Source organism: Rhodococcus daqingensis (genome assembly GCF_042665615.1).
GTDB lineage: Bacteria > Actinomycetota > Actinomycetes > Mycobacteriales > Mycobacteriaceae > Rhodococcus_G > Rhodococcus_G daqingensis.
On the sequence record NZ_JBHTCS010000001.1, the window covers coordinates 55,930 to 111,901 of the forward strand.

At 70.4% G+C, this 55,972-nt stretch carries 53 protein-coding genes; 21 read left to right on the forward strand and 32 right to left on the reverse strand.

Features of this window, described 5'->3' with window-relative positions; genetic code table 11:
• Positions 1-18: 18 nt before the first annotated feature.
• Positions 19-1,353, forward strand: coding sequence for a TIGR03118 family protein (locus ACFQS9_RS00300; protein ID WP_378400772.1), 1,335 nt, complete (start codon positions 19-21; stop codon positions 1,351-1,353).
• Between the two features lie 21 nt (positions 1,354-1,374).
• Here the strand turns inward: ACFQS9_RS00300 and ACFQS9_RS00305 are convergent, their stop codons facing one another.
• From ACFQS9_RS00305 to ACFQS9_RS00340, 8 genes are all read right to left on the reverse strand, one after another.
• Entirely contained in the window at positions 1,375-1,671 is a 297-nt protein-coding gene (locus tag ACFQS9_RS00305) for a hypothetical protein (RefSeq protein WP_378400371.1), read from the reverse strand.
• Positions 1,672-1,794: 123 nt separating this feature from the next.
• Complete coding sequence (locus ACFQS9_RS00310; RefSeq protein WP_378400373.1) at positions 1,795-3,360, reverse strand: GMC oxidoreductase; 1,566 nt, start codon at positions 3,358-3,360, stop codon at positions 1,795-1,797.
• Positions 3,357-5,213, reverse strand: a complete 1,857-nt coding sequence (locus tag ACFQS9_RS00315) for a metallophosphoesterase family protein (protein WP_378400375.1) — start codon at positions 5,211-5,213, stop codon at positions 3,357-3,359. Before ACFQS9_RS00315 ends, ACFQS9_RS00310 begins: the two co-directional genes overlap by 4 nt.
• Positions 5,210-5,824 carry a hypothetical protein gene (locus ACFQS9_RS00320; protein ID WP_378400377.1) on the reverse strand — a complete coding sequence of 205 codons (615 nt, stop codon included), beginning with the start codon at positions 5,822-5,824 and terminating at the stop codon, positions 5,210-5,212. Before ACFQS9_RS00320 ends, ACFQS9_RS00315 begins: the two co-directional genes overlap by 4 nt.
• Positions 5,821-6,183, reverse strand: a complete 363-nt coding sequence (locus ACFQS9_RS00325) for a hypothetical protein (protein WP_378400379.1) — start codon at positions 6,181-6,183, stop codon at positions 5,821-5,823. The genes ACFQS9_RS00320 and ACFQS9_RS00325 overlap by 4 nt, the downstream gene beginning before the upstream one ends.
• A gap of 2 nt (positions 6,184-6,185) precedes the next feature.
• Positions 6,186-7,310, reverse strand: a complete 1,125-nt coding sequence (locus ACFQS9_RS00330; protein WP_378400380.1) for an alpha/beta hydrolase family protein — start codon at positions 7,308-7,310, stop codon at positions 6,186-6,188.
• 79 nt (positions 7,311-7,389) lie between these two features.
• Complete coding sequence (locus ACFQS9_RS00335; RefSeq protein ID WP_378400382.1) at positions 7,390-9,990, reverse strand: helix-turn-helix transcriptional regulator; 2,601 nt, start codon at positions 9,988-9,990, stop codon at positions 7,390-7,392.
• A gap of 32 nt (positions 9,991-10,022) precedes the next feature.
• Positions 10,023-10,562: a hypothetical protein gene (locus tag ACFQS9_RS00340; protein ID WP_378400384.1), complete on the reverse strand. Its 540-nt coding sequence runs from the start codon at positions 10,560-10,562 to the stop codon at positions 10,023-10,025.
• Between the two features lie 184 nt (positions 10,563-10,746).
• Here ACFQS9_RS00340 and ACFQS9_RS00345 point away from each other — a divergent pair, with 184 nt between their 5' ends.
• Positions 10,747-11,424: a hypothetical protein gene (locus tag ACFQS9_RS00345; protein WP_378400386.1), complete on the forward strand. Its 678-nt coding sequence runs from the start codon at positions 10,747-10,749 to the stop codon at positions 11,422-11,424.
• Positions 11,425-11,439: 15 nt separating this feature from the next.
• Here ACFQS9_RS00345 and ACFQS9_RS00350 read toward each other — a convergent pair whose 3' ends face one another.
• Complete coding sequence (locus tag ACFQS9_RS00350) at positions 11,440-12,450, reverse strand: transporter substrate-binding domain-containing protein (protein WP_378400388.1); 1,011 nt, start codon at positions 12,448-12,450, stop codon at positions 11,440-11,442.
• A gap of 143 nt (positions 12,451-12,593) precedes the next feature.
• Between ACFQS9_RS00350 and ACFQS9_RS00355 the strand changes: the two genes are divergently transcribed.
• Together ACFQS9_RS00355 and ACFQS9_RS00360 are read left to right on the forward strand one after the other, a co-directional pair.
• Entirely contained in the window at positions 12,594-13,373 is a 780-nt protein-coding gene (locus tag ACFQS9_RS00355; RefSeq protein ID WP_378400390.1) for a site-2 protease family protein, read from the forward strand.
• A gap of 202 nt (positions 13,374-13,575) precedes the next feature.
• Positions 13,576-14,745 (forward strand): type III polyketide synthase, encoded by a 1,170-nt coding sequence (locus tag ACFQS9_RS00360; protein WP_378400392.1) that lies wholly within the window; start codon positions 13,576-13,578, stop codon positions 14,743-14,745.
• On the opposite strand, the gene ACFQS9_RS00365 is transcribed toward ACFQS9_RS00360, so the two are convergent.
• Complete coding sequence (locus tag ACFQS9_RS00365; protein WP_378400394.1) at positions 14,746-15,096, reverse strand: DUF2834 domain-containing protein; 351 nt, start codon at positions 15,094-15,096, stop codon at positions 14,746-14,748. It lies immediately after the preceding gene.
• A 9-nt stretch (positions 15,097-15,105) separates the two neighbouring features.
• On the reverse strand, positions 15,106-15,627 hold the full coding sequence (locus ACFQS9_RS00370) for a winged helix-turn-helix transcriptional regulator (protein WP_378400396.1): 522 nt from the start codon (positions 15,625-15,627) through the stop codon (positions 15,106-15,108).
• Positions 15,628-15,684: 57 nt separating this feature from the next.
• Between ACFQS9_RS00370 and ACFQS9_RS00375 the strand changes: the two genes are divergently transcribed.
• From ACFQS9_RS00375 to ACFQS9_RS00385, 3 genes are all read left to right on the forward strand, one after another.
• Positions 15,685-17,124 carry an MFS transporter gene (locus tag ACFQS9_RS00375; RefSeq protein WP_378400398.1) on the forward strand — a complete coding sequence of 480 codons (1,440 nt, stop codon included), beginning with the start codon at positions 15,685-15,687 and terminating at the stop codon, positions 17,122-17,124.
• Positions 17,121-17,885, forward strand: a complete 765-nt coding sequence (locus ACFQS9_RS00380; RefSeq protein WP_378400400.1) for a thioesterase family protein — start codon at positions 17,121-17,123, stop codon at positions 17,883-17,885. The genes ACFQS9_RS00375 and ACFQS9_RS00380 overlap by 4 nt, the downstream gene beginning before the upstream one ends.
• 79 nt (positions 17,886-17,964) lie before the next feature.
• The gene (locus ACFQS9_RS00385) at positions 17,965-18,888 is read left to right on the forward strand and encodes an alpha/beta hydrolase family protein (protein WP_378400402.1); all 924 of its coding nucleotides are present in this window, start codon (positions 17,965-17,967) and stop codon (positions 18,886-18,888) included.
• Between the two features lie 61 nt (positions 18,889-18,949).
• Here the strand turns inward: ACFQS9_RS00385 and acpM are convergent, their stop codons facing one another.
• The 5 genes from acpM to ACFQS9_RS00410 all read right to left on the reverse strand — a co-directional run bounded on the left by acpM (position 18,950) and on the right by ACFQS9_RS00410 (position 22,071).
• Entirely contained in the window at positions 18,950-19,249 is a 300-nt protein-coding gene (gene acpM / locus ACFQS9_RS00390; RefSeq protein ID WP_378400404.1) for a meromycolate extension acyl carrier protein AcpM, read from the reverse strand.
• A gap of 57 nt (positions 19,250-19,306) precedes the next feature.
• Entirely contained in the window at positions 19,307-20,107 is an 801-nt protein-coding gene (locus ACFQS9_RS00395) for a hypothetical protein (protein ID WP_378400406.1), read from the reverse strand.
• A gap of 107 nt (positions 20,108-20,214) precedes the next feature.
• A complete protein-coding gene (locus ACFQS9_RS00400) occupies positions 20,215-20,709 on the reverse strand; it encodes a hypothetical protein (protein ID WP_378400408.1) in 495 nt (164 codons plus the stop codon).
• Positions 20,706-21,323 carry a TetR/AcrR family transcriptional regulator gene (locus tag ACFQS9_RS00405; RefSeq protein WP_378400410.1) on the reverse strand — a complete coding sequence of 206 codons (618 nt, stop codon included), beginning with the start codon at positions 21,321-21,323 and terminating at the stop codon, positions 20,706-20,708. Before ACFQS9_RS00405 ends, ACFQS9_RS00400 begins: the two co-directional genes overlap by 4 nt.
• A gap of 73 nt (positions 21,324-21,396) precedes the next feature.
• Positions 21,397-22,071 (reverse strand): winged helix-turn-helix transcriptional regulator, encoded by a 675-nt coding sequence (locus tag ACFQS9_RS00410; protein ID WP_378400412.1) that lies wholly within the window; start codon positions 22,069-22,071, stop codon positions 21,397-21,399.
• Positions 22,072-22,238: 167 nt separating this feature from the next.
• Here ACFQS9_RS00410 and ACFQS9_RS00415 point away from each other — a divergent pair, with 167 nt between their 5' ends.
• Positions 22,239-23,060, forward strand: a complete 822-nt coding sequence (locus ACFQS9_RS00415; protein ID WP_378400414.1) for a class I SAM-dependent methyltransferase — start codon at positions 22,239-22,241, stop codon at positions 23,058-23,060.
• A 70-nt stretch (positions 23,061-23,130) separates the two neighbouring features.
• On the opposite strand, the gene ACFQS9_RS00420 is transcribed toward ACFQS9_RS00415, so the two are convergent.
• Positions 23,131-24,042: an aminotransferase class IV gene (locus ACFQS9_RS00420; RefSeq protein ID WP_378400416.1), complete on the reverse strand. Its 912-nt coding sequence runs from the start codon at positions 24,040-24,042 to the stop codon at positions 23,131-23,133.
• Between the two features lie 96 nt (positions 24,043-24,138).
• Here ACFQS9_RS00420 and ACFQS9_RS00425 point away from each other — a divergent pair, with 96 nt between their 5' ends.
• Positions 24,139-25,101 (forward strand): DUF389 domain-containing protein, encoded by a 963-nt coding sequence (locus ACFQS9_RS00425; RefSeq protein ID WP_378400418.1) that lies wholly within the window; start codon positions 24,139-24,141, stop codon positions 25,099-25,101.
• A gap of 4 nt (positions 25,102-25,105) precedes the next feature.
• Here ACFQS9_RS00425 and ACFQS9_RS00430 read toward each other — a convergent pair whose 3' ends face one another.
• Complete coding sequence (locus ACFQS9_RS00430; protein WP_378400420.1) at positions 25,106-26,062, reverse strand: helix-turn-helix transcriptional regulator; 957 nt, start codon at positions 26,060-26,062, stop codon at positions 25,106-25,108.
• Between the two features lie 64 nt (positions 26,063-26,126).
• Here ACFQS9_RS00430 and ACFQS9_RS00435 point away from each other — a divergent pair, with 64 nt between their 5' ends.
• Entirely contained in the window at positions 26,127-26,591 is a 465-nt protein-coding gene (locus ACFQS9_RS00435; RefSeq protein ID WP_378400422.1) for a pyridoxamine 5'-phosphate oxidase family protein, read from the forward strand.
• Positions 26,592-26,596: 5 nt separating this feature from the next.
• Positions 26,597-27,541, forward strand: coding sequence for an SDR family oxidoreductase (locus ACFQS9_RS00440; RefSeq protein WP_378400424.1), 945 nt, complete (start codon positions 26,597-26,599; stop codon positions 27,539-27,541).
• Positions 27,542-27,580: 39 nt separating this feature from the next.
• On the opposite strand, the gene ACFQS9_RS00445 is transcribed toward ACFQS9_RS00440, so the two are convergent.
• The 4 genes from ACFQS9_RS00445 to ACFQS9_RS00460 all read right to left on the reverse strand — a co-directional run bounded on the left by ACFQS9_RS00445 (position 27,581) and on the right by ACFQS9_RS00460 (position 30,520).
• Positions 27,581-27,889, reverse strand: coding sequence for an antibiotic biosynthesis monooxygenase family protein (locus tag ACFQS9_RS00445; protein ID WP_378400426.1), 309 nt, complete (start codon positions 27,887-27,889; stop codon positions 27,581-27,583).
• Positions 27,890-27,981: 92 nt separating this feature from the next.
• The gene (locus tag ACFQS9_RS00450) at positions 27,982-28,902 is read right to left on the reverse strand and encodes a cation diffusion facilitator family transporter (RefSeq protein ID WP_378400428.1); all 921 of its coding nucleotides are present in this window, start codon (positions 28,900-28,902) and stop codon (positions 27,982-27,984) included.
• Between the two features lie 69 nt (positions 28,903-28,971).
• Positions 28,972-30,066 carry an FUSC family protein gene (locus ACFQS9_RS00455; RefSeq protein ID WP_378400774.1) on the reverse strand — a complete coding sequence of 365 codons (1,095 nt, stop codon included), beginning with the start codon at positions 30,064-30,066 and terminating at the stop codon, positions 28,972-28,974.
• Positions 30,067-30,103: 37 nt separating this feature from the next.
• Positions 30,104-30,520: a DUF3151 domain-containing protein gene (locus ACFQS9_RS00460; protein ID WP_378400430.1), complete on the reverse strand. Its 417-nt coding sequence runs from the start codon at positions 30,518-30,520 to the stop codon at positions 30,104-30,106.
• Positions 30,521-30,580: 60 nt separating this feature from the next.
• Between ACFQS9_RS00460 and ACFQS9_RS00465 the strand changes: the two genes are divergently transcribed.
• Entirely contained in the window at positions 30,581-31,942 is a 1,362-nt protein-coding gene (locus ACFQS9_RS00465) for an Rv0361 family membrane protein (protein WP_378400432.1), read from the forward strand.
• Between the two features lie 82 nt (positions 31,943-32,024).
• Here the strand turns inward: ACFQS9_RS00465 and fbaA are convergent, their stop codons facing one another.
• Entirely contained in the window at positions 32,025-33,062 is a 1,038-nt protein-coding gene (gene fbaA / locus ACFQS9_RS00470; protein ID WP_378400434.1) for a class II fructose-bisphosphate aldolase, read from the reverse strand.
• A 228-nt stretch (positions 33,063-33,290) separates the two neighbouring features.
• Between fbaA and ACFQS9_RS00475 the strand changes: the two genes are divergently transcribed.
• Together ACFQS9_RS00475 and ACFQS9_RS00480 are read left to right on the forward strand one after the other, a co-directional pair.
• The gene (locus ACFQS9_RS00475) at positions 33,291-34,013 is read left to right on the forward strand and encodes a VTT domain-containing protein (protein WP_378400436.1); all 723 of its coding nucleotides are present in this window, start codon (positions 33,291-33,293) and stop codon (positions 34,011-34,013) included.
• 4 nt (positions 34,014-34,017) lie between these two features.
• A complete protein-coding gene (locus ACFQS9_RS00480) occupies positions 34,018-34,668 on the forward strand; it encodes a DedA family protein (protein ID WP_378400439.1) in 651 nt (216 codons plus the stop codon).
• Here ACFQS9_RS00480 and ACFQS9_RS00485 read toward each other — a convergent pair.
• The 3 genes from ACFQS9_RS00485 to ACFQS9_RS00495 are packed head-to-tail and all read right to left on the reverse strand — an operon-like array spanning position 34,653 to position 36,589.
• Complete coding sequence (locus ACFQS9_RS00485) at positions 34,653-35,456, reverse strand: MerR family transcriptional regulator (protein WP_378400441.1); 804 nt, start codon at positions 35,454-35,456, stop codon at positions 34,653-34,655. The genes ACFQS9_RS00480 and ACFQS9_RS00485 overlap by 16 nt on opposite strands.
• 5 nt (positions 35,457-35,461) lie before the next feature.
• Positions 35,462-35,977, reverse strand: coding sequence for a DUF6194 family protein (locus ACFQS9_RS00490; RefSeq protein ID WP_378400443.1), 516 nt, complete (start codon positions 35,975-35,977; stop codon positions 35,462-35,464).
• 48 nt (positions 35,978-36,025) lie between these two features.
• Positions 36,026-36,589, reverse strand: a complete 564-nt coding sequence (locus ACFQS9_RS00495) for an ester cyclase (RefSeq protein WP_378400776.1) — start codon at positions 36,587-36,589, stop codon at positions 36,026-36,028.
• 76 nt (positions 36,590-36,665) lie between these two features.
• On the opposite strand from ACFQS9_RS00495, the gene ACFQS9_RS00500 reads away from it, so the two are divergent.
• Positions 36,666-38,486, forward strand: coding sequence for a glycoside hydrolase family 15 protein (locus ACFQS9_RS00500; RefSeq protein ID WP_378400445.1), 1,821 nt, complete (start codon positions 36,666-36,668; stop codon positions 38,484-38,486).
• Here ACFQS9_RS00500 and ACFQS9_RS00505 read toward each other — a convergent pair.
• The 4 genes from ACFQS9_RS00505 to ACFQS9_RS00520 form a co-directional block, all read right to left on the reverse strand.
• Positions 38,470-40,590, reverse strand: a complete 2,121-nt coding sequence (locus ACFQS9_RS00505; RefSeq protein ID WP_378400447.1) for an MMPL family transporter — start codon at positions 40,588-40,590, stop codon at positions 38,470-38,472. The two genes, ACFQS9_RS00500 and ACFQS9_RS00505, sit on opposite strands and share 17 nt — an antisense overlap.
• 86 nt (positions 40,591-40,676) lie before the next feature.
• A complete protein-coding gene (locus tag ACFQS9_RS00510) occupies positions 40,677-41,798 on the reverse strand; it encodes a glycoside hydrolase family 76 protein (protein WP_378400449.1) in 1,122 nt (373 codons plus the stop codon).
• A gap of 34 nt (positions 41,799-41,832) precedes the next feature.
• On the reverse strand, positions 41,833-42,501 hold the full coding sequence (locus tag ACFQS9_RS00515; protein WP_378400451.1) for a TrmH family RNA methyltransferase: 669 nt from the start codon (positions 42,499-42,501) through the stop codon (positions 41,833-41,835).
• A 100-nt stretch (positions 42,502-42,601) separates the two neighbouring features.
• Positions 42,602-42,730, reverse strand: a complete 129-nt coding sequence (locus tag ACFQS9_RS00520) for a hypothetical protein (RefSeq protein WP_378400453.1) — start codon at positions 42,728-42,730, stop codon at positions 42,602-42,604.
• Between the two features lie 299 nt (positions 42,731-43,029).
• On the opposite strand from ACFQS9_RS00520, the gene ACFQS9_RS00525 reads away from it, so the two are divergent.
• On the forward strand, positions 43,030-46,200 hold the full coding sequence (locus ACFQS9_RS00525; protein ID WP_378400455.1) for an NAD-glutamate dehydrogenase domain-containing protein: 3,171 nt from the start codon (positions 43,030-43,032) through the stop codon (positions 46,198-46,200).
• A gap of 4 nt (positions 46,201-46,204) precedes the next feature.
• On the opposite strand, the gene ACFQS9_RS00530 is transcribed toward ACFQS9_RS00525, so the two are convergent.
• Entirely contained in the window at positions 46,205-47,731 is a 1,527-nt protein-coding gene (locus ACFQS9_RS00530; RefSeq protein ID WP_378400457.1) for a PucR family transcriptional regulator, read from the reverse strand.
• Positions 47,732-47,945: 214 nt separating this feature from the next.
• Here ACFQS9_RS00530 and ACFQS9_RS00535 point away from each other — a divergent pair, with 214 nt between their 5' ends.
• The 5 genes from ACFQS9_RS00535 to ACFQS9_RS00555 are packed head-to-tail and all read left to right on the forward strand — an operon-like array spanning position 47,946 to position 54,788.
• Positions 47,946-49,379 (forward strand): aminobutyraldehyde dehydrogenase, encoded by a 1,434-nt coding sequence (locus tag ACFQS9_RS00535; RefSeq protein ID WP_378400458.1) that lies wholly within the window; start codon positions 47,946-47,948, stop codon positions 49,377-49,379.
• 52 nt (positions 49,380-49,431) lie between these two features.
• The gene (gene gabT / locus ACFQS9_RS00540) at positions 49,432-50,775 is read left to right on the forward strand and encodes a 4-aminobutyrate--2-oxoglutarate transaminase (RefSeq protein ID WP_378400459.1); all 1,344 of its coding nucleotides are present in this window, start codon (positions 49,432-49,434) and stop codon (positions 50,773-50,775) included.
• 27 nt (positions 50,776-50,802) lie between these two features.
• Positions 50,803-52,257 carry an NAD-dependent succinate-semialdehyde dehydrogenase gene (locus ACFQS9_RS00545; protein WP_378400461.1) on the forward strand — a complete coding sequence of 485 codons (1,455 nt, stop codon included), beginning with the start codon at positions 50,803-50,805 and terminating at the stop codon, positions 52,255-52,257.
• A 53-nt stretch (positions 52,258-52,310) separates the two neighbouring features.
• Positions 52,311-53,195 carry a universal stress protein gene (locus ACFQS9_RS00550; protein WP_378400463.1) on the forward strand — a complete coding sequence of 295 codons (885 nt, stop codon included), beginning with the start codon at positions 52,311-52,313 and terminating at the stop codon, positions 53,193-53,195.
• A gap of 24 nt (positions 53,196-53,219) precedes the next feature.
• Positions 53,220-54,788, forward strand: coding sequence for an APC family permease (locus ACFQS9_RS00555; protein WP_378400465.1), 1,569 nt, complete (start codon positions 53,220-53,222; stop codon positions 54,786-54,788).
• Here ACFQS9_RS00555 and ACFQS9_RS00560 read toward each other — a convergent pair.
• Entirely contained in the window at positions 54,763-55,818 is a 1,056-nt protein-coding gene (locus ACFQS9_RS00560; protein WP_378400467.1) for a LacI family DNA-binding transcriptional regulator, read from the reverse strand. The genes ACFQS9_RS00555 and ACFQS9_RS00560 overlap by 26 nt on opposite strands.
• Between the last annotated feature and the right edge of the window lie 154 nt (positions 55,819-55,972).

Consider the following 55,972-nt stretch of genomic DNA (forward strand, 5'->3'; position numbering starts at 1 on the left):
GAGGACAGCGTGATGGCGATGCGAGGAATCCGGACCGGATCGATCTGGGTGGTGGCGCTCGGCACGGTCCTCGCGGTCACCTCTGCGTGTACATCGCCGTCGACCGAGACGGATGCGCTCGAGGCGTTGCCGGGCAATCGCTACGCGCAGTCGAACCTGGCCGCGACCGGCGACCGGTACGCCGCCCCGTTCACCCTCCCGGACATGGTCAACGCGTGGGGTGTGGCCATCCGGCCCAAGGGCGCGGGCGGGCACTTCTGGGTGGGCGCGGGCGGCACCTCCTTCGAGTTCGTCGGCGACGTGACGGCCTCGCCGGACCCGGCGATGCGGCAGCTGCATCAGGACGGTCTGCGGGAGGTCACCGTGCCGGGCGCGGACTCGGACACCTCCGAGGCGGGTATCGGCAAGACCACCGGGGTGATCTTCAACCCCGCGCCCCTGACCTCGGACCGGTTCGTGGTCACCGGCCAGCCCGTGCAGGTGGACGGGCAGGAGCAGCTGCTCAGCGGTTCCGCGCGCTTTCTGTTCGCCACCGACTCCGGGCACATCTCGGGCTGGACCGAGCAGGGCGCCGACGGGCAGATCGTCCGCCACGACGGCCCGGCCAAGGACATGTTCGACGGCAGCGGTGAGGGCATGAACTTCTTCGGGATCGCCCTCGAGCCCCGCGGGGGTGAGGCCCTGTGGGCCGCCGATTTCGGCGCCGCACCGCAGATCCGGCAGTTCGACAAGAACTGGCAGCCGGTGCCCACCGAGGGATTCGCCAACCCGTTCGCGACGGGAGATCCCGTCGATCCGGCGAACCCCGACCTGGGGAACCGGGCCCGTCCCGGCGACCCGGCGCCGTTCAACATCACCACCGTCGGCGACCGGGTGTTCGTCGCCTACGCCACCACCAAGGCTCCGGACGGCGGTCCGGCAACGGAATTCGATGCGGGCGAGGAGGACTCCCTCGACGCCGAGCAGGAGGCCGCCGCGGGCGACAGGCCAGACCGCGGGAAGCTGGTCGAGTTCGACGCCGCGGGCGCCCTGGTCCGGGTCTTCGACGACCAGGGCCGACTCAACGCCCCGTGGGGTGTCGCGCTGGCCCCGGCGGACTTCGGTGCGCTCAGCGGCAAGCTGCTGGTCGGCAACTTCGCGGGCGCCGGACGCATCCTCGCCTTCGACGACGGCACCGGGGAGTTCGTGGACTATCTGCGGGACGAGGCGGGCGACCCGGTGGCGGTGGAGGGCCTGTGGGGACTGCTGTTCGGCAACGGGGAGAGCCTGGGCGACGCCAACGCGCTGTACTTCGCCGCCGGCCCCGAGGACGAGAAGGACGGCCTCTTCGGCGCGCTCCGGCCGGCGAGCTGACGCCCGGCGAGCGCGGCCCGGTCAGGCGACGTGCGGCACGTGCACCCACGGCGCGGGGCTGATCTGGACCTCGAGCACGGAGCCGCCCGACGCGGCCCGGATCGAGGAGGTGGGCGGCGCCCAGACGGCACCGTTGAGTTGCATGAAGATCGCCCGGTCCGGATCACCACCGAGCAGATAACACAGGTCCGTGTCCGTCCGGAACTCGCCGATCGCGTGCGGACCGATCCGCTGCGGAGGCGGCGGCTGCACAGGGCTCGGTGGCGCACCATCGAGCAGCAGTTCCTCATTGGTCGTGTTGACGACCCTGACGGTCATGCATGTCATCGGAGTCACCTCGGTTCACCCGTCACACATGTCTATCGCTCGCGATGAGTCCATCGTGACACCGTGCACCGACATCGACATGAGTAGTCGACTACGCGCCTGTGCGCCCCGCGATCAGTCCTCGGCGAGCAACAGGGCGACGGCACGTTCCGCGACCGCGGCGATGGTCTTCGACGGGTTCCGCCCGATCGCCCTCGGTATCACCGCGCCGTCCATGACGTAGAGCCCGTCCTGCCCGAACACTCGGCACGCGTGATCGACGACCCCCGCCGCCGGCGAGGCCGCCATGTTGCACCCGCCCAGCGGGTGCGGCGTCACCAGGGCACGAAATCGCTTCCAGGTGAGCAACGGGTTGGGTTTGCCCCCGGTCGCCTCGGTCAGCAGCCCGTGCATCTCCGCCATGGCCCCGATCGCCGTCTCGGACCGGTGCGGGTTCCAGTCCAGCTTCACCACCCGGCGCCACGGCCGCACCCGGCCGCGACCGAGGTAGACGGAACCGTCCGCCGCGTCCACCGACTGACCGAACCACGGCATCACCGAGTCGAACGCGCCTGCCCGCGCCAGGCGCAGCCACATCCGGCGACGCAACGGTGAGCCGACCCCGTCGCGCAGCCGCTGCTCGAAACAGTTCCGCAGCAGATTCGGCATCCCGCCGTCCTCGACGAAGTACCGCCCGCCGCGCGCACCGTCGAGGAAGTCGATGGCGGAGGTGATCGTGGGACCGGACGTCGGCGCTATCGACGTGCGGCCGTACCCCGCGGGGGTGAGGAAGTCGCCGTTCGAGCTCCAACCGCGGCCGAGGGCCCGCGGCAGGCCGGGCAGCGTCCGGTGCTCGTCGCGCGAGCGCAGCAACAGTTCCGTCGATCCGAGCGACCCGGCGGCGAGGATCACCCGGCGGGCCGTCACCGAGTCGGACCTGCGGCGCCCGCCGTCCAGGCGATCGAAGTGCACCCGCCAGCCCCCGTCCTCCCGGGAGAGGTGCCGCGCCAGGGACAGCGGCGCGATGACGGCACCGGAGTCCTCCGCCGCCGCGAGGTAGTTCAGGTCGAGGGTGTTCTTCGCCCGCGTCGGGCACCCGACGTCGCAGCTGCCGCAGTGCACGCAGGTGCCCTGCTCGCGCCCCTGGGCGTTGCGCGCCACGACGGACCTCTCGTACTCGGGTGTCTCCGCGGGCGCGGGCGTGAATCCCGGATCGAACCGGATCGCCAAGGGCACCTTCTGAAAGCGCTCGCCCGCCCCGATGGCGTCCGCGGCCCGCCGCATCAACTCGAGCCGGGCGGTGTGCTGGCCCGAGGGGATCTCCATCGGCGTCAGCATCTCGGAGACGGCGCGGTAGTACGGCGCCAGCTCCCGCGCCGTGATCGCGGACGGCCAGCCGGAGTCGAACGCCTCCGGCCGGGCGTCGATGCACACGTTCGCGTAGATCAGCGATCCCCCGCCGACGCCCGCGCCCTGCGCGACGACCATCTGGTCCAGGAACCGCAGCTCCAGCCACCCGTTGCGCCGATGCGGGGCCCGGGGATCGAACAGCCACGCGTCGCCGGGCCTGCGCGGATAGTCCTCCGGTTCCCATCGCCTGCCCCGTTCCAGCACCAGCACGCTGCGCCCGGCCGCCGCGAGCCGACAGGCCGCGACCGCGCCGCCGAACCCGCTGCCCACGATCACCACGTCGTACGTCACGGCGAACCGCCCGGCACGGTGCCGTTGGGGATCAGGAACGAGGCCTCGATCAGGTGCGGGCGCAGCGGTTCGACGGGGTCGATGACCCGCTGACAGCCCGGCGGGAGGTCCAGGCTCACCGACCCGGTGCGGCGGAACCGACCCCGTGGCGCCGGGTCGTCCCGGGACTCCACACCCGGCGCCGCCACCCACCCTGTCGACGGCGTGCGCAGGCCGATCGGATACACCCGCAGTCCCTGCGCGGAGATGTGCATCCGGAGGAAGGACTTGTACCCCTCGATGCCCTGCGCGGAATAGACCTCCAGGTTGTGCATGCCCAGCAACTTGTGGCTCAGGAACAGGTACGCGCCGAAGAGCGCGCCGCAGTACAGGTAGAGCGCGGCCAACGAGATCGGGACGCTGACCCACCAGCGGAGGCCGACCTGCAGGACCGCCCGCACGAGCAGGAATCCACCCGTCAGCAGGAGCAGCGCGTGCGCCCCGCCGACCGCCCCCGCGACGGCGGGGCGCATCCCGGGCGCGCGACCGCTGACCGCGAACGCGGACAGCGCGGCGACGATGGCGAGGCACACCGCGGCCGGCCCGAACCCCTGCAGGGTGCCGAGCACACCGCCGAGGATCCCCTCGTTGCCGCCGCCCGCACCCAGCAGCATCGCGGCGAACCCGGACAGCACCGTGAGCACGGCGGTGAAGAAGACGTTCGACGCCGGGAAGCCCAGTACCCCGCGGCGCAGCCGTACGGACTGCTGCTCCGTCGGGAAGGCCGCCTGCCATCTGGCGGAGCCGACGTAGGAGGTCCCGTCCGACATGGACACGTCCACCGGCGTGCCGATCGTGCCCTGGGTGAATGCGCCGCCCCCGCCGCACACGACGTAGTGGCGTTCCTGCTCCCCCACCGAGCCGTGGTGCCGCACGTAGTGGTGGTGGTCGCCGCTGAGTACGAGCGGCACCTCGATGTCGCCGCCGGGTCCGCGGGCCAGGTCCATGATGATGTCCAGCTTCGTGGCGGTCGCGGAATCCACTCGGCCGCCAGGGGATCCGGCCGCGGCGTCGTCGATCCAGGTCGGGTTCGGCACGCAGAGGATCACCCGGTCACCGGGCTCCAGTTGCTGCGCGCGGGCCCGGAAGTAGTCGTACTGCGGCGGGTCCAGATCGTCCTCCAGGGCGGTGTCCACGCCCCAGACCCACCACCGGTGCGGCAGCCGCAGGGCGTAGTAGCTGCGCCGCTGCTGTGCCTCCCAGGCCCCGAACCAGGTTCTGCCATCGGGTGATTGACAGAAGTGCCGGATGAAGCCGGTGAGGCCGTCGTACCAGTCGTGGTTCCCGGGAATGGCGAAGAGGCGACGCCCGCTCGGGTGCGCGATCCGGGCGCTGCGCATCGGATCGACCAGCCGATGCTGATACTCCCGACCCGACCCCGCGGGGTACACCTGATCGCCGCCCAGCAACAGCACCTCGCCCGCGGGCAGCACGGTCTGCCCGGAACCCGCGGGTGGCAGGCCCTCGACCCGGCAGTCACCCGGTACCCGCTGCGGCACCGGCTCACCCGGTTCCGCCACGACCAGTCCGTCCCGGCCGAGCAGCCACATGGCGGAGGCGGTGGCATCCCACCCGTCGCCGGTGTCCGCCATGTAGTCCAGCCAGATCTCTTCCGCGCCGGAGCAATCCGCGCAGAACGCCGGCTCGGCCTCGAGCGCGGCCATGATCTCGCGGCGCCCGCTCATCGAGCCGATCACCGACGCGGCGACGGCGCGCGCGCCGAGGGCGACCAGTTGCCGGGCCTCGAACCAGCCGACCTTGCGTTGCGGGCTGATCGTCAGCCGTCCGGCTGCCATCCGGTACGGCTCGGTCATGCCCGCCGCCGCAGCAGGTAGGTGGAGATCAGTCCGCCCGCGAAGAACGCGGCGAACCGCCCCGAGGCCGCCCACCGGCGTCGCATCGGCACGCCGCCGGTCACGGTGAGCGAGCCGAGCAGCGCGGTGAAGGCCGTCAGGCGCAGCCGCAGCATGCCCGCCGCCACCACCGGGCCCTCGCGATCTCCCTCGTGCAGGGTCACCAGCAGGGTGGTGGTGGCCGGCCACAGCCGCCACGGGCCCGCGACCCGGATCTCCTTGTGTCCTCGGAACCAGTGCCTGACCCCGTCGATGTCCACACCGAGCTCGTAGACCATGTGGGTCAGCCGGGCGTGCTGTGTGGGAGTGAACAGGCCGAAGTGCCCCGAGTCGGACTCGAATCGGCCGCCGAGCGACGGGATGTCGACCTCGCCGGACAGCCGCGCCTCGTGGCGCGGGTCATCCAGGAACGCCCCGAGGTCGTCGATGTGGATGGTCCCGCGCACCACCACACCGAACGCGCCCGGGTTTCGATACCCCGACCTCGGGTCGGTCTCGCCCGGCGTGAGCTGCCCGGTCATGGTCTCGCCGAAGCGGATCCCGGCGGCGGGCCGCCCGGACGGCCCGCTCACCGGTCCGCCCTGGCGTCGAAGGCGAGCCGGTAGAACCAGTACACCACCGCGGCCCACTGGACGAACCACAGCACCACCGCGACGGAGCTGAGCGAGTCCGTCTTGTACGCGATGGCCGTCGCGGCCAGCCCGGCGACCACCGCGACCCGAGACGGCCAGCCGAGGCCGCTGAGCCATTCGGTGCCCATCATCAGCAGCCCGGTCAGCAATGCGATCAGCGAGAGCGCGAGGAACCATCCGTCGGGCAGCGGTCGCGGACCGGTGGCCTCGTCGGAGAGCGCGGCGGCCAGTCCGGCCCCCATGAGCAGCGAGGCGCAGAGCAACAGCAGCAGGTGGCTCCACAGCAGCGAGCGCGGCATCGTCAGCCCCTGTTCAGTTCGTCGAGGATGAACGGGAAGACGTCCCGCGCGGCGTGCTTGCCGAGGAACACGTCGAGGTGCCCGTACCCGTGCATCTGCTGGAACACGTGGCGCCCCGGCGCGATCCGCTCGAAGTAGTCGAAGGTCTTCGCCATGCCCGAGGGCAGGAAGGTGTTGTTCTGGTCGCCGGTCATGAAGGCGAACCGGGCGTCGGTCTGCGGGCCCTGCGCGAACAGGTCGCTCGGCAGCACATCCGGGTAATTGCCCATCGTCACCAGGCGACCGGCAGCGGCGCATTCGGCCATCTGCTCGAAGAAGGTGACCGGGACGAACCCGAACTCACCCTTGATCCACTCGTGGGTCGCCTCGTCCAGGTTCTCGTGCGACCACAGCGTCGGGAAGCCGCTGCCGTAGGTGAAGCTGCTGTGCTTGCACACCGCGTTGTTGCATTCGTGGTGCGTCGCCCGCACCGCCCAGTCGAACACCTTGGGCCAGAACCCCGGTGCGTGCAGCCCCCACTGCGGATTGAAGTAGGGCATCACCTTGCCGAAGGTGGCGACGGCGAGGGGCAGCTTCAGGAACGACAGTGAGGTCAGCTGCGGGTGCAGTGCCACCGAGTTGCTCACCACCGTCGTCACCTCCGGCAGCAGGCCCGAGACGATGGACATCATGAAGCTGGTCGAACCCTGGCAGTGCACCACCGCCTTGAGGGTCTGCGCGCCGGTCTGTTCGAGCACCGTCCGCACCGCGGCGGGATGGTCGTGCACGGCAGCGTCGTCGAGGTGGTACTCGCTGGGGGCGAAGTCGATGCTGGCCCGCCAGTTGAGGATCCAGACGTCGTAGCCGGCGCGGGCGAGGAACTCCGGCAGCGTGTCCTCCGTCGGCGGCGAGAAGATGTCCGCGCGGACGGAGGTGCCGCCGATCAACAGCACCGGGCCTTCCCCCGGGGCGCTCGACCCCGGCAGCAGGTGCTTGAGGTTGAGCTCGCGGGGCTCCTCCTCCGCCGTGCGGAAGGGGACGGTCTCGAACCGGGCGTGCGGCGACCCGGAGGGTCGGGGACCGGGCGACGCGAAGGCGGCACCGTCGAGCCGCGCAGGATCGAGGCGTCTGCGCTGGGATCGCCGCATCGCGGCTCCGTTCGTCGGAAGGGCGGTTGTTGTCCCGTCCATTGTGTCGCCTCCGCCCGGGGACGGCGCGCGTAGTGGGCTACCTGCTTCCCACCCGGACCGCGTCCGCCAGCGCGGCCCGGTCCGCGACGTTCAGTTTGATGCACGAACGGTAGATGTGACCCTCGATCGTGCGGACGGAGACGACGAGGCGATCCGCGATCTCCTTGTTGGACAGGCCGAGCGCCACCATCGACGCGACCTCCCGTTCGCGCTCGGTGAGCGGCAGCGGCTTCGCGACCACCGCGAGTGCGGGTGTCGTGGCCCCGCACAGGTCCGCGAGCCGCTTGGCATTGGCCGTCGACGCGAGTTCGGCGCGGCGATTTCCGGCGCTCGCGTGCGCCGCCGCCGCCTGCGCGGCCGCGTCCGCCGCCGCGAGGAGTGCGCCCGCCTCCTCCACTTTCGCGGCGATGGTGTCCAGCGCCTGCCCGTCGCCGTCCGCCAACGCCCTCGCGTGGGCGGCGGCGGCCTTGATCAGGGGGCTCGGGACCCGGTCCGCGATCTCCGCCAGGCGCGGCGCGGTGGTGGCGTCCCCGAACCGGGCGGCCAGGTACAGGCACAGCCCCTCCTGCGCGAGCAGCTCCGACCCGGCCGCGGCGGCGGCCCCGGCCCTGGCATGGGCGATCGCACGTCGGGTGTCCGACTCGCTGGCCGCAACCCACGCCCTGGTCAGCTCCAGGTCGGACCGGAACACCTCGGTGTTCGCGCCGAACAGGCGCTCGGCGCGCACCAACTCCTCGCGGGCGTCCCCAGCCCGGCCGAGCGCGGCGAGGGACTGACACAGGAACGCCGCGGACAGGAAGGCCCACGAATAGCCGGTGCCCTCGAGAACCGCTGCCGCCTGGCGGAATTCGGTCTCCGCCGCGGCCAGCGCACCCTTGACGAACAGCACCCGGCCCAGCAGCACGCCACCGAGCGAGCGGCCCGGCTGCTGCATCTCGGCGAAGTCGACGTAGTGCCGCGCGAGCTCCTCCGCCGCATCGAGCTCACCCGACATCGTCTGCGTGTACACCTGGCCCAGCCCGATCGTGAAGCGCAGTAGGCCGGTCTCGGACTCCGCCGCCGCCGCCAGCCCGCGCTCGGCGAACGAGGGGACCTCGTCGAACCGGCCCAGGTACGCGGTGGCCAGCGCGCCACTCGCGCCCGCCCACGCCTTTGCGAGCGGTAGCGCGTCGGGCGAGTCGATCACCTCGTAGATGCTCGCCGTCGCCGCTGCCGGCTGCGCCGCGTACACGGCGAACATCGCTTCCAGCGCATCGAGCAGGTTCAACGCCGCCGGGTGCGCGAGCCGGGTGCGCACCTCCGCCATCACCGATGCGGCCTCGTCCGGCCTGCCGAGCATCCAGAACAGGTTGGCCGAGCGCGGAAGACACCAGAGCAACAGGTCGAACTCGCCGAGCGGGGTGGTGTCGATCGGGCCCAGCACCGCCTCGGCCTCCGTGCCGCGGCCCTGCCAGGCCAGCGAATGGGCGAGCGGAAGGGCGGCGGCGAAGCCGGCACCCATCGCCATCGCTCCGCGCGCGAGCCGCTCGCCGAGGACGAGTTCGCCGAGCGTGAGCGCGTCGCGTGCCGCGGCGATCAGCAACTCGGGCTCCGGCGGCGAATCGCTGTCCAGCGCAAGGGCGGCCAACCGGATCCGATCGCTCACGTGCGCGGGCGGGTGGTCCGCGATCTGGCGGGCCATCTCGCCGCGCAGCCTACGCGCGGCGAGGACGCCGGTGCCGGCCCGCACCACCTCGCCGTACAGCGGGTGCGCCAGCTTCACCGTCAATCCGGAGTCGTCGCGCTTGCGCACCCGCACCAGGCCCGCATTCTCCGCCGCCTCGACCGTCTCGGGGTCGCTGAGCTTCGAGAGCACCTCCAGCGAGAGCGGCTCCTGGAACGCCAGCAGCTCCAGCACATGCCGCAGCGCGGGGTCCAGGTGATCGATCCGCGACTCGATCAGGGTGCTCAGGTGCGGGCTGATCACGGTCTCGCCGCGGAGCTGCCACACCCCGGCGACCGCACGCAGCGTGCCGGCCTCCAACGCGCCCTCCACCACGTGCCGCAGGAACAGCGGGTTGCCCTCGGACATCACGAAGATCCGGTCCGCGCTCGACTCCTCGATCGGACCGCCGAGCACCGACTCCACGAGCGTGATCGCCTCCGCCCGGGTGAACGGCGGCAGCTCCACCCTGGTGAGCAGGTCGTCCTTCCACAGCGCGGTGATCGCGTCCGGCACCGGTTCCCCGGTCCGGACGGTGACCACGAGCGGGGCGATCCGGTTGACGGCGAGCTGGTGCACGAACGTCGCGGAGAGCCGGTCGAGCAGGTGCGCGTCGTCGACCCCGATCACCAGGTCGGCTCCGTCGGCGACGAGGTGCTCGCGGGCCGCGCGCAGCACCGAGGCCGCGTCCATCGGGCTCGACACGCCCACCAGGTGGGCGAAGGCTCCGAGCGGCACGGCGCGCGCCGATTCGGTGCCCGCGGCCCAACGCCGGTCACCGGCGAAGGCACCGACGGCCGCCCTGGCCAGGGTCGTCTTGCCGACCCCGGCCTCGCCGGTGAGCACGGCACCCCACGGCCCCCGCCGATTGCGCAACGTGGACACCACGGTGCGGAGCTCGTCGTCCCGATTCACCGTGGGCCACGCGAAGACCATGGCCGAAGTCTAAGGTCTGCCCCGGAGCGCTCTCACTCCGCGATGAGAACGAACCCGGGTCGGTGCGACGGGCCGCCGTCGGAATCCGATCCGTCGATCGCGGCGACGATCACCCCGGCCCCGGTGCGCACCAGCGTCGAGCGGGTCGCCGGGTCCGGCGGGATGTCGGCCGTGAACTGATCGAGGGGGTGCGATCCGCCCCGGAGGGTGGCCATGTTGAACCAGGTCACCGCCAGGTCCTCGTCCCACGAATCCGGCCCGGAGCCCGGCGGGAGGTCCACCGTGAACCGCAGGGTGTCCGCCCGCGTGGCGAGCCGATCGGTCCTGGCCTTCCCGATCCGCAGGCCCCGCGGCTGCACCTGGAAGCGCCGGGAGTTCAGTCCGGAGGGCGTGCACATCTGACCGATCCCGAGGTCGAGCAGGCGGCGGGCCGCTTCGAGGTCCGCGGCGCGGCCCGCGTCGCCCTCTTCGCGCATCTCGGCCGCCGCCGCGACGAGGCCCGACCTGCAGAACCGGATGGTGCGGGCAAGGGTGTCCGGGTGGTCGCGCGTGGTCGGCATCGTGATCTGCATGGTGATCTCCGGTCGGTTGGGCGGCTCACTCCGACGCTATTGCCGTCGTGCGCGGATGGCACGAGTAGTGGGGTACTCGTTATGCCGGCGTGCCCGGTTTGGGTGACCGAATGTCACCTTCGTATCGTCTGGTTGTACGAATGTGACCATCGGTCGACCGCCGACCCGGACCGGGAGCAGAACCTTGACCAGTCTCGTGCTCGCCTGCGGTGACGCGCCGATCCCACCCCGGTTGGCGGAGCTCACCACGGTCACCGCGCCCGCGGTACCCACCAAGCCGGACTTCGACGAACTGCTCCCGTTGCTCGACGAGCTGGGCGGGTCCCCGTCCGCACCCCGGCTGGTCGTCGTCGGCGAGGACGCCGCGCTGGCTGCCGCGTTGACCCGGTTGATGCGCACCGAGCGGCTGTCCGTCGAGCTCGCCTACGTCACGGCGACGCGAACCCCCGCGACGCGGCTCTACCGGCTGCCGACCGGCTCCCCCGCCGCCGACCTGGCCGTGCTGGGTCGGGCCGCACCGCTTCCGTTGGTCCGGGACGACTCGGGCACCGCGCTGGTCGGACTCGCCACCATCACCGGCCCAGAGGGCGGCGAACTCGTCGGCGAGACGTACGCGGACTCGACCAGGCTGTTCTCCGGGACCATCCGGTCGCTGCGGGTCTCACCGACCCTGGAGGCGCCCGGCGTCCGGGCCGCCGCCGCCCGGGGCTGGGGATTTCTCGGCCCGCGGTGGACTCCCGCCCGCGCGGTCCAGACCGGGTCGGTGGCGGCGGTCGTCACCCGCGACGGCGTCACGACGCCCCGTTCACTGAAGCGGTGCAGCTTCTACCGGCATCCGCAGGACTGGCTGCTCGTCCGCTGACGCGGGCTCCTCGGGTCAATCGCGGTAGACCGGGGCCGGCGGCGCGGGCGGCGGGCCGAGAACCGAGAGCCAGCGGTCGTGCAGCGCCGCCCAGGTCCCGTCCGACCGGATCCGCTCGAGCGTCGCATTGACGAAGCGGACCAGCTCGTCGTCGCCACGGTCGATCCCGATCCCGTACGGCTCCGCCTCCAGGCTGCCGCCCACGATCTCCAGGTAGGGGTCCTGCGCGGCGAGACCGGCCAGGAGCGCGTCGTCCGTGGTGGCCGCCTCCACCTGTCGTTGCTGAAGCGCGACGAGGCAATCCGCCCAGGTCTCGACGGCGAGGACGGTCGCGGCCGGCTGAACCCGCTGCAGGTTGGCCAGCGAGGTGGTGTTCGGGACCGTGCACACCCGCTTACCGGCGAGATCTGCGACACCGCCGATCCCGGACCCCTCCGTCACCAGGATCCGTTGCGCGGCAAGGAAGTAGACGGTCGAGAAGTCGATCCGTTCCGCCCGGTCACAGGTGATCGTCATGGCGTTGATGATCAGGTCCACCGAACCGCTCCGCAGCGCGGGCTCGCGATCGACCGTGTTGCGGATCTGGAACTCCACCTTCGACGGGTCACCGAAGATGTCGCGGGCGATCTCCCGCGCGATGGCGACGTCGAATCCGGCGAGATCACCCGTGCGGGGGTCCCGGAAGCTGAACAGGTTGGTGGACTGGTCGACCGCGACGATCAGCCGGCCGCGCTCGGCGATGCGGGCGAGCGGGCCGCCCGGCGGCATCGACCCGGGCGTCGTCGGTGCCCCCGGCCGCAGGCTGGGCGTCGCGTCACAGCTCGTCGGTGCCGGGGCGGCATTCGATGGCGGCCCACCACCCTCGGTGGGGAGGACCAGCGCGCCGCCGGGCAGCGGCGGGGCGAACGTCGGGGTTGTCGGGGACGCCGGGCCGTCGAGGGCCGGGCCGGAGCATCCCGTCAGCGCCACGAGCGCGAGCACCAGGAGGGCGCGGCGCGGCCGCCATCGAGCTCCTCGTCCCGACATCACACCCCCAGGTGGGCAATGGTCGAGCTTCTCCTCCGGGGCACCGAGCCCCGCACCCCCATCCTTCCGCCCGCGGTCACCGAGGGGAAGTGATCCGGGCGCTCCCACCGTCACCGCCGGGCGGGGCGGGTGATACTGGGCGCATGACCTTCCCCGGTGCCCCCACTCGAAGGGTCGCGGTCCGCCCGAGCCCGGTCTTCTTCGGTGTCGTCGCGTTGGCGGTGCTCGGCGGCGCGCTGTCCTGGAACGCCGCCCCGCGTTCCACGCTCGCGCACGTCGGCGTTTTCCTGCTGGTCATCGCCGGCTGGGTGGTGACGGTATGCCTGCACGAGTTCGGTCACGCCTACACCGCGTGGCGGCACGGCGACGACGAGGTGGAGGCCCGCGGGTACCTCACGCTGAACCCGCTCAAGTACAGCCATCCGCTGCTCTCGATCGGGCTGCCGGTGCTGTTCATCGCGCTCGGCGGCATCGGGTTGCCGGGCGGCGCGGTCTACCTGCGCACCGCGGGACTGCCCGCCCGGGTGCAGCGGCGGATCTCGCTGGCCGGGCCCGCGGTGAACGCGGCCGCGGCGGTGGTGCTGCTGCTGGTGATCTCCGTGTTCGGCAGCGGCAGCGAGCACCGGGTCTTCTGGTATGGCCTCAGTTTCCTGGCGTTTCTCCAGGTGATGGCCACGGTGCTGAACCTGCTCCCGGTGCCGGGCCTGGACGGGTACGGGGCGCTGGAGCCGTCGCTGTCCCCGCAGACCCGGCGTGCCCTGGACCAGTACAAGGGCCTGGGCATCCTGTTCCTGGTGGCGCTGCTGTTCGTGCCGTTCATCAACCGGGCGTTCTTCGACGCCATCTACTGGCTGTTCGGCCTGTCCGGGGTGCCGGAGATCTGGGCGCAGTACGGCAACTACCTGATGCGCTTCTGGCTGTAGGCGGCTCCGCCGCCCGTGCGCGGTTGGTGAGTGCAGGGACTCACTGAGCACTCACGGGCGGCCATGAGTATCGCGCTCTGAGCAACTTCGGACGCCGGGATGGGGATCTACACCCCTCGGGTGCCTACTTGCCGGGCGTTCGCTCGTCGACGATCGGAGTACGGATTCCCCGATCGCCCGAGCGAGAAAGAACCGGCCCATCATGTCAATCGCTGTCGACCACGCCCTTCTCACCCGCGCGGCTGGACACGCGCGCCAGCCCGCAATTCCGTCGGCGCCGCCAACGCCGGTACCCGTCATCGAAGCGATTGCGACCGGTGCGCCCGACCTGGTCCTCGACCAATCCGTCGCAGCGGACTGGATGGCTGGGCAATTCACCGACCCGGAGCAGCAAGCCCGGATCAGACGCATCTTCCGCAAGACCATGATCGACACCCGGCGATTCGCGGTCGACCCGCTGGATCCTCGAGTTCATGCGCCCAGCGGCAAACCAGCGACGATCCAGGACCGCATGCACCTGTTCTACCGTCACGCCGTTCCACTCGCGGTCGATGTGGCGCGGCGGGCGCTCGACGGAGTCGACCCGGCCGACCTCGGACTTCTCGTGTTCGCCACGAGCACCGGCGTCATCGCGCCCGGCGTCGATGTCGCGGTCGTCGAAGACCTCGGACTGCCTCGGTCGGTCGCACGGCTGGTGGTCAACTTCATGGGCTGCGCGGCAGCGATGAACGGAATTCGCACCGCCTCGGACTTTGTCCAGGCCAACCCGGACAAGAAGGCGATGGTCCTGTGCATCGAGCTGAACTCGGTGCATGCCTCCCCCGTCGAAGACGTCAACGACGCGGTGATCCACAGCCTGTTCGGAGACGGCTGCGGCGCGGTCGTCATCGGGGCCAACCGAGGGGCGGAGCAGGCCCAGCCCGGGACGATCGTCATCCGGGACAACTTCACCCACCTGTTCGAGGCCACCGAAGACGGCATCGCGGTCGGCGTCAACCACGACGGCATCAGGTGCGAACTGTCCGAGAACGTACCCCAGTACATCTACAACGGCGTCGCCCCCGTCGTCGGAGACGTTCTGCGCCGCAATGGATTGCGGCAGCCAGACATCGATGTGTGGGCAATCCACCCGGGCGGGCCGAAGATCCTGCTCGAATCCGCGCGATCGCTCGGCCTCACGCCGGAAGCCTCGTCGACGAGCTGGGAGGTTCTCGGTGAATACGGAAACATGTCGAGCGTCTCATTGATCTTCGTGCTCGAGAGGATCGCCGGTCAGGCGGGAGCGAACAAGCCGATCTCGACGGGCGTCGCGTTCTCGTTCGCGCCCGGAGTCACGATCGAGGGATTCGTCTTCGACGTCGTCCGCCCGTGATCATGGGGGCGTCGGTGTGCGGCTCTCCGACAGGCGCCGTTCGCGAGTGATCAGGAAGAGCGGAAACATCACGCTGATCGCGATCGCGAACGACAGCACGACGTACACCCACACGTACTTGATGCCCAGCCTGCGGGACTCGACGACCATGAACACGACGGCCGCCAGCGCGAGGAACCACAGGTCGTTCGTCAACGAACTGCTCGCGTAGTTCGCATAGCCGTCGGCGACGAACTCGCCGAGATCACCGCCGTCCGCGATGTAGGCGATGTTGTTCCACCACGTCGCGATCAGGGCAACGAACGCGATCACGCCATAGGCGACACAGAGATTCCTGCGCGCAGGGGTCATCTACGAAGGCTAGCGCCGTTGCCGTTCGGCGTCTCCGACTTCGTCCGGGTCCCGCGGTCTGGCAACGCGCACCCGCAGGTCCTCGAGTTCGAGTGCGCTCCCCGAGCTGCCGCGCACCTCAACCCGCACCGGATCGCCGGTGCCGTTCTCGACCAGCGACAGCGGGCCACCGCTCCCGTCCTGCAGGTACTTGTCGCCCCACTGCATCAGCGCCAACACCGCGGGCAGCAGGTCGCGCCCCATCTCGGTGAGCAGGTACTCGTGCCTGGTGCGCTGCCCGGGCTCGCGGTAGGGGCTGCGCTCGAGCAGCCCGGTGTCGGCTAGCTCGCGCAGCCGCGCCGACGCGACCGCCTCGGTGATCCCGACGCGGGACGCGAAGTCGTCGAATCGCGTTGTGCCGTAGTAGGCCTCGCGCATGATGAGCATCGCCGACCGGGTGCCGATGACCTCCATCGCCTTGCCGATCGAGCACCGCGTGGCCCGCCAGGCGTCCCGGTCGGCCAGCGCACCCTCCAGGTGAATCGCTCCCATGGCCCCGATCGTACCCCTGGCTTGCGTAACCCATAGTCAGCTCGTACCGTGCTGACTATGGAACTCCATAGTCAGCTATCGCGACCTGTCCGCCCAGTCCCGGTCCTCGTCGCCCTCTGTGGCGCCAGCTTCCTGGCCGGCCTCGACCTGTTCGTCGTCAACGTGGCGTTCGACGAGATCGGCGCCGACTTCTCGAGTCACTCCCTCGCGGACCTCAGCTGGGTCCTCAACGGCTACGCGATCCTCTACGCCGCGCTGCTCATCCCGCTCGGACGCTGGGCGGACAAGGTGGGCCGACGGCGCGGCTTCCTGCTCGGGCTCGGGTTGTTCATCGCGGCGAGCGCGGCCTGCGCGCTGGCCCCGAACCTGTGGTCCCTCATCGGTTTCCGCGCCGCACAGGCCATCGGTGCCGCGCTGCTCACCCCGGCCAGCCTCGCCCTCATCCTCACCGTCCTGCCCGCCGAGCGACGCTCCGCGTCGGTCCGCATCTGGGCCGCCGCCGGCGCCGTCGCCGCCGCGGCGGGCCCCGTGATCGGCGGCCTCCTGGTCGCCGCGACCTGGCGCTGGGTGTTCCTGATCAACGTGCCGATCGGGATCGCGTTCCTGGTGCTCGCGGCCCGCTCGATCCCCGAGTCCCGCGACCGCGACGCCGACCATCCCGACGTCCTCGCCGCCACCGCGCTCACCGTCGCGGTCGGGTCGCTCGCGCTGGCACTGGTCAAGGGGCCCGACTGGGGCTGGTCGAGCGCGGGGTTCCTCGGCACGCTCGCTGTCGCGACCGTCGCGGGTGCGGCGTTCTGGCTCCGCAACACACGCGGTGGCGCGCCGATCCTCGACCCGGCCATGCTCCGGGTGCGCAGCTTCGCCTGGTCGAACGCGGCGATGCTGCTCTTCAGCGCCGGGTTCGCCGCCGCGCTGCTGGCGAACATCCTCTGGATGCAGACGGTCTGGGGCTTCTCGGCGCTGCGCACCGGCATGGCGATCGCGCCGGGCCCGCTGATGGTGCCGGTGTTCGCGATCGTCGCGCAGCGGCTCGCGGCCCGGGTCGACGCCGGCCGTATCGCCGCCCTCGGCTGCATGCTCTGGGGCGGCGGCGCGGTGCTCGTCGCGGCCTCCGTCGGACCGGAGCCGGCGTATGCGACGCAGATCCTGCCCGGCTGGCTGATCGCGGGCGTCGGGGTCGGCCTGGCGCTGCCGACCGTGCTGGCCACGGCCACCGCAGGCCTGCCACCGGACCGCTCGGCCACCGGCAGCGCCGTGGTCACCATGCACCGGCAGATCGGCGCGGTCATCGGCATCAGCGCCCTCGTCGCCATCCTGGGCACGCCCGCCGGATTCGACTCCACCCTAACGGCTTTCGCGCACTCCTGGTGGGCCGTCGCGGCGGTCTCGGTGCTCGCGGCCGCCGCCGCTCTCGGCATCACCGCGCAGGCACATTCCACCGACTCCCCCGTCCGCGCCCACCCGACCACCGAAACCGCAGAGGCAGTGCAATGACCGCCACCACGAACACCGCCTTCCCGACGACCTTCGACGACTCGTGGCGGGGGTTCGGCGGCATCCACGGCGGGCTCGTGGTCGCCTCGCTGCTGCGCGCGGCCGCCGTCCGACTCCACGCCACCCCCACCGCCGTGTCCGCGCACCTGTACGCCCCGGTGCCCCCGGGCGAGTTCCGGGTGGAGGTCGACGTCGAGCACGCCGGACGCTCGGCGAGCGCACGCTCGTCCATCGCGGGCAGCGCGACCGCCCTGGTCCGGCTCGCCCGCTCGCCGCGCACCGCCCCGGCGTGGCCGCCACCCGCGGCGACGGAGTCTCACCCGGACCCGGAATCGCTCGCGGCGCTCGAGATCCCGGTCGACTTCGTGCCGTTCTCGCAGTATCTCGACATCCGGCCGATCAACTCGGCCCGTCCGTTCGCCGGCGGCGAGACACCCGAGTTCGACGTCTGGATCCGTCTGACCGCCGACATCGACTTCGCCCCGCAGGAGGTCGCGGCGGTGTTGCTCGACGCCCTGCCGCCGGGCCTGTACGCCACCCGCACCGCACCCGTCCCGATTCCCACCATCGAGTTCAGCGCCCACTTCCCGCCCTCCGCACCGGCATCGCGCTGGTACCGGCTGCGCCACCGCACCGTGTGGGCGACCGAGGATCTGTGCGTCGACGAGGCCGAACTACACACCGCGACAGGTGAACTCGCGGGCCAGGCCCGGCAGCTGCGGCGGATCCTCGGCGGCACCACCGCGAAGGAGCAGCCATGAGCGACGCCGTAATCGCGGGCCTGCAGACCATGTGCGAGGCTGGCGGCATGGCAAACGCGACGGTGATCGAGCGGCTGGCGTGACATCAACCGAGGTCACGACCCGTCCCGTCACCTTCGGGTGCCGGGACGGCGTCGTGCTGGGCGGGCACATGTTCGACCCCGCGATCGCGGGCACGGACGCGCCGATGGTGATCGTCAACTGCGCCACCGGGGTACTGGCCCGCTACTACCAGCGGTACGCGCGGTACCTGGCCGAGCTCGGCTCGCCGGTGCTCACCTACGACTATCGCGGCATCGGCGAGTCCCGGCCGCCCGGCACGCTGCGCGGCGCCGCGATCCCATGGCGGGCGTGGGGCGAGCAGGACTTCGACGCGGCGGTCGCCTTCGCGCGGGCGCAGGAGCCGAACCGTTCGCTAGCCGTGGTCGGGCACAGCATAGGCGGGTTCCTGCCCGGGTTCGCGGCGGGCGCGGTGCACGTGGACCGGATGCTCACCGTCGGCGCGCAGTACGCGTACTGGCGCGACTACGCGCGCCGGAGCCGGGTGGGCCTGCTCGCGAAGTGGCACCTGGCGATGCCGGCACTCACCGCCGCGTACGGATACTTTCCCGGTCGCCGGCTCGGCTGGCTCGAGGACCTGCCTGCGGGGGTGGCCCGCGAGTGGGCCTTCCGCCGGGCCGCGATGGAGTCCAGTTATCCGCGCGGCGAGCGAGCCGAGGTGCGACGCCGGTTCGCCGCCGTGCGGGCGCCGATCCTGGCGGTGGCCACCACGGACGACGAGTTCGGCACCCCTGCCGCCCTCGAGCGAACGCTCCGGTACTACCGGGGCAGCGATCGGGCCAGGGTAGAGCTGCAGCCGGAGAGACTCGGGCACAACACAATCGGGCACTTCGGACTCTTCCACGACCGGCACCGGGACGGGTTCTGGCGTGGCACCGCCGAGTGGCTGACCCACGGGGTGAACCCGTGGCCGACGGCCGCGGAACGCCGGGCCGAGATCTGAGCACCCACCGGCGGGAAGGATCCGCCCCGGTATCCGGGGCAGATCCTTCCCTGGTCGGGGGTCAGGGGCGTCCGGTCTCGATCTGCGCCCGGATCGCTTCTGCGGCTTCCGAGTTCTCCGCTGCCAGCTTCTGGATGTAGTCGACGGCATCGCCGACCGTCCGGAGACCGGCGAGATCCTCGTCGGGGATCTTCACGCCGTACTTGTCCTCGGTCTGGACCGCGATCTCCACCATGGAGAGCGAGTCGATGTCGAGATCGTCGACGAAGGACTTCTCGACGGTCACCTCGGATGGCTCGATTCCGGTGACCTCCTCGATGATCTCGGCGATTCCCGCAACGAGTTCTTCCTGTGTTGCCACTTCCTGGCTCCCTTTCTCACGTGAACCGCTTCGGTTGGGCGGTTGATTTCGGGGCGATCAGCTTCGACGGGAATCGGTCACGGGCACACCGTTTCCCGGCCTCGCCCGGTAACGCGGCGTGGTGCCCGGCCGCCGCCGCTCGAGTTCCGGATAGGAGGGATCGAAGATCTCGAAGGTCTCCTCGATGGCCGCGGTGAGCAGCTTCCACACCTGATGCGCGGTCGGGCGCCGAACGGGCCAGCCGTTTCCGAAGAGGTCATCGCCTTCCCTCAGCCCGATCTCACCGAGCAGCAGCGGCGTGTGGCTGTCCGCGCATCGCCCCTCCTCCAGCCCGGGGCACCGTTCGATGCGGTAGCGGCCTCGCTTGTCCCACCCGTCCTCGGCCGCCTCGTCGGGCCTGCCCTTCCATCGTTCCTGCGAGTACACGAGGATCCGCTGGCCGGTTGTCACGTGCAGGTACTCCCGGGCGGCGGTGTCTGCGGGATCGGCGCGGAGGAGTTCGGCGTCGATGCCGTGCAGGGCCATCCGCTCATGGCTGACCAGCTGGTCGTCCTCGATGATGAAGTGCTGCCCGGACATGCCAGCGACGTCGACCCACACCCCGAACCTGAGCGCCTCGATCTGACCGGCCGCGGACTCGTCGTCGACCTCGGGGCCGATCGCCATCGCCCGGATCGACGATTTGCTGACGTCCAATTCGGCCGCGATCCTGCGGTCGCTCAATCCTTCGGCACGCATGACCGCGATCGCCTCGGCGATCACGTTCCGGTACGACGCATCGGCGATCTCGGCCCGTTCCCGAGCGAGCCGGACGGCCTCGGCGGAGACGCCTACCCGGAACGAATGTTGATCTTGCACCGCCGCAGCATGGCATGCCCGAGGGCCGGGTGTCCAGTGGATTGGACACTTGGACTCTTGGTTGGACAGCGTTGCCGAGGCACGCCCCTTCGCCTGCAGATTCCTACCTAGATGCCCGCAGCCGCCATTCGACGCGCCAGCCACCTCATAGCTGCACTCGTCGGCTGCTGCCGATGAGCGGTGCCAGTGGAAGCGCGCTCGAGATGGTCGAAGATGTCCTCGATGACGCCGCGGTGCATCGGCAGCACCAATCGTTTCCAGAGCAACCGCATAGAACCTGAGGCTTCGGCATCCAGCTCGTGGCGCACGCTCACCTGATCGCCGTCCTGCGCGACGATGAAACGATGGGTACCGACGAGCCCGATCGATGGGTCGAACCCGAAGACCACGCTCTCTCCCGGCGAGTGTTCGAGCACGCTGTAGCGGACGCTGCCGTGCCCGCCGCGCGAGCCCGGCTGCAGTCCCCGATCGAGGATCATGGGAGGCGCGAGATCGGTCACCCAGAAGTCCTCCTGCTCGCTCGCGAGCGTCTCCAGCTGCCGGCCGATAGTGCCGACTTCCCCTGCGAACGTGCGGACGTGAACATCGGTGACTCGCGTCATGACTGACCTCTCGTTCGTGCTCCGGCAATGCGGCTGTTCAGGATGGCGGCGCTCGCAGCGAGCGCCGCGTCCACAAGCCAGTCGTCGATCAGAACTCCGCTGATGATGCTGTGCCGCACTGCGGTATACGGCACGTCGATGAGGGCGAAGCGTGCCCTGCCCACCGTTTCGGGAGTGATCGCGCCGAACCTCGCCATGACATGCCGGCCGACGGCGGCCTCGATGCCGTCGTTCAGGGTCGCGAGGTCGTCGCCGAGCTCGTCGGGCCAGGCCGCGATGAGATCATCCCGGTTGTACATCAGCAGGATGCGAGCGTCGTCCGGGTGGTCCGCTGACCAGCGAAGGACGTGCCGGACGGCGCCCGCACGGGCCGTTTCCAGGTCAGGGTCGCCGAGAGCCTCCAGGTAGCCGGCCTGAAACCGGCGGATCGTGCGGACCCACAGGGTGGCAAGGATGAGATCCCGCGAGGGAAAGCGATGGTAAATCGACCCCGAAGGGGCACCGAGCTCCGCCGCGATCGCGACCACCGTGGCCGCTGCCGGCCCACCGCGCGCGAGCACTGCGGACGCGGCATCCAGTATCTGGTCGTTCGCGTACTTCGGCCGGCGCCCCATGAACCGATAATAGAGACAACTCTCTATTATGCAAACCTCTCGGTGAGCAGGAATGCGCCGGTGTTCGCGCGCCTCAGCCCGGCCTGACGGTCGCGGCCAGGTTCATCTGCCCCAGCCACGCGGGCACCTCCCTGGCCGCCGAGCTCGGGCCCGAGATCGTGACCAGCCCGGCCGCCAGCGCCTGCTCCCAGGACCGGTCCCCGCGCCAGATCTCGATGAGGGTGCGCAGGCGGGTGGCGATGGTGGCGGTCACCTCGAAGCCGGGGTCGTAGTCGCAGACGTCGGCCTCGTCGCCCGTCACGCAGAGCCACCACCGCCCGGCGCGGGCGGCCACGTCGTCGAACTCGAAGGCCACAACGGTGCGGCCGCGCGGCCACCGGTCGATCGGCACCGTCCGGCGCATGTCCCACATCAGCAGGTGCGGATCCAGGTCCTCCTCGCCGAGCTCGCCGATCCAGCGCACGCCCCACGCCCCGAGCGCCTCGACCACGCCGCCGAGCTCCTCGCCGCAGGGGGTGAGGGTGTAGCTGCTGCGGCCGTCCTCGACGGTCCGGCGGACCACCCCGGCACGCTCGAAGGTCCGCAGCCGCTTGGACAGCAGTGCGGGCGACATCTTGGGATTGCCCCGCCGCAGGTCGTTGAAGTGGGTGCTGCCTGCCAGCAGCTCGCGCACCACGAGCATGGTCCAGCGCTCGTCGAGCAGCTCCATGGCCTTCGCCACCGGGCAGAACTGGCCGTATTCCGACACGGCTTCCTCCTCGGTTACCCCCTGACCAGTACACGCCTGGCCCGGCCCGCACGCCAGTACAGATCGTGAACCGCCGGTGGTTCAGATCTGGGACTGGAGCGCGCGCCCGGATGGATCGACGCTGGAAGTACCACCAGCTGTGACACCGACACCCAGGGAGATCCGCCATGAGCACGAATACGAACACCGCACCCGACATCAAGGCCAAGCATCGCGCCATGTGGGCGCTCGGTGACTACCCGTCGATCGCCGCCGACGTCATCGCGGCCCTGGGCCCCGCCCTGGTCGAGGCCTGCGGGATCGGGGCGGGCGACCGCGTCCTCGACGTCGCGGCCGGTTCCGGCAATGCCTCGATCCCCGCCGCCCGCCTCGGCGCGACCGTCGTCGCCTCGGACCTGACCCCTGAGCTGCTCGACTCGGGCCGTCAGCAGGCCGAGTCGCTGGGCCTGACGCTGGACTGGCGCGAGGCCGACGCCGAGGCACTGCCGTTCACGAACGACGAGTTCGACGCCGTCATCTCCTGCGTGGGCGTCATGTTCGCGCCCCATCACCAGGAGAGCGCGGACGAACTCGTCCGTGTGCTGCGGCCGGGCGGCACGCTCGGCCTGATCAACTGGACGCCCGAGGGCTTCATCGGACAGATGTTCGCGACCATGAAGCCGTACGCTCCCCCGCCGCCGCCCGGCGCGCAGCCGCCGCCGCTGTGGGGCAGCGAGGAGCACGTGCGCGCCCTCCTCGGCGACCGCGTGAGCGAGGTCGTGGCCCGCCGCGAGCGGCTGACCGTCGACTGCTTCGACACCGCCGAGCAGTTCCGCGACTTCTTCAAGGCCTGCTACGGCCCGACGATCGCGGTCTACCGGTCGATCGCCGACGAGCCCGACCGGGTGCGGGCCCTGGACCGCGAGCTGGCCGAGCTGGGCCGACGCCACGACCGCGGCGCCGGGACCATGGAATGGGAGTACCTGCTGCTCACCGCCGTCAAGAAATAGGCGGCTCCGCCGCCTGTGCGCGCTTGACGAGTGCACACACTCGCCAACCGCGCACGGGCGCCGCAGGCGCCTACAGCCTCGTGACCCAGCCGTGCAGCTCGTCGGTGCGCAGGGCCGCCGCGTGCCGCTTCCGCAGCGCCTGCCCGATCGGGCCGGGGGTGCCGTCGCCGACCACCCGGCCGTCCACCTCGGTCACCGGCGCGACGCCCGCGGAGGTGCCGGTGGCGAACACCTCGTCGGCGATGTACAGCTCGGTGAGGTCGACGGTGCGCTCGACGACGGGGATCCCGTCCTCGGCGGCGAGGGTGAGCAGGGTCCGCCGGTTGATGCCGTCGAGGATGTCGCAGGACACGTCGGGGGTGATCAGGGTGCCGCCGCGCACCAGGAAGATGTTGGCGGCACTGAGCTCGCAGACGTGGCCGTTCCCGTCGAGGAAGATCGCGTCGTCGTAGCCGGCATCGATGGCGTCCTGCTTGGCCAACACCGAGTTGACGTACGCCCCGTTGACCTTGGCGCGCGACGGGATCGCGTCGTCCGGGATCCGGCGCCAGGTGCTGGTCTTCAGCCGCATGCCGTCCTGGGGGACGATCGGCACCGCGTCGTAGACGAACATGCTGACGGTGGTGGAACAGCCCCGCACCCGGGTTCCCGCGATCGACTCGTCGACGTGCACCGTGGCCCGGACGAACACGTCCTCGGTCGGCGCGTTCGCGGCAACGAGTTCGGTTGCCACCGAGACGAATCGGTCGTAGTCCCACTCACGTGCGAACCCGTCCATCCCGATGATCTTGCAGGACTCGACCATCCGCTGGAAGTGGTCGCGGAGCCGGAAGGCGCTGCGCCGCGACCCGTCGACCTGCACCGGGAACACCGTGTACACGCTCAGTCCGTACAGGACCGCCGAGGTGGCGACCCCGAGCGTCGCCTCCGCGGCGTCGACGATCCGGTCACCGAAGTACACGCGAGGATGTGGAGTAGCCATGGCACGGCATGCTAGCGACCGGGGCGACGCCTCGGAAACCGAATTCGCGCCCCGCGCATCCCAGGACTTCGGTCCTGGACCCGGCAGACTGTGCCCATGCTGCACATGCGGATCCTGGCGCCGAGCGACATGACCGACGAGGCCCTCCGGATCCTCGACGAGGAACCGGCCGTCAGCGGCCTCGCGGTGATGCGCGGCGCCTCGCTACGTCCGGAGGGCGACGTGGTGTACGCCGACATCGCCCGAGAAGCGGCCAACGACGTGATCGACGAACTGCGGGCCACCGGGTTGCATCACCGCGGCAGCATCGAGATCGAACCGGTCAACGCGTGGCTCTCCCGCAGCGGATTCGACGCGGAACTGCGCACCCCGGGCAGCAGCGCGGACTCCGTGGTGTGGGCGGAGGTCGCCCAGCGCTCCTACGAGGAGACCGAGCTCAACTGGACCTACCTGAGCTTCATGTCCCTGGCGACCCTGCTGGCGGCGATCGCGATCATCACCGACTCACAGATCCTGGTGATCGGGGCGATGGTCCTGGGGCCGGAGTTCGGGGCGATCGCCGCGCTCGGCGTCGCGCTGGTGCGACGCAGGTGGGTGCTGCTCGCGCTCGCGGTCCGCACCCTCGTCGTCGGGTTCGTGGTCGCGATCGCGGTCACGGCGATCCTCGCGCTGGTCGGCCGGGGGCTGGGCTGGGTGACGATCGACGACGTCACCGGTCCGCGGCCGGGCACCGCATTCATCTACACCCCCGACAAGTGGTCGTTCATCGTGGCGGTGATCGCGGCGGCGGCAGGGGTGCTGTCGCTGACCTCGGCGAAGTCGGCCGGGCTGGCCGGGGTGTTCATCTCCGTGACGACGGTGCCCGCGGCGGGAAACGTGGGTCTGGCCCTGGCATTCGGGGCAGGCCACGAAATCTGGGGCAGCACCATGCAGCTGTTGCTGAACCTGTCCGGCATGGCACTGGCCGGCTGGGCGACGCTGGCGATCCAGCAGGCGCTGTGGACGCGGGTGTCGGTGCGCCGGGCCCGTGCGCTCGACCGGGTCCGCCGGATGCTCTGACCGATCAGCCGTTCCGGCGGGCCATCTCCGCGCCGATCGCGCGCAGGCCCGCGCGCAGCGAGTCCGGTCCCAGCACCTCCACTCCCGCGCCGAGCGCCGTCAACTGGTGCACCGCAACCTCTTCCGACTCGAGTGCCAATGCCGCCTCGACCCAGCCCTCCGCATCCGCCGGGCCCGGGGTCACCCGCGCCGCCTCCGGCCCGATCACCGCGGGCAGCGATCGCCAGGCCGCGGGTGCGAGCCGCACCCGGCACGGGTACCGCAGCAGCGAGCGGTCGAACTCGGCGGTCGACTCCGCCCACCAGCTCGCCAGGTCGAAGTCGTCCGGCCGCCGGGCGTCCTCGTCGAGGACCACCGCGGCGCCGATCCGCGACACCCGGAAGGACAGCGCCCTGCCGCGATGGCAGGCGACGAGGTACCAGACGCCCGCCTTCGCCACCAGCCCGAGGGGGTCGAGCGTGCGGGTCGTCTCCCGGTCGCCCCGGCGATAGCCGATCCGCAGTCGCCTGCCCTCGAGCACGGCCCGCGCCACCGTCGCCAGGTGCGGGGCGGTCGCCGCCGTCCCGAACCAGCCCGGCGCGTCTACGTGCAGGCGCCGCCGCCAGATCTCCGCGCCCGCGCGCAGCGGAAGGGGCATGGCGCCAAGGAGTTTGGCCTCGGCGGCGGCCGTCTGCTCCCCCAGACCCAGGTCCGACGCCAGGCCCGGAACGCCGAGCAACATGAGCGCCGAGGTCTCCACCCCGGTCATGCCACTGAGCTTCGACTGCCACCCGTCGAGGAGCCGGATTCCGCCGCCGGGTCCGGACTCGGTGTACAGCGGAACGCCGGCGTCCTGCAGCGCGGCCACGTCGCGGTACACGGTGCGCACGGAGACGCCGAGCTGGTCGGCCAGCCGATCGGCGGTGGCACCGGGGCCGCCCTGCAGGCGCAGCATGAGATCGAGCAGTCGGGACGAGCGCATGGGCACGAGACTACGAGACAATCACTGACAGTAGATGTCAGGGAATCGGGCGCACACTGTCCCCATGACGACATGGCAGCAGTTCTCCGACGAGGCACCCGAGTTGTCCGAGTCCATCGCCGCGCGGCTGCGCGCGCACAAGCATCACGTCCTGGCGACCCTGCGGGTCGACGGATCGCCGCGGGTCAGCGGCACCGAGGTGGAGATCTTCCGCGGCCTGCTGGTCCTCGGGTCGATGCCGGGCGCGATGAAGGCGCGTGACCTGCACCGCGACCCGCGCTTCTCGCTGCACAGCAACCCCGGGCACCACACCATGGAGGGCGGCGACGCGAAGATCTCCGGCCGGGCCCGCGAGCTGTTCGGCGAGGAAAAGAAGGCCATCCTCGAGAGCTACGAGCAGAACCCCGGCGACGAGGCGCAGATCTTCGAGCTCGGCGTCGAGGAGGCGGTCCTGACGACGGTCTCGGAGGACCAGCTGCACGTCGACCTGTGGCGACCCGGGGCGGGCGTCGCCCGACGGAGCCGGTGATCGCCATGTCCGCGAACAGTTCCGGAGGACACCGCACCCCCGACCTCACCGGCAGGGTCGCCCTGGTCGCCGGCGCCACCAGGGGCGCGGGCCGGGCGATCGCCGTCGAGCTCGCGCGCGCGGGCGCCACGGTCTACGCGACCGGGCGCAGCAGCCGGGCGGGCCGCTCGGAGATCGATCGGCCCGAGACCATCGAGGAGACCGGGGAACTCATGACGGCGGCCGGCGGCGACGGCCACGCGCTACGGGTCGACCACCTCGAACCCGACGAGGTCCGCGATCTCGTCGCGCGCATCGACGCGGAGCACGGCCGGCTGGATGTGCTGGTCAACGACATCTTCGGCGGCGACCGGTACGCCCAGTTCGGCACCACGCTCTGGGAGCACGACCTGCCCGGCGGGCTGCGGATGCTGCGGATGGGTATCGACACCCACGCCATCACCAGTCATTTCGCGCTGCCGCTGCTGATCCGGCGGCCGGGCGGTCTGGTGATCGAGATGACCGACGGCACCGAGGAATACAACGTCGCCTACCGGAAACACGTGGGCTTCTACTACGACCTGGTCAAGGCCGCGGTGCGGCGGATGACCACCGCCCAGGCCTACGAGCTGGCACCGCACGGCGCCGCGGCCATTGCCGTCACGCCGGGCTGGCTGCGATCGGAGAACATGCTCGACGCGTTCGGCGTCACCGAACAGAACTGGCGCGACGCCCTCGAGCGGGTTCCGCATTTCGCGATCTCCGAGTCCCCGACGTTCGTCGGTCGGGCGATCGCGGCGCTGGCCGCCGATCCGGAGGCCACCCGATGGAACGACCAGGTCGTCTCCAGCGGGCAACTGGCGCAGGTGTACGGATTCACCGACGTCGACGGGTCGCGGCCGGACTGCTGGCGATACGTCGTCGAGGTGCAGGATCCGGATCTGCCCGCGAACACCGACGGCTACCGCTGACCTGGGTTCGGACTCCACAACCCCGCGCGTCCGTCGCTGTCAGACGGCACACGCGAGCTCGTAGTTGCCGCCCTGCATGTCCGCGCAGAGTTCACGGCAGCTGCTGAAGCGTTCCGCGAACCCGGGCTGGGCCTTCCAGGCGTCCATGGATTCGGGATCCCGCCAGGCCGCAAAGGACACGAAGTGATTCGGGTCCTGTCGGTCGCGGATGAGCCGCGCCGACAGAAAACCGTCGTTGGCCTCCTTGCTCCACGTCAGAAACTCTGCCCAGCGCTCGACGAACTCGTCGGCCTTCCCGTCCGCGACCCGCCAATTGCCCGAAGCCCAGTACCTGCTCTGCTCTGTCATCGTGAACACCTCGCTCCGTTCTCCAGGGTCCGTTCCCGAACTCCACCAGGCAAGGGTTCCCGGACATCCCACCTTCTCCGAAGGCGAGCCCGTCACCAGGTGATGTTCTCCTGGCAGTGACTGCCCTCGGCCCCGGATTCGACCTGCACAGTCGCGTGACCGAGCCCGTGTGCGTCCAGCACGGTCTTGGCGGCGCCGAGCACCTGCCGTGAATCCGCCTCGGTGGTCAGGTGCACGGTGGCGACGTCCATACCCGTGGTCAGCGTCCACACGTGCAGGTCGTGCACGTCCGAAACCCCGGGCAGGGCGCGCAGATCCGCCTCGACGGCGTCGACGTCGACGTGCGCGGGCGAGGCCTGGGTGAGGATGCGCAGCGCGGCGCCCGCGAGCTTGATCGCGCGGGGCACCACCCACAGCGAGATCAGCACGCCCACCACGATGTCGGCGTACGGCCAGTTGAACACCAGCACCACCGCGCCCGCGATGAGGACGCCGACACTGCCGACGGCGTCCGCGAGCACCTCGAGGTAGGCACCGCGGACCGCGATGGAGCCCTTGGCGTCGGCGCGCAGCATCAGCATCACCACGATGTTGGCCGCGAGCCCGGCAACCGCCGTCAGCATCAGTGGCAGGCCGGGCACCTCGGGGGCGTCACCGATCCGTCCGATCGCCTCGTACATCACCCACACCGCGACGGCGAGCAGCAGCACGGCGTTGGCCATCGCGGTGAGCACCTCCGCGCGGTGCCAGCCGAAGGTGCGCGCGGCGGCCTTGGAACCCTGCCTGGCGAGCAGCAACGCCACCAGCCCCATCGACATGCCGACGACGTCGGTGAGCATGTGCCCGGCGTCCGCGAGGAGGGCGAGCGAGTTGATCGCCAGGCCGACCGCGACCTCGAGCGCGAGGAACGCGAGCAGGATCCCCAGCGCGATGACCATCCGGCGGATGCGGCCCACCGACGGTCCCGCGGCGGTCGGCTCACCCCCGTGGCTGTGCCCGTGCCCAACTCCCATGACGCTCCCCTTCGTGCGGTTCGCGTCCATCATATGCATACATTCGCATATGTGGCTACATCGTCGCCGCTACTGCTCCGGCGGATAGTAGGGATGCGCGACCGTCGGCGGCAGGGTCGCGATGGCCGAGATTCGCTTCAGGCCCGCGACCTGCAGCAGGTCCACGGTGAGCGAGCGGATCTGCGCGAACACCACGGTGGCGGACACGCCCGCGTTCTCCACCAGCTCGGCCCTCGCCCCGGACGCCACCGAGCGCAGCACCCGCGCCGCATCGGCCTGATCGGGCTTCTCGCCGGGATCGGCCAGCATCATCCGGCGCAGCACCTCCAGCGCCTGCGCGAGCTTCTCCACCTCGTCCACCAACCGCGGATCGAGGATCTCGTCGTCGCGGACCAGCGTCAGCGATCGCCGCGCGAGCACCCGGATGTTGCGCATCGCGTTGTCGATCGGATCCGCCGTGGCGCTCAGCCGCGCGAGGCGCTCGCGCGAGTTCCAGTACAGCGGCGAGACCCGGCTGATCTCCCGACCACCGATCAGGTTGGACCGGAGCCCGTCGATCGACGACTGGGTGTCGCGGGCCTTCTGCAGCGCCCTGACGATCGGTTCCGGATCGTTCTCGACCAGCCCGTCCGCCACCAGCTGCAGCACCTCCCCCGCGGTGCCGAGGATCGCGGCGGCGTTCTGCCGCGCCCGCAGCACCGGATGGGTCGGCACGAACGCGACGACCAGGATCCCGACGAGGCCGCCGATGAGGGCGTCGATCATCCGGTCGGGCCCGCCGCCACGTTCGGGCGGGATGAGCGTCGCGACCAGGACCGCGGAAGTCCCCGCCTGCATGGAGATGATCGGCCCGCCGTCGAGGAAGATCGCCGTCGACATGGCCAGCAACACCACCAGCACGATCTGCCAGGCGCCGGTACCGATCTGCGAGATCAACAGGTCGCCGATCCCGATGCCGACGGTGACACCCACGAGCAGCTCCACCGACCGACGCAGCCTCGCCGCGAGGGAGATCCCCAACGAGATGACGGCCGCGATGGGCGCGAAGAACGGATCCGGGTGGTGGATCAGGTCATTGGCGATCCACCAGGAGAGTCCGGCCGCGAGCGCGCACTGCAGGACGGGCAAGGCGGACCCACGCAGCCGTGTGACCGAGGCCTTCAGTCTCGCGCGGCCCCGGTCGGCAGTGAATCGGTGAGTGCTAGCCGAGGCCAAGTGCTTCGGCGGCGCGGGGGTCGCAGTCCTCGAGCAGGTCCAGGCAACGGGCGTACTCGTCGGACTCACCGATGGCGTTGGCGGCCTTGGCCAGTGCCGCGACGCAACGCAGGAACCCGCGGTTGGGCTCGTGGCTGTACGGCACCGGGCCGAAACCCTTCCAGCCGTTGCGTCGCAGCTGATCGAGGCCGCGGTGGTAGCCGGTGCGCGCGTACGCGTAGGCGGTGATCGTCTGGTCGTCGGCCAGCGCGGCCTCGGCCAGGTAGGCCCACGCGATGGAGGCGGTCGGATGGTCGGCCGCGACCTGCTTGGGATCCGCCTTGTTGAGGAGTTCGGACTCCGCGTCGTCGTCGCCGGGCAGCAGGGTGGGCTGGGGGCCGAGCAGGTCACCGAAAGAGGTCATGGCGACCATTGTGCCCCGGCCACCGATCGCTCGATAGGCTGCCCACAGTCACGATCAGGAATGTCGAACGAGAGGGCGGACGTGTCGGACCCCAAGAACCCGGACCCCAAGGATTCTGCCGCCCATAGCGCGGATCCCGGCAGCGACCGGGCGGCGACAGGCACGGACGCGACGGACACCGGGAAGGAGGCGGTGACGACGGCAGACGAAAAGGACGCCGCCACCCCGGAGTCCACCGAGCCCGAGACCTCCGCGACCGGTCGAGATGTCGCCGCCGAGGAAGCCGAGGTGACCGCGGCGGACAAGGACGAGGATGCCGCCGCCGAGACGGCCGACGCCGAGACCGAGACCGAGACCGAGACCGAGACGCCGGATAGCGGAGCGGCCGACACCGACGCACCCGCGCAGGCGCCCGCATCCGATGCGGCAGAGGAGACCGAAGACGCCGAGGAACCCGCGTCCACCGACGCCCCGGCCGAACCCGAGGGCGAGGACGCCCCGGCAGGCTCCGAGACCGCCGCCGAGGACGCGCCGGCCGAGCCCGAGCCCGAACTCGACGACACCGACACCGACACCGAGGAGCCGGCCGCGGTCACCGTCCCGGTCGACCGGTCCGGAGCGGCATGGAAGCCGCAGGCACCGACGGCCGCACCGCGCAAGGTCGCGCCCGGACCGGCGCCCACGCCGGCCGAGGCCGGTCCCGCAGAGGCCGCCGCGGGTCAGGACGACGCCACCGTCGCGCTGCCGAAGGTCCACGCCACACCGGATCCGACCCCCGACGACATCACCGTCGCACTCCCGAAGGTCACACCGCCGCCCCCGCGGCCCGCCGCCGTGGTGCCGCCGACCCAGGTCTCCCGGCCGAAGGCCGCGCCCACCAAGGTCGGTCCCGGCAGGCCCGCGCCTGCAGTTCGGCCCGCGGGTGCCGCCCCCGCCGCGCCACGCCCGATCCCCCCGGCCGCCGCTCCCGCGAAGATCCCCGCCCCGGAGCCGGCCTCGAACGGCAAGAAGCGGTGGCCGATCGTCGTCGCCGCCGGCGCCGTGCTGGCCGCCGCAGTGGCGGGCGGGACCTACCTCTTCGCCTCGACGGTCAGCGGGAACTCGGCGGAGGATCAGGTCAAGACCGCGATCACCACCTTCGTCGACGCGATCGAGAGCGGCGACCTGGCCACGCTGCGGACCATCTCCTGCGGCGACCTGGCGGCCTACTACGCGCAGATCCCCGACGCCGAGTTCGCCGACGTGTACCGCGTGGCGGTCGACCAGAAGTCCATCCCGGTCGTCGAGAGCATCGACACGATCTCCATCACCGACGACACCGCGATCGCCCAGGCCACCGTCCACACCGGCGCGACCCCGAACGAGAGCTCGGCGCGCTCGTTCAACCTGCAGCGCGACGGCGATGCCTGGAAGGTCTGCTGACCCACCCCGATACGACGAAAGTGCAGCTACCGGAGCACCGGCCGTGAGGCCGGGTCGGTAGCTGCACTTTCGGCGAGAGAACCTAGCTGCCGGAGACGGACCGTCCCGCGGACTTGAGGTCGTTGCAGGCCTCGATGACGCGGGCGGTCATGCCGGCCTCGGCCTTCTTGAGGTAGCTGCGCGGGTCGTAGACCTTCTTGTTGCCGACCTCGCCGTCGATCTTGAGCACGCCGTCGTAGTTGGTGAAGAAGTGGCCGGCGATCGGACGCGAGAACGCGTACTGGGTGTCGGTGTCGACGTTCATCTTCACCACACCGAAGTTCAGCGAATCCTCGATCTCGGACTTGAGCGAACCCGAGCCGCCGTGGAAGACGAAGTCGAACGGCTGCGAACCCGCGGCGAGACCGAGCTTCGCGGCCGCGACCTTCTGGCCCTCCTCGAGCACCGCGGGCTTGAGCTTGACGTTGCCCGGCTTGTAGACGCCGTGCACGTTGCCGAAGGTGGCGGCCAGCAGGTACTTGCCGTTCTCGCCGACGCCGAGCGCGTCGACGGTCTTCTCGAAGTCCTCACTGGAGGTGTACAGCTTGTCGTTGATCTCGGCCTCGACGCCGTCTTCTTCGCCGCCGACGACGCCGATCTCCACCTCGAGGATGATGTTCGCGGCCGCCGAGAGCTTGAGCAGCTCCTTGGCGATCTCCAGGTTCTCGTCGATCGGGATGGCCGAGCCGTCCCACATGTGCGACTGGAACAGCGGGTTCTGCCCGGCGTTCACGCGCTCCTGCGAGATTGCGAGCAGCGGGCGGACGAAGCCGTCGAGCTTGTCCTTGGGGCAGTGGTCGGTGTGCAGTGCGATCGTGACGTCGTACTTCGCGGCGATGACGTGCGCGAACTCGGCGAGCGCGACGGCGCCGGTGACCATGTCCTTGACGCCGAGGCCGGAACCGAACTCCGCGCCTCCGGTCGAGAACTGGATGATGCCGTCACTGCCCGCGTCCGCGAAGCCCTTGATCGCGGCGTTGATGGTCTCCGAGGAGGTGCAGTTGATGGCGGGGAAGGCAAAGGAGTGCTCCTTGGCCCGACCGAGCATCTCGGCGTAGACCTCGGGAGTTGCGATAGGCACGGAAGCTGTCCTCCATAGAGAGTCGAGGGGCGCGGCCCGGTGGTGTCGGGGCGCCGGGGATACATGCAGTATTGCAAACGCTGCGGCGCGTCTCGTCCGACTCCTGATCCTCACCGCCCCTCGACGACCTCACGGTTGCCGCCGCGACGACGTGCGTTCCTTCGCTTCACACCTCGCCGCCGGGCACGGGCGGGCAGCCGGACTCCCATCGCCGGTACTCTGGGCCGCGTGATTGTGGAGGCAGCCTCGGAGTCCGTGACCAATTTGGCGTTGTTGCCGGGCTTCCTGGACCCGGTCAACCTATTGAATTCCTTCGGGACGTGGATGCTCGTCGGTCTGCTGCTGGTGGTCTTCATCGAGTCCGGCCTGCTGTTTCCCCTGCTGCCGGGCGATTCACTGCTGTTCACCGCCGGCCTCATCGCGGCCTCCAAGTCCACCGAGGTGGAACCGTTCGCCCCGCTGTGGGTGCTGATGGTGACCATCCCGATCGCCGCGATCCTCGGCGACCAGGTCGGCTACTTCATCGGCGCGAAGGGCGGCGCCGCGCTGTTCAAGTCCGACGACGCGAAGTTCTTCAAGAAGGGCTACATCGACGAGTCGCACGCCTTCTTCGAGAAGCACGGTCCGATCACCATCTTCCTGGCCCGGTTCGTGCCGATCGTGCGTACCTTCGCCCCGCTGGTGGCGGGCGCGTCGAAGATGAAGTACTCGGTGTTCATCACCTACAACATCGTCGGCGGCATCGTGTGGGGCGCCGGCGTCACGCTGCTCGGCTACCTGCTCGGACAGATCGCGTTCATCCGCGACAACGTCGACCTGATCTTCCTGCTGATCGTGTTCGTCTCGGTCGTCCCGATCATCATCGAGGTCGGCAAGCGAATCCTGGCCTCCCGTCGGGACGCGGTGCCCGTGTCGGAGGTTCCCGTGACCCAAGACGACCCGACGCCGTAGGTCGATGACGCTCGCCTCCGGCAGTTTTGCGCCACTCGAAACCGCCGGGCCGGCGGTCGTGTGGCTGATCGTCCTGACGTTCGTCTTCCTCGAGTGCGCCGTCATCATCGGGCTGTTCCTGCCCGGGGACTCGCTGCTCATCACGGCCGGCATCGTCCTCGCCGGCCATTCCTCGGGGTCCGCGCACGTGTGGGCGCTGTCCGCGGGTGCCGCCGTCGCCGCGATCGCCGGTAACCAGGTCGGCTACCGGATCGGCAGGCGGACCGGCCACCACCTCGTCGCGCGCCGCGGTGGCCGCTACGTGACGGCCGAGAATCTGCACAAGGTCAACGTCCTGCTGGACCGTCACGGCTTCCTGTCGGTACTGGTGGCCCGGTGGATCCCCTTCGTGCGCACCCTGTGCCCGATGGTCGCGGGCGCGGCCTGCATGAACCACCGCTCGTACACGGTGGCCAGCAGCCTGGGGGCGCTCGCGTGGGCGCCGGTGCTGCTGCTGATCGGGTTCTACGCGGGCGAGTTCCTCGAGCGCGTGCCGTGGCTGATGCCCGCGGTGCTCGCGGTGATGGTGGCGTGCCTGCTCGTCGGCACCGTGCTGGGCATCCGGCACTACCGGCAGGAGATGGCGAAGCCCGCCGAGGACTACACCGTCGACTGACCCGTGTCACGGGCGCGGCGCGCGTTCGCGAGGATCGCGTCGTGCACGTATCGGGCGAAGCCCGGCGCCACCGAGTCCCACTCCTCGACGTCCGTCGGCTCGGAGACGTAGCTCGCCGCCACCTCGACGTGCTGATCATGACTGCAGTCGTGGAACCAGCGGGCGATGTGTGCCCGGTGTTCCTCGGCGGCGCGCATCGCGACCGGGCCCGTGGCCGGTTCGCCCGCGGCGATCGCCGCCGCGAAGGCCGCGATGTTCGCGTCGGCCTCCGACTTGATCTCGAGCCAGTCGTCCCTGGTGTAGGCCGCGGTCGGGTGCTGTTTCCCCTGCCGCCGGTCGGGGTGGTCCCACCACCGTCCGGCCGCGGACGAGTACTCGGCGAAGTGTTCCGTGCCGAAGATCTCCCACTGCTCCTCGGGCGACAGGGAGATCCCGGCCCGCCTGGCTTCGATCTCGCGCTCGACCGCGCCGAGCAGTGCCTGGGTGCGGGCCTGCCGCTGCCGCAGCAGGCGGTGCTGTCGGCGCAGGTGGTCGTCGGTGCGGGCGTTCGGGTCGGCGAGCACCGCCGCGATGTCGTCGAGCCCGAAGTCGAGGGCACGGTAGAACAGGATCCGCCGCAGCCGGTCGAGGTCGGCCGCGGAGTACCGGCGGTGGTTGGCCGCGGTGCGACCCTGCGGCGACAGGAGTCCGATCTCGTCGTAGTGGTGCAGGGTGCGCACCGAGACACCCGACATCCGCGCGACGTCGCCGACCGTGTACTGCTCCACCCGACGATCATGCGCCCTCACGCGATTCAGTGTTTCCGCTGCTGCGCCGTCGCCCGGGCGTGGGCCTCGGCGAGCAGCGCCCTGGCCAGTGCGGCGGTCGCCGCGCCGGGGTTCAGGATCGAGACCCACGCCTGCGACGCGTACACCGGGTGCGGCAGCAGCCGGTCCAGGGCGCCGTAGTCGATGCCGTCGCCGTGTTCCGCGTGCGCGGCGGGCGAGTGTCCGACGAGGTCGCGGAAGCGATCGCGGCCGACCGAGATGTTGAGCCGGAACACCCCGGGCCGGTTCAGGTTCGACGCCGTGTCGAATCCGTCGTAGTCCGTCGTCACGATGGTGGCGAAGGGGAACCGCCGGTCGGCGGGGAGGTCGCCGTCCGGGTCGTAGGAGAAGAACGTGTCGCCCCACGCCGCTTCCGGTGCCCCGGTCGCCCGGCTCGCGGTGAGCACGTGCACTCCGGCCATCCCGGCCACCAGCTCGATGATGTCCGCCGCGCCCATCGCCGCGTCGATGGATGCGCCTTCCCCTGCTGCCTCGGTCGTCATGCGGGCAACGCTAGGACCTCACGTAACGTGAGGTGCAAGGTCGCTGGGCTAGCGTCGGCGCGCGATGCCCGCTACCCGCGTTTTTGCGTTGAATGCGGCCTTTATCGCGCGATCCGCCATCGATCCGTCGGGGGGCAGCATCTTGATCTGGCGGGCGAACTCCATCTGGTCGTAGCGCACCGTGTTGGTGACGACCTTCCCGTCCGCGATGACGAAGTGTTCGATGCCCTCGAAGTCGATTCGCCGCCCGGTGCCGGCGATGCCGACGAAGGTGCCGACGTGACGACCGGTCAAATGCCAGTGGACGAAGACGTCGTCCCCGGCCCCGGCGATCGACAAGATCTCCATGGCGAAGTCGGCCACGGCGGCGAAGGCCTGCTCGAAGTAGGCGGCGATCTCGGTGGTTCCACGACATGTCCCGGTCGGGAAGTGCACGACGGAGTCGGCCGCCCACCAGCGACTGCGCAGGCTGTCGAGGTCCTTGGCGTTGAGGCGGTCGACGGCCCACCGGACGAGTTCCGCGTTGGAGACGTCCCTCGGCGGGGTGGTAGCGGTCGAAGTGTGGCTGAGGTCCTCCGGTTGGACGTCGTCGGCCGGTGACCGGGGACAAATCCCGCACGGTCGCCGGGCTCCGGCGTACCTTCACAGGACACGGGCGCCCCGCAGGACGAGAGGAAGGACGGCGATCATGTCCGAGTTCCCTCCGATCGCCGACTATGCATTCCTGTCCGACTGCCAGACCTCAGCCCTGGTCGCGCCGGACGGCTCGGTGGAGTGGCTGTGCGTTCCCCGCCCCGACGCGCCGAGCGTGTTCGGCGCGCTCCTGGACCGGGCGGCCGGATCGTTCCAGTTCGGCCCGACGCACGCCCAGGTGCCCTCACAGCGCCGATACCTACCGGGCTCGATGGTCCTCGAGACGACCTGGTGCCTACCGACCGGAACGCTGGTCGTCCGCGACGCACTGGTCATGGGTCCGTGGAACGGCACCACCCGCTCGGACGAGTATCGGCGGCCGCCCGGCGACCACGTCGCTCAGGACATGCTGGTGCGTACCGCGGCGTGCATCGAGGGCAGCGTCGAGATCACCGTCAGCTGCATGCCGCTCTTCGAATACGGCCGGACGACCGGCGCGTGGACCTACACGGGCGAGGGCTACGAGAGCGCCACCTGCACCGCGGGCGAACTCGCGTTGACGCTGACGAGCAACCTCCGGCTCACCTTCGGCGCGGCGAGGGCGGGAGCCAGGACCGAATTGTCCGCGGGAGAAACCGCTTTCGTCGCCCTCTGCTGGGACGGACACTCCGTCGCGGGTGTCGACGAGGCCACCGAACTCCTGGACAGCACCGACCGGATATGGCGCGACTGGCTCAGGAAGGGCAACTTTCCCGACCACCGGTGGCGGCCGTACCTCGAGCGCAGCGCACTCACCCTCAAGGGGCTGACCTACGCCCCATCCGGCGCCCTGATGGCCGCCGCGACCACCTCGCTTCCGGAAACGCCTGGCGGCGAACGGAACTGGGACTACCGATACACCTGGGTGCGGGACTCGGCCTTCATGCTCCGAGCCCTGTTCGAGCTCGGCTACGACTGGGTGGCCTTCGAGTACTTCGCGTTCCTGATCGACGCGGTGGCCGGCGGACCGCTCCAGATCATGTACGGCCTGGGCGGCGAACGAGACCTGACCGAGCGCACCCTCGACCACCTGGCCGGCTACGACGGCGCCCGCCCGGTCCGCGTCGGCAACGGCGCCTGGAACCAGCGCCAGCACGACATGTGGGGAATGCTGATCGAATCGGTCGCGACCCACGTCAGGCATGCCAGCCAGCTCGGTCCTCCCGCGTGGGCACTGGTCACCCAGCTCGTCGATGGCGCCATCGACGTCTACCCCAAGCCCGATCGGGGGATCTGGGAGGTGCGCGGCGAACCCCGCCACTTCACGGCCTCGAAGCTCATGTGCTGGGTGGCGGCCGACCGCGGCGCGATCATGGCCGCCGATCGCGGCCAGGCCGAGCTCGCGCAGAAGTGGCGGCGGGCGGCCGACGAGATCCACGCCGACGTCTGCGCCAACGGGGTCGACGACCGCGGCGTCTTCGTCCAGCACTACGAGACCACTTCGCTCGACGCCGCCACGCTGCTCATCCCGATCATGGGTTTCCTTCCCCCGGAGGACGATCGGGTTCGCGCGACGGTGCTGGCGATCGCCGACGAGCTGACCGCAGGCGGGCTCGTCCTGCGCTACCGGACGGAGGAGACCGACGACGGCCTCTCGGGCGAGGAAGGCACGTTCACCATCTGCTCGTTCTGGTTGGTCTCGGCCCTCGCCCTGATCGGCGAGGTGGACCGGGCGCGGATGCTCTGCGAGAAGCTGCTCTCGTTCGCCAGCCCCCTGCACCTCTATGCCGAGGAGATCGAGTCCTCCAGCGGACGGCATCTGGGCAACTTCCCGCAGGCGTTCACCCACCTCGCGCTCATCGACGCCGTCACCAGCGTGATCAAGGCCGGGGGCTGACGCCGACCGCATCCCGGTCGACGGACCGCCGGGTCGGCCACCAGAAGGGCCTGCCCTCGAGCGCGGAGAGAGCCGGGACCAGCAGCGGCGCCATCGCGAAGGCCGCGATCACGATGCCCGCCGCCACACCGAAGCCCAGTTCCGCCAGGTTCGCGATGCCGGTGAGCATCAGCGAGGCGAAGGTGCAGGCCAGGATGATGCCCGCGGCCGCGACCGTGGGCGCGTCGTTGGTGATGGCGATCCGCGCCGCCGTCCGCGGGTCGTGGCCGCCGCGGAACTCCTCGTGCAGCCGCGCCGCGATGAGGATGTTGTAGTCCGTGCCGATCGCCACCACGAACAGGTAGAGCACGATCGGGATCGAGAAGTCGATGCCCGCGTAGCCGAGCGCGTGCAGGTACAGCAGGACCACCGCGCCCAGGGTCGCGGTGAAGGTGAGCGCGACACAGACGAGCAGGTTCAGCGGGGCGAGGATCGCGGTCAGCAGCAGGGCCAGGATCACCGCGATGATGACCGCGGCGACGGGGAACACCCGGGCGGTGTCGGCGCCGAGCTGGGCGCGCACGTCGACGAAGGTCGAGGTCTGCCCGCCGACGAGCACCTCGGCGCCGGGTACGGAACCGTGTGCGGCGTCGCGCAGCGGCCCCTCCACGAGGTCGAGGGCGGCGTTGGAGTAGGGGTCGTCCTGCAGGACCACGTTGATCATCGCCGCCGTGCCGTCCTGACTCGGCTTCGGCGGCGCGACCGACGACACGCCGGGCACCCCGGACAGCTTGGCCGCCAATGCATTCAGCGCCGCGGGGTCGAGCGGGCCGCCGGCACCGACCACGAAGACCTGCGTCGGGCTGAGGGCCCCGGCCGGGAAGGACTCGCCGAGGGTGGTGAACGCCTGCTGCGACGAGGTGCTGTCCGGCAGCTCGTCGAGGGTGTTGTACGTGGACTTGAATCCCCCCGCGAACACGGTCAGGACGATCAGCATCAGCCCGACCCCGAGCGCGACGACCAGCGGGCGCAGCGCGACGAGGGCGCCCACCCTGGCGAAGGGACTGTGCCTGCTGTCGTGCCCGGGACCCCACGGCCAGAACAGGTGTCGCCCGAGCAGCGTGAAGATCGCGGGCACCAGGGTGAGGGCGGTGACGAGCATGACCGCGACCGCGACGATCAGGCCGGGCGCCAGGGTGCTGAGCGATTCGAGCTTGGCGAGCAACAGCGCCGCGAACGCGCCGATGACGGTGAGCGCCGACGACGCGACGACCCGTCCGACGACGCCGGCCGAGGTCGCGAGGGCCTGCCCATGCGGCTCACCCCGGCGCAGGTGCTCCCTGTACCGGAACAACAGGAAGACGATGTAGTCGGTGCCGATGCCGAACAACACCACCACCAGGATCGACTGCAGCGAGGTGCTCACCTGGAAGCCGAGCAGGTCGGCGAGCAACGCGGTGAGACCGGTGACCACGCCGAGCACGACACCGATCACCACCACCGGGATCACCGCGATGATCGGGCTGCGGAAGATCAGTCCGAGCAGCGCGAGGATCAGGATCACCGTGGCCACGGTGATGATCTTCTCGGCGTCGTCGTACGCCGAGGTCGTGTCCACCTGGATCGCCGCGTTCCCGGTCAGGCCGCTGGTCAGGCCGGTGCCCTGCAGCGCGGTGTCGGCATCGGCCCGCACCGCCGACACCGCCTCGTTGACCTGGTCCTCGCCCGGCTGGCCGTCGAACGCCACCGACAGCGCCACGGTCCTGCCGTCGGGGGACAGCGACTGCGGGGTGGCCTGGACGGCCAGCACCCCGGGGATCGCCTCGCCCTGCAGCGTGGCCGCGAGGCCGGTCGCGGTGGCCTGGTCGGCCGGGTTCAGGGGCGCACCGTCGGCCCGGACGACGACGAGGCTGCCGGTGCCGCCGGACTGCGCCGGGAAGTAGGTGTTGCCCGCGTCCTGGGCCTGCACGGATTCGAAGGAGCCCGGCAGGAAGCTCTGCTGATTACCGGTCGTGTAGTCGTCGAGGCTGGGCGCGAGGACGATGACGGCCGCCGCTGCTATCACCCAGAGGCAGACCACGCGCCACGGATGCGCGATGACGGTGCGGGCGATGCTGTGGAACATCGTTGTGCCTGCTCACGTTGTACGCCGGGTACACGACGTTTTCATGCTTGCACGCATCGATGCCCGTGACAATCCAGCGTGGCGGCCTAGATCGCTCCCGACGCCACGTAGGCCGCCTCCATCAGCATCCAGCCGCCGAGCTGCACCGAGAAGTCCCGCTCGGCGATGTCGGACGACCGCACGGTGCCACCGGTGAAGGTGGCGATCCCGTCGCCGAGTCCGGGCAGGTGGGCCGGGGTCGTCCAGTCGCGCCCGAACAGGGGCAGCCCCTCGACCTGGAGCCGGTTCTCCCACGCGGCCTCGGCGGAGTCGAGCACGATCTGCGCCGCGGTCCGGCGGGCCCGCACGTCCTCCGCCTGCTCACCCGGCAGCTCCACCGCCACCAACGCCAGGTAGCGCGCGAGGATCCCGTTGAACAGTCCGCCGTCCCCACCCCCGCCGCCGACGATCAGACCGTCCTCGGCGAGACGCTTGTCGATCGCCTCGACCAGTGCGTGCACCCGGTGCCGGTGTCGGGGCGCCCCGAGGCGCACGGCCAGTTCGGTCTCGGCCCCCAGTGCCACACCCTGGCAGTAGCTGTAGATCTCGCGGTCCAGCACGCCGGGCGAGTCGGCGCCGTCGGTCCGGATGCCGTCGAACATCAGTCCGGTGAACGGGTCCCGGAGTTTCTCGTCCATCCAATCCGCGATGGCCTGCGCCCGCCACAGTCGTCCGGTGCGGGCCAACATGATCGCCGCGGGCCCGTTCGCGGGCGTGTTGTAGAAGTCGGACCTCTTGCACCACGGGATGCCGCCGCCCGCGGCGGGCGCCCAGGCGTCGAAGAGCTCCGATTCCAGGTCCTGGATGGCGTTGCGGTAGTCGAGGTGATGCAGCCGCTGTGCTCGCTCGAGGGCGATGCCAAGCCAGGCCATGTCGTCGTAGTAGTTGTTCGTCCATCCGGTGATGTTCCGAACCCGATGTGCCCGTGCAATTTTCGTGATGCGACGGCGTCGTTTCGGGGTGGGGTCACGCAGCGCCGCGTCCACGACGCAGTCGAGCAGGTGCGCCTGCCACCAGTAGTGCCAGCTGAAGTACAGGCGCTCTCGGCGCACCGGGGGCCAGGCCACCACCCCGAGGGCGGTGCCGGGCAGGGCCCACAACCGGCGCACGTGCCGGGAGACCATCGCTTCCTCGGCCGCGTCGGCGCGCTCCGCCCACTCATGCTGCATAACAAACGATCTTGCCTACATATGTGACGAATCGCTACCAGGCACGCCCCAGATCGGCATGCTGGCGGATCCACGCATGCATGGCGATCCCTGCCGCGACCCCCGCGTTGATGCTCCGGGTGGACCCGAACTGCGCGATCGAGACGGTCATCTCCGCCGATCGTTTCGCGTGGTCGGTGACGCCGGGGCCCTCCTGGCCGAACAACAGGATGCACTCGCGCGGCAGGCTCGCCGTCTCCAGCGGCACCGAGCCGGGCGTGTTGTCCACGGCCACGACGGCCAGGTCGCTGCGGGCCGCGTATTCGAGCAGCGTCTCCACGTCCGGGTGGTGGACGATGTGCTGGTAGCGGTCGGTCACCATGGCGCCCCGCCGATTCCAGCGGCGCCTGCCGACGATGTGTACCGAGGCCGCGGCGAAGGCGTTGGCGGTGCGGACGACGGTGCCGATGTTCGAGTCGTGCCCGAAGTTCTCGATCGCGACGTGGAACGAGTGCCGTCGGGCGTCGATGTCCGCGACGATCGCCTCACGGGTCCAGTACCGGTATGCGTCCACCACGTTGCGTCGGTCACCGAGCGCGAGCAGCTCGGGGTCGTACCGGGGATCGGTCGGCGGCGGGTCGTCGTGCTCGGTCGACCACGGCCCCACCCCGTTGGGATGCTCGCCCCACTCGGTCGGGCCGGGACCATCCTGGCTGTCGCTCACGGGGACCATTGTGCCGCGCGGCCGCGCCCACCACGACCAGCGGGAGGACGACCGTTGTGGGCGCGGCTGCCCGCCGCGCCCACAACGGCGTCACCACCGGTCAGCCCAGGAGGCCCTGGACGGAGCCGCCGAACTCGACGGAACCGGTCATAAAGTCACCCATGCCGGTGAAGAGGTTGCCGAGGTCGCCGAGTGCGGTCAACAGGGCGACGGTCTGCTCGAAATCCATCTACGTGTCCTTCAGGTTGTGCGCGGTCGCGATTCGCCGCGCGATCAATGCCGGGGCCGAGCCCGCAACGGGGTCGTGGTCACCCGGCGTCGTGCGGCAGGGACGATATGGGGGATGAGATCAAGATCACAACCCCGATGTGGTGCTCATCACAATCGGCACGGCAGTCCCGCAGCGGAGCCGATTCCAAAAGGGCGCGCCGAGCATTTCCGCGTGCACCGTTTTGGCAGCTGTGTCGCAGGTCTCACCCGCACAGACTGGTCCTCATCACGCGATCTACAACGAGGTAGGGAGTATCGATGAGGCACATCGCCACGACCGGTCCCGCGGGCCCGATGCTGGACATCCGTTCCGGTTCCCCGGCGCCGTCCGCGACGAACGGCCACCCGGCGCTGCGGTTCCACCCCGCGGACCCGCGGGGTGATCACCCACTGGCGGCCACCCTCACCTGGCCGCAGGGCTCCCCGTTGCTCGCCGATCTGGTCGAGACGTTCGCCCACATGGGCCTGTGCGTGGCCGCCCACGAGCTGGCGCACGGAGTCGGCCCCGGCGTCGACGACTCGGCCAGCACGCATCGATTCACGTTCTGCCCCACCGAGTTCCCGTGGGACGGGGCCAGCGCGGATCTGGTGTCGGAGGCCTTCACCGCCGCCGCGTCGGGCGCCCTGGAGGTCGACGATTTCCTCCGGCTCGTGGCCGCCGCCGGGCTGCCCTGGTCCGAGGTTGTCCTCGTCCGTGCCGCCAGCCGGTACGTGCGACAGGTGGGACTGGAGCTGTCCGAGTCCACGATCACCGACATCCTCGCGACTCAGCCCGCCTTCGTGCGCGCCCTCGTCGCCCTGTTCCGCGCGCGATTCGCCCCGGGTCTCGACGATCGGGACGAACGCGTCGCGGCCGCCGAGGCGGCGCTCGCGCGCAGCGTCGAGGCGACCTCCACCCTCGACGAGGACCGGTTGCTGCGGAGCATGTGGTCCTTCGTCTCCGCGACCCTGCGCACCAATTGGTTCCAGCACGGACACCGGCCGGGCGGTCCGGTGGCGTTCAAGATCGACCCGTCGCGGGTGAGTCCGCAGGCAGCTGTCGTGCCCCACCGCGAGATCTTCGTGCACGCGCCGAACGTCGAGGGCAGCCACCTGCGCGGCGGCCCGATCTCCCGAGGCGGGCTGCGCTGGTCCGACCGCCGGGACGACTTCCGGACCGAGGTCCTGGGACTGATGAAGACGCAGATCGTGAAGAACTCGCTGATCGTGCCGATGGGCGCCAAGGGCGCCTTCGTGGTCCGCGGCGCATCGGACCCGACGCAGGAGCAGGTCCGCCGCGCCTACTCCGACTTCATCGGCGCGCTGCTCGACGTGACCGACAACATCGTCGACGGGGCCACCGTGCACCCGCCGGACACCGTGATCTACGACGGGTCCGACCCCTATCTGGTGGTTGCCGCCGACAAGGGGACCGCTCGGTTCTCGGACCTCGCCAACGGCATCGCGGCCGCCCGTGGATTCTGGCTCGGGGACGCCTTCGCCTCCGGCGGATCGGCCGGCTACGACCACAAGGAGATGGGCATCACCGCGCGCGGGGCGTGGGGCTCGGTCCGCAGGCACCTCGCGGAGATCGGGCTCGACATCGACACCGACCCCTTCACCGTCGTCGGGATCGGCGACATGTCCGGCGACGTGTTCGGCAACGGGATGCTGCTCTCGCCGCAGATCCGCCTGATCGGCGCCTTCGACCACCGTCACGTCTTCCTTGACCCCGACCCGGATCCCGTCACGTCGCACCACGAGCGCGAACGCCTTTCCGGGCTCGCGCGCAGCAGCTGGGACGACTACGACCGCTCGGCGATCTCGCCGGGCGGCGGCGTGTGGCCGCGGACCGCGAAGTCGGTGCCGCTGTCGCCGCAGGCGCGCAGGCGACTGGGCGTCGAGGCGGCCGAGTTGCCGCCACACGAGGTGATCAAGGCCCTGCTGCGCGCCGAGGTCGACCTGTTGTGGAACGGCGGCATCGGCACCTACGTCAAGGCCTCCACCGACACCCACGCCGAGGCCGCCGATCCGGCCAACGACGCCGTCCGCGTCGACGCCGACACGCTGCACTGCCGGTCCGTCGGCGAGGGCGGCAATCTCGGGTTCACCCAGCGCGCCCGGGTGGAGTTCGCGCTCGCGGGCGGCAAGATCAATGCCGACTTCATCGACAACGCGGCCGGCGTGGCGACCTCGGACCGCGAGGTCAACCTCAAGATCGCGCTCGACGCCGCGGTCCGCTCCGGCGACCTGGCCACCGACGATCGCGACCGGCTACTGGCCGACATGGAGGAGGACATCGCCGCGGCGGTGCTCGCCGACTGCGACCGGCAGACGCTGGCCATCAGCCTCGCCGAGGTCCATGCGCCGTTCCTGCTCAGCCGCCACGAGCGGTTGATCGAGAACCTCGAGGAGGCCACCGGGATGAGCCGCGCCGCGGAGGTGCTGCCCTCGGCGGGCGAACTCGCGGCCAGGCAACGGGCGGGGGCGGGCCTGGTGCGGCCCGAGATCGCGGTCCTGCTGGCGATGTCGAAGAACCTGGTGCGCAGCGAGCTCCTCGCGTCCTCCGCCATCGACGATCCGGTGTTCGCCGACGTCCTGCTGGAGTACTTTCCCGCGCGGCTCCACGACCGCGTCGGCTCCGAGCTACGCGGGCACCGGGTGGCCCGCGAGATCGTCGCGGTCGTCCTGGCGAACGAGATCATCGACCGCGTCGGGCCCGGATTCATCCACCGCCTCGAGGAACGACTCGGGGTCAGCACGCCGGAGATCGTCGTCGCGTACTCGGTGGTGCGCGCCGTCTTCGACATCGACCGACTGTGGGCGCAGGCCCTGTCGCTGCCGGGAACCAGCCAGCGGACGCGACTCGCCCTGCTGTTCGGCATCCACGACCTGATCGAGCGGGCGACGTCCTGGCTGCTCCGCCACCGGAACCCGGCCGCCGATCCGCGCGCCGAGATCGCATGCCTCACACCGATGGTCGCCGGCCTCACCGACGGGCTTCCGCGACTGACCGGCCGGCTCGACCATGACCTCGACACGCTGCGGGTGCTCTCGCAAGCACTCGCCCTCGGGGAGACCGCGCAGGGCGCCGGCCTCCCGATCACCCAGATCGGGCAGGCATACCGCGAGATCGGGCGGGAGTTCGGGCTGGACTGGGTGGCCGAGGCGACCCAGGCCGGCGCGGGCGCGGGGTACTGGGAGACCATGGCCGCCGCCGTCATCGAGGACGAGCTGCACGAGGGCTGGCATGCACTGGCCGCCGTCGTGCTGCGTGACGCCGACCCGGACACCGAGGCCGAGGCGGCCATCGCCCGGTGGCGGTCCGGGAATCCGACCAGTTCCGCCCGCCTCGCAGACCTCATCGGCGACCTGCGGCGCACCGGGGCGGTCGACAGCTCGCGCGGCTGCGTGGTCAACGCCGAACTCGCCCTCGCCGTGCGCGGGTAGGGCGTCAGCGCTGGCGGGAGATGATCGCGAGCAGCAGCTCGGCGCGCACGCGGGCGACGTCCATGTCGCAGCCGAGGATGGCCTCGATGCGTGCGATCCGGCTGCGCAGGGTGTGCCGGTGCACGCCGATCGTGGCGGCGGCGGATTCCCAGTGCCCGTTGGCCTCCAGGTAGGCGCGCAGGGAGGCGAGCAGCTCGGTGCCCTGGCGCTTGTCATGGTCGGCCAGCGGCGTGATCATGGTGTCCGCCACGGCATCGAGCACCCGCCGCGATTCCGGGAAGGTCAGCAGCGCGCTACCGGCGAGCGTCGCGAATTCGACGGGGCGAGAGCCGAACTCGGCTGCCGACGCCGTCAACCGGGACTGCTCCACCGCCGCGACCACGTCGTCCACCGAGTGGGCTGCGCTCAGGCCCACCCGCAGCGCCCGCAGCTCGGGTCGGCCGAGACCGTCCAGCAACCTGCGCGCGAATTCGGCGTCGTCGGTTCCCCGCAGCAGGACGGTCAGGCGGGAGTCGTCGCGGCGGGCGAACAGCTGCCGGGCGGCGCCGCTCATCTGCTCGTCCACAGCCGACTCGACCCTCGAGACGGCATCCCCGGACTCGCACAGCACGGTCATGGCTCGCAGCTGACCGCGGTCGTCGCAGGCCTGACCGACCTGGTCGCGGGCCGGTCCCAGATCCAGGTCGGTGGACAACAGCAGGCCGAGCGACTCGCTGTTGAGCCGATTCTGTGCGGACCTCAGGCGTCGCGGCTTCTCGAAATCCAAGGCGAGCAGGGAGTTCGCGTGTCCGAGCAGGATCTGGTCGACGTGACTGAGCTGTGCCGGGCTCACCGCCGCCAGATAGCCGTGGACGACGTTGCCGACGCTGATCGTCTGCACGGCGACCGACGCGCCTGCGCTACCGAGGGCCACACTGCTCACGGCCGACCCCGACCCGCTCGCGGCGAGTGCCGCGACCTCGGCCAGCACCTCGGGGGCCACCGTGGACGGATGGGTGTCGATCACCCGCGCAGCGGTGTCCAGAAGGACCACCGTCGCCGACGACGCGACCGCCAGTTCGCGGATCGTCGCGCTCGGGCCGCCCTGGATCGCGGCGCGGGTCATCTTCGGCTGCGCCCGCGACGCACGCAGCACCGCCTCGTACTCCCGCTCGGCGAGCCGACCCATCACCTTCTTGGCGACCGCGGCGAACGGCGTCGGCAGCGGCACCTCGAACAGCGGCAGGGCGGCCTCCTCCGCCGCCGCGATCAGACCTTCCGGCACCGACGCATAGGACAGACCGGTTCCGAAACCGATTGCCGCGACCCCACATTCGTCGAGCTCACGCACGTACCGGAGGCACTCGGCAGCGCCATGCGGCACCCCGATGCCGGTGGTCAGGACCAGCTCGCCGCCGGAGAGCCAGGGCGACGGATCGCTCAGCTCCGTGGTCAGCACGAACGTGACGTCGCGACCGAGGCCGGCCGCCCCCGCCCTGAGCTCGAGGGCCAGCTCCGGCTGCGACAACAACCAACGAACGGGAAGGTTCATCCGACACTCCATTGCCCAGTCAACTTCGATCACGCGGTTCCGGAGTCGCTCCGCGGGCTCCGCTCGGCAGGCCGTGCGCCGATCCGGCGAACGATCGACCCTCGTATCCGCCATTTTGGCAGATGACGCGGCCTGTGAGGCGGAGCACATTGTAAGTGCTGAACAGGGCGAGGCCGAAGCGGCCGGGCACACCCGATGGAGAGGACCGACCACCATGACGACGACCGAGCGTCTGAAGAACTACATCGACGGCGCGTTCGTGGACTCCGCGTCCAGCGAGGTGATCGACCTGATCAACCCCGTCGACGAAACCGTCGCCGGCCAGTCCCCCGTGTCCGCCGCGGCGGACGTCGAGGCCGCGGTCGCCGCGGCGCAGCGCGCGTTCCGGACCTGGGGCAGGACCACTCCCGGGCAGCGACAGGCGGCGCTGCTGGCGCTGGCGGATGCGGTCGAGGCGCACAGCGACGAGCTGGTCGAGGCCCAGTGCCGCAACACCGGTCAGTCGAAGGCCGTCGTCGCGGCGGAGGAAGTGAAGGCCGGGGCGGATCAGCTGCGGTTCTTCGCGGGTGCGGCGCGGCTGCTCGAGGGCAAGTCGGCCGGCGAGTACATGGAGGGATTCACCTCGTACGTTCGGCGTGAGCCGATCGGCGTCGTCGGCCAGGTGACGCCGTGGAATTACCCGCTGATGATGGCGATCTGGAAGATCGGTCCGGCGTTGGCGGCCGGGAACACGATCGTGCTCAAGCCGAGCGACACCACCCCGGAGAGCACGCTGGTGTTGGCGCGGCTGTCGCAGGGGATCCTGCCGGACGGCGTGTTCAACGTGGTTCTGGGCAACGCCCAGACCGGCGCGACGCTGGTCGAGCATCCGGCGCTGGGACTGGTGTCGATCACCGGGTCGGTGCGGGCGGGGGTCGCGGTGGCGGTCGCGGCGGCCAAGCAACTCAAGCGCGCGCACCTCGAGCTAGGCGGCAAGGCGCCGGCAGTGGTGTTCGGCGACGTCGATGTCGAGCGGGCGGCGGGCGGGATCGCCGAGGCCGCCTTCTTCAACGGCGGGCAGGACTGCACCGCCGTGACCCGGGTGCTCGTGCACGAGTCGATCCACGACGCCCTCGTCGACGCCCTCGTCCGCAAGGCGGAGACCATCCGGCCCGGCCTGCCCGACGACCCGGACGCGTTCTACGGCCCGCTCAACAACGCCGGGCATTTCGCCCGCGTCGCCGAGAAGATCGCCACGCTGCCGCCGTCCGCCAAGATCCGCACCGGGGGCACCCGCGTCGGCGACACCGGATTCTTCTTCGCGCCGACCGTCATCACCGGTGTCGAGCAGGGCGACCCCATCGTGCAGGAGGAGACCTTCGGCCCGGTGCTGACCGTGCAGGCCTTCACGGACGAGGACGAGGCCATCACCCTCGCCAACGACGTCGACTACGGCCTGGCCGCGAGCGTGTGGACCAAGGATCACGGCACCGTGCAGCGAATGTCCGCCGCGCTCGACGCCGGCGCCGTCTGGATCAACTGCCACATCCCGCTCGTGGCCGAGATGCCGCACGGCGGCTTCAAGCAGTCCGGCTACGGCAAGGACCTCTCGGCCTACGGGGTCGAGGACTACACGCGGATCAAGCACGTCATGAGCTCGCACGACTGATTCACGGCCGCACATTCACCACCGAACCACCCACCCCGAAGGACCCCTTGACATGAGCACCCTCTCCTACCGTCTCCCCCAGAAGCGCGCGCTGGTCACCGAGCTGCCCGGCCCGAAGTCCACCGAGCTGGGCGCGCGCAGGCGCGCCGCGGTCGCGGCCGGCGTCGGCTCGAGCGTGCCGGTGTACGCCGCCGACGCGGACGGCGGCGTCATCGTCGACGTGGACGGCAACTCGCTCATCGATCTCGGTGCCGGTATCGCGGTCACCAGCGTCGGCGCATCGGATCCTCGTGTCGCCCAGGCGGTTTCCGAGCAGGCTGCGCACTTCACCCACACCTGCTTCATGGTCACCCCCTACGAGAGCTACGTCCGGGTTGCCGAGGAGCTGGCGGCCCTGACGCCCGGCGACCACGAGAAGCGCACCGTGCTGTTCAACTCCGGCGCCGAGGCAGTGGAGAACGCGGTCAAGGTCGCTCGCCTGGCCACCGGCCGGATGGCCGTCGTCGCGTTCGACCACGCCTACCACGGCCGCACCAACCTCACCATGGCGCTGACCGCGAAGTCGATGCCCTACAAGACGAACTTCGGGCCCTTCGCCCCCGAGGTCTACCGGATGCCGATGTCGTACCCGTTCCGCGACGAGGCCGGCCTGACCGGCGAGCAGGCCGCCCGCCGGGCGATCACCCAGATCGAGAAGCAGATCGGCGCCGACGGTGTCGCCGCGATCATCCTCGAGCCGATCCAGGGCGAGGGCGGATTCATCGTCCCCGCACCGGGATTCCTGCCCACCCTGGTGTCGTGGGCCCGCGCCAACGGGATCGTGTTCATCGCCGACGAGGTGCAGACCGGCTTCGCCCGCACCGGCTCCTGGTTCGCCTGCGAGGACGAGCAGATCGTTCCCGACATCATCACCATGGCCAAGGGCATCGCGGGCGGCCTCCCCCTCTCGGCGATCACCGGCCGCGCCGAGCTCCTCGACGCGGTACACCCGGGCGGGCTCGGCGGCACCTACGGCGGCAACCCCATCGCCTGCGCCGCCGCGCTGGCCACCATCGAGACCATGCGCGAGCTCGACCTGCCCGCCCGCGCCCGGCAGATCGGCGAGACCGCCACCACCCGGCTGCGCGCCCTCGCCGCAGAGGTCCCCGCCATCGGCGATGTCCGCGGACGCGGCGCCATGATCGCCGTCGAACTGGTCAAGCCCGGCACCGCCCTGCCCGACGCCGACCTGACCAAGGCCATCGCCGCCAAGGCACTCGAACAGGGCGTCATCGTCCTGACCTGCGGCACCTACGGCAACGTCATCCGCCTCCTCCCGCCGCTGGTCATCGACGACGACCTGCTCGACGACGCCCTCACCGTCCTCGAACAGGCGATCCGCGCCGCCACCGCCTGACCCCGCATCTCGTCGAACAGGACCCACATGAGCAGCATCGATCGTCTCCTCGCCACCGTGCCAACCCGGCTGTGGATCGAGGGACCCGCAGATCCCGTTGAGGGAGAAACCTTTTCCGTCGTGAACCCGGCCACCGGCGAGGTCGTCGCACAGGTCGCCGATGCCGGCGGCAAGGACGCGCTCCTGGCGCTCGACGCCGCCTGCCGGGTGCAGGGCGAGTGGGCGGCGACCGCGCCGCGGCAGCGCTCGGCCATCCTGCGCCGGGCGTGGGAGCTGGTGGTCGAGCGCACCGAGGACCTGGCGCTGCTGATGACGGTCGAGATGGGCAAGACCCTGGCCGAGTCCCGAGGCGAGGTCGCGTACGGCGCCGAGTTCCTGCGCTGGTTCAGCGAGGAGGCGGTGCGGATCTCCGGCCGTTACACGAGCGCCCCGTCCGGTACCGGACGGATCCTGGTCACCAAGGAACCGGTCGGACCGTGCCTGGCGATCACCCCGTGGAACTTCCCGCTGGCCATGGGCACCCGCAAGATCGGGCCCGCCCTGGCCGCCGGCTGCACGGTGATCGTCAAGCCCGCCGAGGACACCCCGCTGACCATGCTCGCGCTCGCCGAGATCTTCGCCGAGGCGGGTCTTCCGGACGGCGTGCTCTCGGTGCTGCCTGCCTCGGACGCCGCGTCGGTCACCGGCCCTCTGCTGGCCGACCCCCGGCTCCGCAAGGTCACCTTCACCGGTTCGACCCGCGTCGGCAAGCTGCTCATCGAGCAGTCCGCCCAGCAGGTGCTGCGCACCTCGATGGAACTCGGCGGCAACGCCCCCTTCATCGTCTTCGACGACGCGGACCTCGACGACGCGGTCACCGGCGCGATGGCCGCGAAGATGCGCAACGGCGGCGAGGCCTGCACGGCCGCCAACCGGCTCCTCGTGCACAACGCGGTGCGCGAGGAGTTCACGGCCAGGCTCACCGAGCGGATCGCCGCGCTGCGCGTGGGTCCCGGCTACGAGGACGGATCCGATCTCGGACCGCTCATCAACGAGAAGCAGCGCGGCGCCGTGGCCGCCCTCGTCGCCGACGCCGTCGACGCAGGCGCCCGGGTGCGGACCGGTGGGCACGCGGTGGACGGCCCGGGCTTCTTCTACGCACCGACCGTCCTCGACGAGGTCCCCGCCGACGCGCGGATCGTGCGCGAGGAGATCTTCGGCCCCGTCGCCGCCATCACCGGCTTCGACACCGAGGCCGAGGCCATCGCCGCAGCCAACGACACCGAGTACGGGCTCGCCGCGTACTTCTACACCCGCGATCTCGACCGGGCCATGCGCGTCGCCGCGGCACTCGAGTCCGGAATGGTCGGCGTGAACCGCGGCGTCATCTCGGATCCCGCCGCTCCCTTCGGCGGCGTCAAGCAGTCCGGGCTCGGCAGCGAAGGCGGCACCGAGGGCATCGACGAGTACCTCAACACCAAGTACGTCGCGTTCACCGCCTGACTCAGTGCACGTCCACTGAGTTCGACCTAACCTGAGAGGACCGGAGGGTCACCATGCGACTTGTCGTCGGATACCTCGCCACCCCGAGCGGCGCGGACGGCGTCGCGCTCGGCATCCGCTTGGCGCGCAGCCTGAATGCACGCCTCGAACTGTGCATGGTGATCCCGCCGGACCGGACCCTGCCCGCGCGGGTACCCGCCGATCCCGGCTACGACGACGTGCTGGTCCACCAGGCCCATCAGTGGCTCGCGGAGGCACTCGCGACGGTGCCCGACGACGTGCAGGCGTCCGCCCACCTCAGCTTCCACGAGTCGTTCGCGCAGGGCCTGCTCGACGAGGTGAACCGGCTGCAGGCGCACGCCATCGTGGTCGGCGCCTCCCATGACGGCGTCCTGGGCCGGCATGCCATCGGCACGGTGACAAGCGATCTGCTGCACAGCGCTCACGTGCCGGTGGCCCTGGCGCCGCGCGGCACCCGCCACCACGACGTCCCGCGCGTGCGGGAGGTGACCTGTGCGGTCGGTACCCGTGCGGGCGCGGCGGTGCTGCTGCGCACCGCGGTCCGCAGCTGCCTGCGGATGCAGTCCCCGCTGCGCCTGGTGTCGCTGGTCTCGATCGAGCCACACCACCACCTCCGCGGAGACGGCCGGGCCGTTCGGGAGCGTGCCGTCACCCACGCCCAGGCCGTCCTCGACGAGGCCCGCGTACAACTGCAGGGCGACGGTCTGGCCATCACCGCGCAGGTCGCCGACGGCGACTCCGTCGAGTCCGCGGTGCGCACCCTCGAATGGCATGAGGGCGACATCGTGCTCGTCGGGTCCAGCCGGCTCGCCCAGCACCATCGACTATTCCTCGGATCCACCGCGGCAAAGATGCTGCGGGTGGTTCCCGTACCCATGGTGGTCGTTCCGAACTCGGACGGCCACCCCGATGACTGACGGTCCGACCCAGGGAGCCACACCATGACAACACAACTTCCGCCAGCCCCGCCCCGGACCGGCCTCGCCGCAAAGGGATTGGCCGCCAACAAGGTCGGAACACTCTCGGGCGCGATCCTCGGGATCTCGTCGGTGGCACCCGGGTACACCCTCACGGCGAGCATCGGGCTCATCGTCGCGGCGGTGGGGCTGAAGATGCCGGCGATCTTCATCGCAGGCTTCATCCCGATGTTCCTCACCGCGTACGCCTACCGGGAACTGAACTCCGAATCCCCCGACTGCGGCGCCTCGTTCACGTGGTCGACGAAGGCCTTCGGACCCTACGTCGGCTGGATGTGCGGCTGGGGGATGGTGATCGCGACGATCATCGTGCTCTCCAACCTCGCCGCCATCGCCGTGCAGTTCTTCTATCTGTTCATCGCCAGACTGTTCGACACACCCCAGATCGCCGACCTCGCGAGCAACAAGCTGGTCAACGTCGCCACGACACTGGTCTTCCTGGCGATTGCGACGTGGGTCTCGAGCCGCGGCATCACCACCAGCGAGCGCGTCCAGTTCGTCCTGGTCGGCTTCCAGATGACCGTGCTGCTCGTGTTCGCGGTCGTCGCGTTCATGCACGTCGCGGCAGGCGACGCGCCCGCGAACCTGCACTTCAGCATGGACTGGCTGAACCCCTTCACCGGGATCACCATCGCCGCGTTCGCCGTCGGTCTCACCGGGTCGATCTTCGCCTTCTGGGGCTGGGACACCTGCCTGACCCTGGGCGAGGAGAGCAAGAACCCCAAGAAAACGCCGGGGCGGGCCGGGCTGGTGTGCGTGCTCTCCGTCCTGGTGACGTACCTGCTGATCGCCGTCTCGTCGATGATGTACGCGGGTGTCGGCGAAACCGGTGTCGGACTGGGCAATCCCGATAACGCGGAGAACGTGTTCGGCGCGTTGGCTGAGCCGGTGCTCGGCCGGTGGGGCGGTCTGGTGCTCTTCCTCGCCGTGCTGGCTTCCTCGGCCGCGAGCCTGCAGACCACGTTCATCCCCGCGGCGCGCACCATGCTCGCGATGGGGGCGTACGGCGCCTTTCCCAAGAAGCTCGCCGAGGTCCATCCGCGCTTCCTGGTGCCCTCGTACGCCGCGGTGGTCGCCGGCGTGGTGACCGCGGTGTTCTACACGGTGACGACGCTCCTCTCGGAGCGGACCCTGCTCGACACCATCGCGGCGCTCGGCATCATGATCTGCTGGTACTACGGCATCACCGCGTTCGCCTGCGTCTGGTACTTCCGCCGCCAGCTGTTCACCAGCGCCCGCAACGTCGTCTTCAAATTCCTCTTCCCGCTGCTCGGCGGCATCATGCTGCTCATCGTCTTCGTGATCTCGGTACGCGAGAGCATGAACCCGGACAACGGCAGCGGCGCCGCCATCGGCGGTCTCGGTCTGGTGTTCTACATGGGCTTCGGACTGCTCGCGCTCGGCGCGGTCCTGATGCTGGTGATGCGCGCCCGGCAACCCGCCTTCTTCCGCGGCGAGGTGCTCACCCGATCCACGCCCGCGCTCACCGACGACCTTTCGGCCGAACTCACACGAGCGGCGAAGGTCGGCTGATCCGGCCCGGCCGCCGGGTGGAGTCCCGGACGATCAGGCGCCCGTGCATCTCGCCGGCCGGTACCGGCCGGTCGAGCTGGTCGAGACGATTGACCATCATCGTAACCGCAACGCGGGCAAGCAGTTCGGGACGCAGGTCGACCGAGGTGATCGATGGAGAGGCGGATCGCGTGTGTTCCGAGTCGGACCCGCCGACGATCAGCACGTCGCCGGGCACGGCGATCCCGCGTTCGCGGACCCGCTCCAGCAGCCCGGCCGCGTGCCGGCCGGTGAGGCAGTACACCGCGTCAGGTGGGTCGCCTCGGTCGAACAGTTCGTCCGCGGCCTCGCGTCCACCGGCCTGCCCGGCGGTTTCGGCCCTGCTGGCGACGAGGGCCACCTGACCTCGCTGCGCACACCACGCGCGATACGCGGCCTCGGCGTCCAGGTTCCACGAATTGCGGTCGGTACCGGTGACGAGAGCCACCCGAACAGCCCCGGCGTCCTCGAGGTGCCGAAGCACCTCGTCGGTCATGCGCCCGGTGTCGGTGTCCAGCCAGGTGTCGTAGTCGGCATTGTCCGGGTCCCTGCCGACGGACAGGAACGGCACACGCTGATCGAGCAGCAACTCGATGAGGGGATCGTTCGCGACCGGTTCGGTGATCAGAAAACCGTCGCAGGCCAGGGCGGCAGTCGGCGACGACTCCCGCGTCGGGTCCGACACCAGCATCAGCCCGTACCCGAATTCCATGGCGGCGAGCGCCGCCGAACCGGCGAACCGCAGGAAGTAGTCGACGCCCTCCGGCAGGAAGGAGTCGAGGGTGTCGAGCGGCCGGAGCACGAGGGCCAGCACTCCGAGGCGGTTGTTCCTCAGTCCCTGTGCGAGAACGTCCGGCCGGTAGCCCAGGGACTTGGCGGCGTCGCGGACGCGCTCGCGCGTCCCGGCCGCGACGACGCCCTTACCGCTGAACGAATGTGACACCGTCGTGGCCGACACGCCGGCCAGTCGTGCCACGTCGTGGATCGTCGGTCGCGATCGCCTGTCCGCCATGAACCCAGGCTATCAAGATCACTACCTGCACCAAATCGATTTGAAGTTTCACCCCCACAGGCCTTGTCCAAATCGATTTGGGCTCGTAGTGTGACGGCCATCACGCGTTGCTGTCGGCGGTTCGGCCGACGGCCGACCTCCCGCTTCCGACGAT

Bases quoted from the DNA above. Each gene is read 5' to 3' on its own strand.
- ACFQS9_RS00405 (WP_378400410.1), bottom strand. From the start codon at position 21,323: ATGGGGCGCCGGCCGAAGTACGCGAACGACCAGATACTGGATGCCGCG.
- ACFQS9_RS00350 (WP_378400388.1), bottom strand. From the start codon at position 12,450: ATGTCGGGACGAGGAGCTCGATGGCGGCCGCGCCGCGCCCTCCTGGTG.
- ACFQS9_RS00400 (WP_378400408.1), bottom strand. From the start codon at position 20,709: ATGACGCGAGTCACCGATGTTCACGTCCGCACGTTCGCAGGGGAAGTC.
- ACFQS9_RS00530 (WP_378400457.1), bottom strand. From the start codon at position 47,731: ATGAACCTTCCCGTTCGTTGGTTGTTGTCGCAGCCGGAGCTGGCCCTC.
- ACFQS9_RS00315 (WP_378400375.1), bottom strand. From the start codon at position 5,213: ATGACCGAGCCGTACCGGATGGCAGCCGGACGGCTGACGATCAGCCCG.
- ACFQS9_RS00500 (WP_378400445.1), top strand. From the start codon at position 36,666: ATGTCCGAGTTCCCTCCGATCGCCGACTATGCATTCCTGTCCGACTGC.
- ACFQS9_RS00545 (WP_378400461.1), top strand. From the start codon at position 50,803: ATGAGCAGCATCGATCGTCTCCTCGCCACCGTGCCAACCCGGCTGTGG.
- ACFQS9_RS00555 (WP_378400465.1), top strand. From the start codon at position 53,220: ATGACAACACAACTTCCGCCAGCCCCGCCCCGGACCGGCCTCGCCGCA.
- ACFQS9_RS00430 (WP_378400420.1), bottom strand. From the start codon at position 26,062: ATGCGCTCGTCCCGACTGCTCGATCTCATGCTGCGCCTGCAGGGCGGC.
- ACFQS9_RS00560 (WP_378400467.1), bottom strand. From the start codon at position 55,818: ATGGCGGACAGGCGATCGCGACCGACGATCCACGACGTGGCACGACTG.
- ACFQS9_RS00365 (WP_378400394.1), bottom strand. From the start codon at position 15,096: ATGACCCCTGCGCGCAGGAATCTCTGTGTCGCCTATGGCGTGATCGCG.
- ACFQS9_RS00440 (WP_378400424.1), top strand. From the start codon at position 26,597: ATGTCCGCGAACAGTTCCGGAGGACACCGCACCCCCGACCTCACCGGC.
- ACFQS9_RS00510 (WP_378400449.1), bottom strand. From the start codon at position 41,798: ATGCAGCATGAGTGGGCGGAGCGCGCCGACGCGGCCGAGGAAGCGATG.
- ACFQS9_RS00550 (WP_378400463.1), top strand. From the start codon at position 52,311: ATGCGACTTGTCGTCGGATACCTCGCCACCCCGAGCGGCGCGGACGGC.
- ACFQS9_RS00445 (WP_378400426.1), bottom strand. From the start codon at position 27,889: ATGACAGAGCAGAGCAGGTACTGGGCTTCGGGCAATTGGCGGGTCGCG.
- ACFQS9_RS00420 (WP_378400416.1), bottom strand. From the start codon at position 24,042: ATGGCTACTCCACATCCTCGCGTGTACTTCGGTGACCGGATCGTCGAC.
- ACFQS9_RS00335 (WP_378400382.1), bottom strand. From the start codon at position 9,990: ATGGTCTTCGCGTGGCCCACGGTGAATCGGGACGACGAGCTCCGCACC.
- gabT (WP_378400459.1), top strand. From the start codon at position 49,432: ATGAGCACCCTCTCCTACCGTCTCCCCCAGAAGCGCGCGCTGGTCACC.
- ACFQS9_RS00300 (WP_378400772.1), top strand. From the start codon at position 19: ATGCGAGGAATCCGGACCGGATCGATCTGGGTGGTGGCGCTCGGCACG.
- ACFQS9_RS00535 (WP_378400458.1), top strand. From the start codon at position 47,946: ATGACGACGACCGAGCGTCTGAAGAACTACATCGACGGCGCGTTCGTG.
- ACFQS9_RS00425 (WP_378400418.1), top strand. From the start codon at position 24,139: ATGCTGCACATGCGGATCCTGGCGCCGAGCGACATGACCGACGAGGCC.
- ACFQS9_RS00450 (WP_378400428.1), bottom strand. From the start codon at position 28,902: ATGGGAGTTGGGCACGGGCACAGCCACGGGGGTGAGCCGACCGCCGCG.
- ACFQS9_RS00330 (WP_378400380.1), bottom strand. From the start codon at position 7,310: ATGCGGCGATCCCAGCGCAGACGCCTCGATCCTGCGCGGCTCGACGGT.
- ACFQS9_RS00355 (WP_378400390.1), top strand. From the start codon at position 12,594: ATGACCTTCCCCGGTGCCCCCACTCGAAGGGTCGCGGTCCGCCCGAGC.
- ACFQS9_RS00490 (WP_378400443.1), bottom strand. From the start codon at position 35,977: ATGACGACCGAGGCAGCAGGGGAAGGCGCATCCATCGACGCGGCGATG.
- ACFQS9_RS00370 (WP_378400396.1), bottom strand. From the start codon at position 15,627: ATGGGAGCGATTCACCTGGAGGGTGCGCTGGCCGACCGGGACGCCTGG.
- ACFQS9_RS00505 (WP_378400447.1), bottom strand. From the start codon at position 40,590: ATGTTCCACAGCATCGCCCGCACCGTCATCGCGCATCCGTGGCGCGTG.
- ACFQS9_RS00340 (WP_378400384.1), bottom strand. From the start codon at position 10,562: ATGCAGATCACGATGCCGACCACGCGCGACCACCCGGACACCCTTGCC.
- ACFQS9_RS00465 (WP_378400432.1), top strand. From the start codon at position 30,581: ATGTCGAACGAGAGGGCGGACGTGTCGGACCCCAAGAACCCGGACCCC.
- ACFQS9_RS00480 (WP_378400439.1), top strand. From the start codon at position 34,018: ATGACGCTCGCCTCCGGCAGTTTTGCGCCACTCGAAACCGCCGGGCCG.
- ACFQS9_RS00525 (WP_378400455.1), top strand. From the start codon at position 43,030: ATGAGGCACATCGCCACGACCGGTCCCGCGGGCCCGATGCTGGACATC.
- ACFQS9_RS00415 (WP_378400414.1), top strand. From the start codon at position 22,239: ATGAGCACGAATACGAACACCGCACCCGACATCAAGGCCAAGCATCGC.
- ACFQS9_RS00460 (WP_378400430.1), bottom strand. From the start codon at position 30,520: ATGACCTCTTTCGGTGACCTGCTCGGCCCCCAGCCCACCCTGCTGCCC.
- ACFQS9_RS00325 (WP_378400379.1), bottom strand. From the start codon at position 6,183: ATGCCGCGCTCGCTGCTGTGGAGCCACCTGCTGCTGTTGCTCTGCGCC.
- ACFQS9_RS00305 (WP_378400371.1), bottom strand. From the start codon at position 1,671: ATGACCGTCAGGGTCGTCAACACGACCAATGAGGAACTGCTGCTCGAT.
- ACFQS9_RS00375 (WP_378400398.1), top strand. From the start codon at position 15,685: ATGGAACTCCATAGTCAGCTATCGCGACCTGTCCGCCCAGTCCCGGTC.
- ACFQS9_RS00520 (WP_378400453.1), bottom strand. From the start codon at position 42,730: ATGGATTTCGAGCAGACCGTCGCCCTGTTGACCGCACTCGGCGACCTC.
- ACFQS9_RS00380 (WP_378400400.1), top strand. From the start codon at position 17,121: ATGACCGCCACCACGAACACCGCCTTCCCGACGACCTTCGACGACTCG.
- ACFQS9_RS00360 (WP_378400392.1), top strand. From the start codon at position 13,576: ATGTCAATCGCTGTCGACCACGCCCTTCTCACCCGCGCGGCTGGACAC.
- ACFQS9_RS00435 (WP_378400422.1), top strand. From the start codon at position 26,127: ATGACGACATGGCAGCAGTTCTCCGACGAGGCACCCGAGTTGTCCGAG.